Source organism: Vibrio sp. Isolate30 (assembly GCF_022397975.1).
GTDB classification, from domain to species: Bacteria; Pseudomonadota; Gammaproteobacteria; order Enterobacterales; family Vibrionaceae; genus Vibrio; species Vibrio fortis.
In genome coordinates, this window is record NZ_JAKEUS010000001.1 from 1,268,359 (window position 1) to 1,326,029 (window position 57,671).

Annotated in this window: 45 protein-coding genes (1 of these 45 running past the window's edge); 20 read left to right on the forward strand and 25 right to left on the reverse strand. The window is 44.6% G+C overall.

Annotation, left to right across the window (positions count from 1 at the left end):
• A protein-coding gene (locus tag L1D60_RS05545) for a SpoIIE family protein phosphatase (RefSeq protein WP_239840109.1) crosses the window boundary here: on the reverse strand, positions 1-939 show its 5' portion. Its footprint begins 315 nt before the window's first position; 939 of the gene's 1,254 nt are visible here — the first part of the coding sequence; the start codon lies at positions 937-939; the stop codon falls past the left edge of the window.
• A gap of 191 nt (positions 940-1,130) precedes the next feature.
• Between L1D60_RS05545 and L1D60_RS05550 the strand changes: the two genes are divergently transcribed.
• On the forward strand, positions 1,131-2,129 hold the full coding sequence (locus L1D60_RS05550; protein WP_239840110.1) for a hypothetical protein: 999 nt from the start codon (positions 1,131-1,133) through the stop codon (positions 2,127-2,129).
• Between the two features lie 217 nt (positions 2,130-2,346).
• Complete coding sequence (locus L1D60_RS05555) at positions 2,347-7,209, forward strand: calcium-binding protein (protein ID WP_239840111.1); 4,863 nt, start codon at positions 2,347-2,349, stop codon at positions 7,207-7,209.
• A 212-nt stretch (positions 7,210-7,421) separates the two neighbouring features.
• Here the strand turns inward: L1D60_RS05555 and L1D60_RS05560 are convergent, their stop codons facing one another.
• The 5 genes from L1D60_RS05560 to L1D60_RS05580 all read right to left on the reverse strand — a co-directional run bounded on the left by L1D60_RS05560 (position 7,422) and on the right by L1D60_RS05580 (position 12,303).
• On the reverse strand, positions 7,422-8,183 hold the full coding sequence (locus tag L1D60_RS05560) for a hypothetical protein (RefSeq protein ID WP_239840112.1): 762 nt from the start codon (positions 8,181-8,183) through the stop codon (positions 7,422-7,424).
• A 10-nt stretch (positions 8,184-8,193) separates the two neighbouring features.
• Entirely contained in the window at positions 8,194-8,448 is a 255-nt protein-coding gene (locus L1D60_RS05565; protein WP_239840113.1) for a hypothetical protein, read from the reverse strand.
• Complete coding sequence (locus L1D60_RS05570) at positions 8,448-9,761, reverse strand: HlyD family type I secretion periplasmic adaptor subunit (RefSeq protein WP_239840114.1); 1,314 nt, start codon at positions 9,759-9,761, stop codon at positions 8,448-8,450. The genes L1D60_RS05565 and L1D60_RS05570 overlap by 1 nt, the downstream gene beginning before the upstream one ends.
• 8 nt (positions 9,762-9,769) lie before the next feature.
• Positions 9,770-11,476 (reverse strand): type I secretion system permease/ATPase, encoded by a 1,707-nt coding sequence (locus L1D60_RS05575; protein ID WP_239840115.1) that lies wholly within the window; start codon positions 11,474-11,476, stop codon positions 9,770-9,772.
• 191 nt (positions 11,477-11,667) lie between these two features.
• Positions 11,668-12,303 (reverse strand): hypothetical protein, encoded by a 636-nt coding sequence (locus L1D60_RS05580; protein WP_239840116.1) that lies wholly within the window; start codon positions 12,301-12,303, stop codon positions 11,668-11,670.
• A gap of 192 nt (positions 12,304-12,495) precedes the next feature.
• Between L1D60_RS05580 and L1D60_RS05585 the strand changes: the two genes are divergently transcribed.
• The 4 genes from L1D60_RS05585 to L1D60_RS05600 all read left to right on the forward strand — a co-directional run bounded on the left by L1D60_RS05585 (position 12,496) and on the right by L1D60_RS05600 (position 18,850).
• A complete protein-coding gene (locus L1D60_RS05585) occupies positions 12,496-13,929 on the forward strand; it encodes a DUF3131 domain-containing protein (RefSeq protein WP_239840117.1) in 1,434 nt (477 codons plus the stop codon).
• A 116-nt stretch (positions 13,930-14,045) separates the two neighbouring features.
• Positions 14,046-17,312: a response regulator gene (locus L1D60_RS05590; protein ID WP_239840118.1), complete on the forward strand. Its 3,267-nt coding sequence runs from the start codon at positions 14,046-14,048 to the stop codon at positions 17,310-17,312.
• 9 nt (positions 17,313-17,321) lie between these two features.
• Complete coding sequence (locus tag L1D60_RS05595; protein WP_239840119.1) at positions 17,322-17,798, forward strand: hypothetical protein; 477 nt, start codon at positions 17,322-17,324, stop codon at positions 17,796-17,798.
• 2 nt (positions 17,799-17,800) lie between these two features.
• Positions 17,801-18,850 (forward strand): porin, encoded by a 1,050-nt coding sequence (locus tag L1D60_RS05600; RefSeq protein ID WP_239840120.1) that lies wholly within the window; start codon positions 17,801-17,803, stop codon positions 18,848-18,850.
• 56 nt (positions 18,851-18,906) lie between these two features.
• Here the strand turns inward: L1D60_RS05600 and L1D60_RS05605 are convergent, their stop codons facing one another.
• Positions 18,907-19,962 (reverse strand): hypothetical protein, encoded by a 1,056-nt coding sequence (locus tag L1D60_RS05605; protein WP_239840466.1) that lies wholly within the window; start codon positions 19,960-19,962, stop codon positions 18,907-18,909.
• Between the two features lie 18 nt (positions 19,963-19,980).
• Positions 19,981-21,303, reverse strand: coding sequence for an anaerobic sulfatase maturase (locus L1D60_RS05610; RefSeq protein WP_239840121.1), 1,323 nt, complete (start codon positions 21,301-21,303; stop codon positions 19,981-19,983).
• A gap of 136 nt (positions 21,304-21,439) precedes the next feature.
• Here L1D60_RS05610 and L1D60_RS05615 point away from each other — a divergent pair, with 136 nt between their 5' ends.
• Positions 21,440-22,225: an SUMF1/EgtB/PvdO family nonheme iron enzyme gene (locus tag L1D60_RS05615; protein WP_239840122.1), complete on the forward strand. Its 786-nt coding sequence runs from the start codon at positions 21,440-21,442 to the stop codon at positions 22,223-22,225.
• 147 nt (positions 22,226-22,372) lie between these two features.
• Positions 22,373-24,058: an alkaline phosphatase family protein gene (locus L1D60_RS05620; protein WP_239840123.1), complete on the forward strand. Its 1,686-nt coding sequence runs from the start codon at positions 22,373-22,375 to the stop codon at positions 24,056-24,058.
• A gap of 146 nt (positions 24,059-24,204) precedes the next feature.
• Here L1D60_RS05620 and L1D60_RS05625 read toward each other — a convergent pair whose 3' ends face one another.
• Positions 24,205-25,299, reverse strand: a complete 1,095-nt coding sequence (locus L1D60_RS05625) for a substrate-binding domain-containing protein (protein ID WP_239840124.1) — start codon at positions 25,297-25,299, stop codon at positions 24,205-24,207.
• An 81-nt stretch (positions 25,300-25,380) separates the two neighbouring features.
• Here L1D60_RS05625 and L1D60_RS05630 point away from each other — a divergent pair, with 81 nt between their 5' ends.
• Together L1D60_RS05630 and L1D60_RS05635 are read left to right on the forward strand one after the other, a co-directional pair.
• Complete coding sequence (locus tag L1D60_RS05630; RefSeq protein ID WP_239840125.1) at positions 25,381-26,493, forward strand: substrate-binding domain-containing protein; 1,113 nt, start codon at positions 25,381-25,383, stop codon at positions 26,491-26,493.
• The gene (locus L1D60_RS05635; RefSeq protein ID WP_239840126.1) at positions 26,493-28,973 is read left to right on the forward strand and encodes an EAL domain-containing protein; all 2,481 of its coding nucleotides are present in this window, start codon (positions 26,493-26,495) and stop codon (positions 28,971-28,973) included. The genes L1D60_RS05630 and L1D60_RS05635 overlap by 1 nt, the downstream gene beginning before the upstream one ends.
• 75 nt (positions 28,974-29,048) lie before the next feature.
• On the opposite strand, the gene L1D60_RS05640 is transcribed toward L1D60_RS05635, so the two are convergent.
• From L1D60_RS05640 to L1D60_RS05680, 9 genes are all read right to left on the reverse strand, one after another.
• Positions 29,049-29,954 carry a LysR family transcriptional regulator gene (locus tag L1D60_RS05640; RefSeq protein ID WP_239840127.1) on the reverse strand — a complete coding sequence of 302 codons (906 nt, stop codon included), beginning with the start codon at positions 29,952-29,954 and terminating at the stop codon, positions 29,049-29,051.
• A gap of 104 nt (positions 29,955-30,058) precedes the next feature.
• Complete coding sequence (locus L1D60_RS05645; protein WP_239840128.1) at positions 30,059-31,405, reverse strand: BatD family protein; 1,347 nt, start codon at positions 31,403-31,405, stop codon at positions 30,059-30,061.
• Entirely contained in the window at positions 31,398-33,095 is a 1,698-nt protein-coding gene (locus tag L1D60_RS05650; protein WP_239840129.1) for a VWA domain-containing protein, read from the reverse strand. The genes L1D60_RS05645 and L1D60_RS05650 overlap by 8 nt, the downstream gene beginning before the upstream one ends.
• Positions 33,088-34,185: a VWA domain-containing protein gene (locus L1D60_RS05655; protein WP_239840130.1), complete on the reverse strand. Its 1,098-nt coding sequence runs from the start codon at positions 34,183-34,185 to the stop codon at positions 33,088-33,090. Before L1D60_RS05655 ends, L1D60_RS05650 begins: the two co-directional genes overlap by 8 nt.
• Positions 34,178-34,702, reverse strand: a complete 525-nt coding sequence (locus L1D60_RS05660) for a DUF4381 domain-containing protein (protein WP_239840131.1) — start codon at positions 34,700-34,702, stop codon at positions 34,178-34,180. Before L1D60_RS05660 ends, L1D60_RS05655 begins: the two co-directional genes overlap by 8 nt.
• Positions 34,702-35,664, reverse strand: a complete 963-nt coding sequence (locus L1D60_RS05665) for a DUF58 domain-containing protein (protein WP_239840132.1) — start codon at positions 35,662-35,664, stop codon at positions 34,702-34,704. Before L1D60_RS05665 ends, L1D60_RS05660 begins: the two co-directional genes overlap by 1 nt.
• A gap of 12 nt (positions 35,665-35,676) precedes the next feature.
• On the reverse strand, positions 35,677-36,660 hold the full coding sequence (locus tag L1D60_RS05670) for a MoxR family ATPase (RefSeq protein WP_239840133.1): 984 nt from the start codon (positions 36,658-36,660) through the stop codon (positions 35,677-35,679).
• A 124-nt stretch (positions 36,661-36,784) separates the two neighbouring features.
• Positions 36,785-39,103 (reverse strand): tetratricopeptide repeat protein, encoded by a 2,319-nt coding sequence (locus L1D60_RS05675; protein WP_239840134.1) that lies wholly within the window; start codon positions 39,101-39,103, stop codon positions 36,785-36,787.
• Between the two features lie 155 nt (positions 39,104-39,258).
• Positions 39,259-40,803, reverse strand: a complete 1,545-nt coding sequence (locus tag L1D60_RS05680; RefSeq protein WP_239840135.1) for an arylsulfatase — start codon at positions 40,801-40,803, stop codon at positions 39,259-39,261.
• 344 nt (positions 40,804-41,147) lie between these two features.
• Here L1D60_RS05680 and L1D60_RS05685 point away from each other — a divergent pair, with 344 nt between their 5' ends.
• The 3 genes from L1D60_RS05685 to L1D60_RS05695 all read left to right on the forward strand — a co-directional run bounded on the left by L1D60_RS05685 (position 41,148) and on the right by L1D60_RS05695 (position 44,028).
• A complete protein-coding gene (locus L1D60_RS05685) occupies positions 41,148-42,710 on the forward strand; it encodes an arylsulfatase (RefSeq protein WP_239840136.1) in 1,563 nt (520 codons plus the stop codon).
• Positions 42,711-43,041: 331 nt separating this feature from the next.
• Positions 43,042-43,203: a hypothetical protein gene (locus L1D60_RS05690; RefSeq protein WP_239840137.1), complete on the forward strand. Its 162-nt coding sequence runs from the start codon at positions 43,042-43,044 to the stop codon at positions 43,201-43,203.
• A gap of 156 nt (positions 43,204-43,359) precedes the next feature.
• Complete coding sequence (locus L1D60_RS05695; protein ID WP_239840138.1) at positions 43,360-44,028, forward strand: DUF2057 family protein; 669 nt, start codon at positions 43,360-43,362, stop codon at positions 44,026-44,028.
• 403 nt (positions 44,029-44,431) lie between these two features.
• Here the strand turns inward: L1D60_RS05695 and L1D60_RS05700 are convergent, their stop codons facing one another.
• The 5 genes from L1D60_RS05700 to L1D60_RS05720 form a co-directional block, all read right to left on the reverse strand.
• Positions 44,432-45,163 (reverse strand): Crp/Fnr family transcriptional regulator, encoded by a 732-nt coding sequence (locus L1D60_RS05700; RefSeq protein ID WP_239840139.1) that lies wholly within the window; start codon positions 45,161-45,163, stop codon positions 44,432-44,434.
• A 287-nt stretch (positions 45,164-45,450) separates the two neighbouring features.
• The gene (locus tag L1D60_RS05705) at positions 45,451-45,918 is read right to left on the reverse strand and encodes a GNAT family N-acetyltransferase (protein WP_239840467.1); all 468 of its coding nucleotides are present in this window, start codon (positions 45,916-45,918) and stop codon (positions 45,451-45,453) included.
• Between the two features lie 24 nt (positions 45,919-45,942).
• On the reverse strand, positions 45,943-46,161 hold the full coding sequence (locus tag L1D60_RS05710) for a hypothetical protein (protein ID WP_239840140.1): 219 nt from the start codon (positions 46,159-46,161) through the stop codon (positions 45,943-45,945).
• Between the two features lie 52 nt (positions 46,162-46,213).
• Entirely contained in the window at positions 46,214-46,528 is a 315-nt protein-coding gene (locus tag L1D60_RS05715) for a cupin domain-containing protein (protein WP_239840141.1), read from the reverse strand.
• Between the two features lie 23 nt (positions 46,529-46,551).
• Positions 46,552-47,274 (reverse strand): nitroreductase family protein, encoded by a 723-nt coding sequence (locus L1D60_RS05720; protein WP_239840142.1) that lies wholly within the window; start codon positions 47,272-47,274, stop codon positions 46,552-46,554.
• Positions 47,275-47,506: 232 nt separating this feature from the next.
• On the opposite strand from L1D60_RS05720, the gene L1D60_RS05725 reads away from it, so the two are divergent.
• Both L1D60_RS05725 and L1D60_RS05730 read left to right on the forward strand, forming a co-directional pair.
• The gene (locus L1D60_RS05725; RefSeq protein ID WP_239840468.1) at positions 47,507-48,520 is read left to right on the forward strand and encodes a spermidine/putrescine ABC transporter substrate-binding protein; all 1,014 of its coding nucleotides are present in this window, start codon (positions 47,507-47,509) and stop codon (positions 48,518-48,520) included.
• A 3-nt stretch (positions 48,521-48,523) separates the two neighbouring features.
• Complete coding sequence (locus L1D60_RS05730; RefSeq protein ID WP_239840143.1) at positions 48,524-50,950, forward strand: bifunctional diguanylate cyclase/phosphodiesterase; 2,427 nt, start codon at positions 48,524-48,526, stop codon at positions 50,948-50,950.
• Positions 50,951-51,029: 79 nt separating this feature from the next.
• Here L1D60_RS05730 and L1D60_RS05735 read toward each other — a convergent pair whose 3' ends face one another.
• On the reverse strand, positions 51,030-52,058 hold the full coding sequence (locus L1D60_RS05735; protein WP_239840469.1) for a diguanylate cyclase: 1,029 nt from the start codon (positions 52,056-52,058) through the stop codon (positions 51,030-51,032).
• Positions 52,059-52,062: 4 nt separating this feature from the next.
• On the reverse strand, positions 52,063-52,524 hold the full coding sequence (locus tag L1D60_RS05740; RefSeq protein ID WP_239840144.1) for a molybdopterin-dependent oxidoreductase: 462 nt from the start codon (positions 52,522-52,524) through the stop codon (positions 52,063-52,065).
• A gap of 176 nt (positions 52,525-52,700) precedes the next feature.
• On the opposite strand from L1D60_RS05740, the gene L1D60_RS05745 reads away from it, so the two are divergent.
• The 5 genes from L1D60_RS05745 (at position 52,701) to L1D60_RS05765 (ending at position 57,670) form a co-directional block, all read left to right on the forward strand.
• Positions 52,701-53,051, forward strand: a complete 351-nt coding sequence (locus L1D60_RS05745; RefSeq protein WP_239840145.1) for a cytochrome c — start codon at positions 52,701-52,703, stop codon at positions 53,049-53,051.
• An 18-nt stretch (positions 53,052-53,069) separates the two neighbouring features.
• Positions 53,070-54,479 carry a cytochrome-c oxidase, cbb3-type subunit I gene (gene ccoN / locus L1D60_RS05750; RefSeq protein ID WP_239840146.1) on the forward strand — a complete coding sequence of 470 codons (1,410 nt, stop codon included), beginning with the start codon at positions 53,070-53,072 and terminating at the stop codon, positions 54,477-54,479.
• Positions 54,480-54,482: 3 nt separating this feature from the next.
• Entirely contained in the window at positions 54,483-55,094 is a 612-nt protein-coding gene (locus tag L1D60_RS05755; RefSeq protein WP_239840147.1) for a cbb3-type cytochrome c oxidase subunit II, read from the forward strand.
• A complete protein-coding gene (locus L1D60_RS05760) occupies positions 55,091-57,247 on the forward strand; it encodes a c-type cytochrome (protein WP_239840148.1) in 2,157 nt (718 codons plus the stop codon). Before L1D60_RS05755 ends, L1D60_RS05760 begins: the two co-directional genes overlap by 4 nt.
• Positions 57,248-57,451: 204 nt before the next feature.
• Complete coding sequence (locus L1D60_RS05765; protein ID WP_239840149.1) at positions 57,452-57,670, forward strand: PAS factor family protein; 219 nt, start codon at positions 57,452-57,454, stop codon at positions 57,668-57,670.
• Position 57,671: the final 1 nt, after the last annotated feature.

Here is a 57,671-nt window from a genome sequence, read left to right on the forward strand (position 1 = left end):
CACGTCATCAAAAGCCCCGACAACAAAGTTATCGTGACCAATCAGTTCTGCGTTTCCTTGATTTCCGTGATACCAAACCAAAGGTGGGTGACCAGCACAACAATATGACATCAAGCCGGTTTTTACATTTAGCACGGCATAAATCATGGTGAAGTAGAGAATGTTGGCGTCATTACTCATGTACATTTCGTTGAGTTTGGATACCACATCAGCCGGTGCACATACCGTTGAAGTGTCGCCTTCATTTTTAAGAACAACCGAAGAACTGCCCTGCTGTACCGATAAACTTGTTTGCACAGAGAAAGACATCAGTGCGGACGAAACGCCGTGACCGGCAACATCGAATAGGTAGAAAGCAACGTGATCAGTGTCGAGCTGCATGTATCCGAGCATATCTCCGCCCACTTGCGCACTTGGAATAGAGATATAGCTCAGCTCAACACAGCTAAAATGCTTGGTCTTTGGCAGGATTTGACGAATAAGTTCACTTGCAGAGTCAAGGTCACGCTTAATTGTCTCATAGGCTCTATCGAGCTTGGTGTTTTTATCAACCACTTCATTGTGGAGAGCTAAAGTGCGGAAACCAGCTCTAACCCGAGCATCTAGCTCATCGATGGATGTTTTTTTGTCAATGAAGTCGTCGGCACCTGCATCAATGCCGTTGATGATTGAGGCTTCGTCACCTTTCGAAGAGAGAAGAACAAAGAAAATATAACGATGGTAGTTTTTAGACTTAAGCTCACTGCATAGTTCTACCCCGCTCATGCCAGGCATCATCCAATCACTGAGAACAAGCTGGATATCATCATTGTCAGCTAATATCTGTAATGCTTCTTCACCACCAGTCGCAGTGTGCACTTGATAGCCGCGCTTTTTCAAAACCGAACTCATATAAATCAATATGGTACGGTTATCATCAACCAACAGAATATCCTTCATTCTCTACCCTAAGCCTTTTCTGACGTTCTTATCACACTTCTGCCAATTATGATTTTGGCTTTGGTTCACGTGCTTTATTACTTTAGGTTAGACTCAACTCATTGCTTTGCAAATTGTTTCTTATAATTTTGTTATACTTAAGTTAACGTTGTGCGGTATTTAACACAATCACAGGGAGCGGATTGTTAGAAATGACAGTAACTATTCGACAAAGACTCATAATCGCTACTGTTCTATTTTCAAATAGCGTAGTGGCAGACAGCTTTCTGGCGAATACCGCCCCAAATGCTCCTCCACCTCAAGAGAACGCGACGTTGTCGGGCAATAGCCATAATAACTCCAAACAGGAGGTACCAACCGACGACGAAATCGATGAGATCTGGAAAGGAGTATCCAGTTCATTTGCGTTTCCTTTTCAAGATTGGGAAGACCGAGAGCTCTTTGATGGACTGAGTGGTAACGTAGGTTTTCACCAACCACTGGCGGAGACAGAGTCAGCCAATATTCCAGCAGGCAGTACTCAAGGCCCATCCAACGTTAATCAAACCCTAACGCTATCTTTAAAGTACACCATAGCAGGTGCCTGGTTTGTGTCTGGTACCGTTTATCACTATTTAGACAGCGACCAACAGCAGGCGTGGAACCCAGATTTCACTTATGTGTTTGGCTACAGTGACTGGCGCCCTTATACGCTGAGTTTGGTCTATTCAAATTACGGAGGGAACCGGTTTAACCCTGACCCAGGGCAAAGCCGCACCGAGTTTAAGCAAGGAACATGGTCGCTAGGATGGAAATTCCCTATCAAGTCCCCTTTTGCCGATCTTTTTAGGTTCACCGATGACGGCGCAATAGGTTGCCAAATTGACTATAACTTCACACCTGAATATTTCGACCTTGCGACAACCCAATATAAAAACAACCACCAAACCGTTAGCTTGGGATGCAAATATTCCATTTGGGGCAACTGGTATGTTAATGGCACCGCGTTTTACTATTTTGACAAACAGCAACAACAACCTTGGAACCCAGACTATACCTACGGTTTCGGTTACTTTGACTGGCGACCAGGTACCATCACTTTGCAATATAACAATTATTCTGGGAATCGCTGGAACTCTTCAGACAGAGGTGAAGATACAGGTCGTTTCAAAGATGGTTCTATTACCTTGACATACAGTTTCGCTTTTTAGTCTTCTCCTACCATTACTCATTGATTTCATTAGTTTTGAGATTCTTTGTGGCAAAGCGCTTCAAGCCGTCTAATCTTAAGTTACAACTCAAAGTATGCAACTGGCACCATAAATGCAATTAGCAATATGAGATTCAAATAAATGCGCTAATTGCAAGACCAGACTATTTGAAGCTTAACGTCAGACAATATCACCTTATACGGCTAGGAGAAGGCTCATGGAAGGAACTAAACACGACGATCTAATAGTAGGCACAGACCAAGACGATAATGTAAATAGCCGCGCGGGTAATGACGAAATAAGCACTCTAGCAGGTGATGATTTTGTTGCTGCAGGTGAAGGTAGCGATAATATCTCGTCGGGCAGTGGTAATGACACAGTACTAGGCGACATAGAATACAACCATGAAGAAAACAGTGATACCCCAACAAGTGGAGACGACTCATGGGGCGAATCGTACACCGCTTATGAGTTTGATGCACAAACCAATGAGCAACAATCTTCCCATACCGTTAGATTAGACAACTTTGCCGTCAATCAGGCTGTTAATACCTCAACGTCTGCCAGTGGCTTCTCACCGAATAGTACTGTGACCGTACAGCTTACCGATGAAAACGGAACCATCATCGCTTCTCAAATTGCAACAGTAGACGCGAATGGAAACATCTCCGTAGACACTGAAATACCTGAATCCTCTATTGGTGACAGCGGCGCAGTCACCTTTACCTTCCTCAACGAAAATGGCGAGACTATCTCTACCATTGACGACATGAACGTGGCAGTTCGAAACATTTACGACGATACCATTGATGGTGGTAGTGGAGACGACATTCTCAAAGGCCAGCAAGGCAACGACACCATTTACGGTGGCGAAGGTAATGACTTCCTCGATGGTGACATTAACAACGATACTTTATACGGTGAAGCTGGTGACGATGTTTTAGTGGGCGGTAATGGAGACGATTACCTAGATGGCGGCACGGGCAACGATACCCTACTCGGCTCTGACGGTGACGACACTATACATGGCGGCAAAGGTGACGACCTATTAATGGGCGAGCTGGGTGATGATGTTCTCCACGGGGGAGACGGACACGATACTCTGATCGGTGATGATGGCCAAGATGCCCTTTATGGGGGCGAAGGGAACGACAAACTCTTCGGTGGTAAAGGCAACGATGTTCTTGAAGGCAACCAAGGCAACGACGAAATTCATGGTGAACAAGGCGACGATGTCATCGCTGGTGGCGAAGGTGATGATTTCATACTCGGTGGCGCGGGGGCTGACCAAATCTCTGGCGATGCAGGTAACGACCTACTGCTTGGCGGTGACGGAGACGACACAATCACCGGTGGTGAGGGTCACGATACCTTAGTGGGTGAATTTGGTGATGACATCATGAGTGGTGGCGAAGGACACGACACACTTTATGGTGATATCGGTGATGACACATTAACCGGCGGCACAGGTAATGACCAACTCTTTGGTGGTCAAGGTGATGATGTGATTGATGGTGGTGAAGGTGACGACATTGTTCATGGTAATGAAGGTGTCGATACCATCACAACAGGCCTAGGCGACGACCAGGTCTATGCTGGTTCTGGCGACGACATCATCGATACGGGAGAAGGTGCTGACACGGTGTTTGGTGAAACTGGACATAACCAAATCACATCAGGCGCTGGCGACGATACTATCTATACAGACGACGGTAACGACACGATTGATACTGGCGAAGGCCACGACACGATCTTTGCTGGTGACGGTGAGAACACCATTGCTTCAGGTTCAGGCGACGATTTGATGTATGCAGGGGCTGGGCAAGATTCCATTCAAACCGGCGCTGGTCACGACACCGTTTATGCTGGTGACGGGGACAATACTGTCGACTCTGGTGCTGACCACGATGCCGTTTATTCTGGTAGCGGCAGTGACAACATCAATCTTGGTGAGGGGCACGACAAAGCGTTTACCGGTGCCGGACAAGATAACATTGTCGCTGGCTCAGGTAATGACCAAGTTTATGCTGGTGCTGACGACGACGTTATCCAAGGTGTCGCGGGCAACAACCAACTGTTTGGTGAAGGTGGTAATGACACTATTACTGCAGGTCTGAATTCAAGTGAGCTCTATGGTGGTAGCGGAGAAGACACCCTAACCGGCTCTACCGAAAACGATAGCCTCTACGGCGGTAGCGGTGACGATTCAATTCAAGCTGGCGAAGGAGACGACTTCATTGAAGGTAACCAAGGTAGCGATGAGATCTACGCAGGCGCTGGCAACGATACTGTACTGGGTGGTGCCAACGATGATGTGATTCACGGCGGTACCGGTAGCGATACCCTAATCGGTGATGATGGTGATGACGTTATCAAAGGTGAAGAAGGCGACGACATTCTTGTTGGCGGTACGGGTAATGACCAACTTGATGGTGGTGCTGGTCGTAGCGAAATCTATGGTGAAAGTGGTAATGACGTTATTAGCAGTTCCGACCAAGATGACCTACTTTCCGGTGGTTCAGGCAACGATACCATTACCTCTGGAGCTGGCCATGACACCGTTTATGCGGGTTCAGGAACCGATAACATCACTACTGGAGAAGGCAACGACACCGTCTATGGTGAATCTGGTGCCAATACGATCGATACAGGCCTAGGTGATGATACTGTCTACGGTGGTATCAACTCCGACAACATCACCACTGGCGAAGGTGCCGACCAAATATATGCAGGCGATGGTGCGGATACTATTGATGCAGGCGCAGGCAATGACCACATTGATGCAGGGAGTGGCGACGACGTACTTAAAGGTGGTGATGGTGACGATGCCCTATTTGGGGGTGCAGGTAACGACGAACTCATTGGTGGTGATGGCTATGATCTTTTGGCTGGTGGTGACGGCGATGACGTTATCCGCGATGATGGTCAAGATACCCTACTCGGTGAACAAGGCAATGATACGCTTATCGCCGCTGCTACGGGTAGCCACAACATTTTCGGTGGCGAAGGTGACGATACGCTGATTGGTAGCGAACAAGCTGATACCTTATACGGGGGCGCGGACAACGATACGATCACTGGCGAAGGCGGAGACGATGTCCTTTACGCAGGTAGTGGTAAAGACACCATTGACGCAGGTACAGGTGATGACACCGTGTATGGCGAGGATGGTGCAAATAAGATCACACTCGGTGAAGGCGACGACACACTTTATGGTGGTGCGGGTGCAGATACTGCGACAGGCGGTCTAGGTGACGATATTATTTCTGGTGCAGCGGGCAATGACAACCTTTCCGGTAATGAAGGGGAAGACTTAATCGATGCGGGCGAAGGACACGATACCGTTTCAGGGGGCGACGACAACGACCTTATCTTTGGTGGTGCGGGTAATGATAACTTGGCTGGTGATGCCGGCGATGACCAACTTTATTCCGGTTCTGGTGACGATACCTTATCTGGAGGCCTAGGCGACGATAAACTGATAGCTGAAGGCGGCAGTAATACTCTATCAGGTGGTGAAGGTAATGATACGCTCCTAGGTGGCTCCGGTGCGGACACCCTACTTGGTGGTGATGGTGACGACTACATCGAAGATACCTCAAACAACAACATCATCGATGGTGGCGATGGTGATGACAACATCCAACTGACGGGCGCAAGCAACACAGTTTCGGGGGGCGCGGGTGCCGATATCATCAGCTCCACAGGTGGTGGCGTCAATGACATTTCCGGTGATGACGGCAACGATACAATCACCGTTACTGGCAGCGTCAACACGATTGCTGGAGGCGCAGGAAATGACACTATTACGGCGTCTGGCGGAACCAACGATATTACTGGCGGTGAAGGAAACGACAATATTACCGCGAGTGGCGACACCAATACCATTGACGGTGGTGAAGGCAGCGATACGATCAGAGTGAATTCCGGCAACAGTACTGTTTCTGGTGATGAGGGGAACGACTCAATCACTACTGGTAGCAGTTCAGACACACTTTACGGTGGTACGGGTGCAGATACCCTATCCTCTGGTGCTGGCAACGATAGTTTATTCGGTGGTTCAGATAACGATAAGCTATATGCAGGCGATGGAGACGATACTCTCGAAGGTGGTGAAGGCAATGACATCATGTACGGTCAGAATGACCACGATACTCTAGATGGCGGTGCGGGTAACGACTACCTATCTGGCGGTTCCGGTAACGACACACTCGTGGGTGGTGAAGGCGACGATACCCTAAGAGGTGATTCAGGTGAAGACACATTATGGGGTGGCTCTGGAGACGATAACCTTGGCGGCGGTGGATCTGCCGATACTCTATTTGGTGAAGACGGCAACGACACACTATCAGGTAATGGAGGCAACGATATGTTATATGGTGCGAGCGGCGACGATAAACTATCCGGGGGTTCGGGTGACGATTATGTATCGGGCGGTGAAGGTAACGATACATTAAGTGGTAACAACAACGCGGATACTTTAGATGGCGGCGAAGGTGACGATAGACTGTCTGGCGACTCTGGTAATGACACTCTATTCGGCCAAGTGGGTAACGATATCCTCGACGGCGGTGAAGGTATCGACCAACTTTATGGCGGCGCGGGCAATGACCAACTGATCTTTGACTCTAGTGAGATTGAATCAGGAGAAGCAGGCGTGGTTCACTTTAGTGGCGGTTCAGACTTCGATGTACTGATTGTCGGCGGTGACAATCAGAGTCAAATGATCGATATGACTCACAATACTTTCCAAGAGATTGAGGGGGTGAAGATCAGCTCAAGCGATACTGAACTCGCGCTTGCTCTGGATAAGATTGCAGCCAATAACACCGCTGGTGACACAGCAGGACAATTTGTATGTACAGGTGCAAGTAGTATTGATGTATCTGGTTGGGGCTGGCAACTTACTGAGAGCCACCTAGAAATGAGCGACACTCTTCAAGACATCTACCGTGAAAGTAACATCGACACTGGTTCGCTATACGGCTATCGCTTCGAGAGTGAAGCAGGACAAGAAGTGGTTATTTGGAGCGACTTGAATAGCGGTGACATCAACTTCCCAGATTCAGAAGACGTATAACACGCTTCATTCACTCTCCAATAAGCGGCTCATCAAGAGCCGCTTTCTGTTTCACGCCATTCCATACGGCATAACACATCAATACGACCAGATAGTTCACAATTTGATGGTTCATAAAAAAGATGGACTCATGTGAGTCCATCTTAACTTGGCTACAAAACCATACTGTTCTAGAGCCTTAAACCAAAGCAATACGCCCTAATTGTATCCGTTCACCCTTCAATACAGATCTCTCGGGTTTTACGGGTTAGCTGAGCATCATTTGAAATCACAAAGAAGTAATATTCGGAGCTAAGTTCATTTTGTTGAATGTAAGTACGCATATGGTTAAGCATGCTTTTCGCCTCCCCATAACGTTCTAAGTACTCAGGGTCGCACTTGTTAACCAAATCTAAGTCTACGCGCAAGTTTGAGAAATTAGTCATGATTTCATCGACCCGCTTTTCTGTCTCAGCCCTTTGCGCTTTTGTCGAATACTCACCTTCTAATTCAGTTCGTTGAGCCTCTAATGCTTTTTGATTTTGTTGCGCAAGAGCAAATTTCTCTTTGGCTAATTGCTCATTCATCGCAAGCTTGGCACTTTTCACCGAATCTTTTTCAGAGAGATATCGAGAACGGTAAGTACGAGCTGATTTATTCGCCTTAGCCAAAGCGATATTGGAAGCAGCTAACTGCTCGGTTAATTCATCTATTTCTTGTGACATTTCCACCAGCTTGAGATCAGCGGCTGCGATTTGACTTTCATACGTTTCATCGTCCATCTGTTTAACGTATGTCATTGAAGCCATTTGATCGGTCAGCTCCGCAATCACCTCGTTCAATGCTTCTATATCTGCGTCTTTCTCCGAAACTCTTTCGGCAATCAAGGTATCAATTCGCGATTCAATACTCGCGTTTTTATAACCAAAGTAGCCTGCAGCAGCGGTCGAAGTGATGACTACAGCCGTCATCAACGCAATAGGTCCTTTACTCACAGTGGCCTCCTTAAATCACTTGTTTGTAGCACTTCTGCTCACACTTCGGGCAGATATAAGATTGACGGTCAATCCGCTGTGAACAATGTGGGCAAGTACCCTGCTTTCGGTCACTGCTCATCAGTAACAAAATCAGCCCAATCGGGCCAAGTACGTATCCCAGTAGAACACCCGCCACTAAGTTGTTCTTTTTGAAACCGACGTAAGTACTCATCGCAAAGAAGCACAAATAAAAACCTAACCAAAACACCATCGACTCATGCATTATGTTTCCCTCATAGCCTTAGCCATACCACTGGTGAGTGGGCCTATCAGATAATCCCACAGCGTACGTTCTTCTACTAAAATCAATACCTCGGTAAGCATCCCCGGATACAGTTCAATTTGGTTTTCCGCTTGCAATGACTGAAGATCGTCACGATCAAACCGGATTTTGACCAAATAGCCTTGGTCTTTTTCATCCGCGTCGCCACCTTTCACCACTCGGTCAGCAGACACATGAATCACTTCACCCAATACCGGCGGTACTTGCCTTGCACTGTATGCCGTCAAACGTATCCTTGCATCTTGCCCTGAGCGGACAATATCTATGTCTCTAGGAGGCACAATAGCTTCGACGATGAGCTCATCACTGTCAGGGACAATTTCCATCAGAACCTGCCCCGGGCGTACAACCCCACCAACACTAGAGATATTTAACCCAACAACACGTCCCTTGAATTCACTTCGGATCTGAATGCGTGAACGTACATCTTCTAGTGTATTCATCACCTGTTTGACGTCCCTCACTTCATCATTGACGGATTTAAGCTGTTGAGCGTAATCGCGTTTCAAATCCAATAACTGACTTTTGTAGCTCTGTTCTAATGTTTCTAATTCTCGCTTCGTGACATCTATGGTCACATTGATTTCAGCGAGCTCACCATCAATTCGAGCCAAGTGGCGACGAAGCTCCAGCATGCGAGTTTTAGATACGTATCCTTTAGCCACTAAGCCCTTAGTCATATCGATCTCTTGTTTGATCAAATCACGCTGTGAAGCGACGGCTTTTTTTTGAAACTGATTACCCTGAATCTTTTCTTTATAAAGAGTCGACTTTTGGCTGTATAAAGAGTCAATCAACTGTTTTCTCAATAACCCTTGTTCGAACTGTACTCTTTCGCTGTTCACAATAGGCATGACAATCAGCGAATCTCGTTCTTCACCGATCAAGCTTTCTGGCCACTGTGGCTCTTCTGATTCGTTCAAAAGTGCTTCGAGACGTGCCTTTTGTGCCACCAGCGAGAAATTGCGGTAAAGGTAACGTTTATAATCGGATTCGGACTTGGTATCTGAAAGTTCAAGCAGCACCTGGCCTACTTCTACCTGTTCGCCATCTTTAACCAACACCTCTTTAACCCAACCACCTTGTAAATGCTGAATTTGCTTTCTTTTGCTCTCAACCACCAAGTTACCGTGCGCAACTGAAGCTGAGCTCAACGACATTGTCATTGACCAAAAGAGAAAACCTCCAACGGTCACAAGTAGGATTGCAGAGCCAAGAATAATCAATTTACGTGTACTGAATTCGCGTTCCATAACGACTCCTATCCCCTGCGTTGTTCTTTGACTTGATCAATCTTGTTGGTATTGATGGTGTCGCCATCTCGCAACCCTAAGAACTGCTCACACGTTCCCGCTTTCTCGACGCGCCCTTCTTTTAAGCTAATGACCCAATCCATTTGACGTAAAAAGCCAGGACGATGGGAAATCATCACAACAGTAATGCTGTTCTCTTTACAGTGCTGCAGGACAATCGCAAGCGCGGTTTCACCTTCCGGATCGAGATTGGAATTAGGTTCATCAAGAACCAGAACTTTCGGATTTGAATAAATAGCTCGTGCAAGCCCGATACGCTGCTTCTGACCGCCAGACAGTAAGATTCCTCCTTCACCAATGTAAGTGTCATACCCATCTGGTAGCGCCATAATCAACTCATGGATACACGCGAGTTTCGCTGCAGAAACAACATCTTCATCGTTACAATCGGAGAAGCGAGATATGTTCTGCTTCACTGTTCCGGCTAGTAATCCGACATGCTGCGGGAGATAACCAATGTACTGTCCAAATTGGTTCTGATCCCACTTTTCAACGGTTGCACCATCTATCTTGATTTCCCCAACGCTTGCTTTGTGTATGCCCATTAATAGGCTTGCCAGTGATGACTTACCGGAGCCAGAGTTGCCCATCACTGCAAGTGCGTGGCCCGCTCCTAATTTGAAGTTGATACCCTGTAACGTCGGAGCTTTTGCTCCTGGGAACTTCAATGAGACATTATTGAATTGAATCTCCCCACGAGGTTTGGGAAGTAAGGTTTTAGCGGAAGGATTGGTTAATGAGGCGCATTTTTTTAGGCGGCTCCAAGATTGATATGCGCTGTACCAAGATTTCCAGCCACTGACAGCACTTTCAAACGGGCTCAATACACGACCAATTAAGATTGAGCTGGCAATAACGGCACCCAATCCTATCTGTTGTTGCAGAGCCAAATAAACGCCAAGTGTTAACACCACAACTTGTAATAACGTTCTGAAATAGCGGCTCACGGCTAACAGCAACCCGACTCGCGCATTAACCAACCATTGCAAGCTTAATACTTTATGATTTTTCTCTTCCCAAACCTTGCCGATATTTTGGCTCATGCCCATAGCTTTGAGTGTCGGTGCGTTACGTAAAAAGTCGTTAAGCTCCATTGCGACTTTTCCTGTCTCTTCCTGTGCGACACCACTTACCTTGCGTCCACCGAGCATCATCACAACCGTCAACAGAGAAAACACAATCGCTCCTGTTAGAGCAACAATGCCAATGTAAGGATGGAGAAAAAACAGCAGTAACAAGAACAGTGGCGTAAAAGGGAGATCAAGGATTGAAGAGGTGGATGGCGAAGCTAGAAAGTTACGTAGCGTGCTCAAATCGTGCAGTGGCTGCTTATCAATACTGTTAGTCTGAGAAGAGGTAGAGATACTGAGATCCAACAACTGTCCACTGAGTTGAGTGTCTAACTTGAGCGCAGACCGCTGCATGAGCAAGGTGCGAATATATTCGAGCGCAGACTGAGAGGTCACCAAAAAGAGAGTGATACCGAGCAATGCAAACAGTGTTTCAATACTGGCACTGCTCATTACCCTATCGAACAGTTGTAAACTATAGACTGGTACTGCCAACACCAGAAGATTAATGCCCATACTAAAGCCAACGGCAGCCCAAGCCTCTCTCTTCACACTGTGAAAAGGGCTCAGTTTCAAATCATCCATATTAAGCCAACTCACTTAGTTGCATATTATTATACAGTGAGTATAGACAAGAATTGACTTGTTTCAGGAGAATGAAGAATTAATTTAAGATTATCTCTTTGTAATTTCTCGATAACTTGGACTATCGCACAACTTTCACAATTTCATGAAGTTAACGATAACCTTGTGTTTAGATTTCTTCATTATCGCTTTTATACCAAATTAAACTGCTCACTGATCTCGTAGCCTGTCGCGACTTCACGATGACTCTCTTTAATGATCCAGTTAATCGGATTTCTCACCCAAGGTTGCGGGTCTTTGGCTGGAAAGCCTTCACTGACTCGCAGTGCAACCACTTCAAAGCCAAGTGATTCACAAGTTTCGATACAGCGCTGAGCATGCCACGACTGAGCGATTACAGTGATCTTAGCAAGACCAATATCATTCAACGCTGCTCTCGCAACATCCGTTGTGGTTTGGTAAGCGCTGTTTTGAATGCTCACATGAGGGGTTACTTTCAAATGAGCCGCAACTTCTTGTTGTACATAACACGGAGCAAGTGGATTTTCTTGGTGAAATCGCTCCACTTCCTTAGCAAGATGTTGGTTAACGTCGTCGCTATCGCCAAATGAAAAAGCAATGACCCCTTTAGAGTCGGTGACGTCACCACAATTCAATCGCTTGAGCACATTAGAGGATAGATAATCTGCAATTCTCTTTTTTGCTGGCTCTTCAATTTGATAACGAGAACTTGAGTAATGGTAGTCAGCAGAGAAATCATTGTGGGAGGCTTGCTGCTCTGGGACAACAATGCCTATTTCGTGAAGGAAATCGTAAAATTTGAACATAACAATCTTATCCTAACTAAATCAAAATCCATCTAGCCAGTTCTGTCCGTTGTTATGCCTCAAGTTTAACAGTTAATGTCCATCAACAACAAGATAATTGTTTAAATTATCACCAACCCCTATTCTCACATTTTTTAAAATTTACACTCTGTTAAACAATAAGTTGTATTATCATTACGTTAGACAAACATTATGAGTCAGATTGCATTGACACAACTTCTCCACACACATCACCAATATAAGGCGCTTTTTTTAAGTCTTGTGACCTTTTTTACCTCTTTCGCTAGCTATGGTGATGAAGAGGTAAGCTTTTATGGTCAAAGAGGTGTCACGACTGTGGAAGAAGGAGAGCAAGTCGGATCTGCAACATCACCTAAGACTCAATACTATCGAAGAGTGATTGCGCCACCGATTGTCGAGGAGCAACAAGAGCTCATTTCAACAGCCCCAGCAATTAAAGACGCGCCAATAAATCATCATCAATCGACGGTTTTAAAAAAGATAGCTCCCATTCCGCTGAGTCGAAATGAACTGTTACTGGCAAAAAAAGCCGAGTATTACATTCAGAGAAATTTCCACAAAGAGACCGGACTCTGGAATTCGGTTCAAGGTTATAGCCATACGACCATGTGGGATGTGGCCAGCGGTATAGCTGCGACACTCGCATTAGAAGCGCTAGGCATGAAAGAGACCGAGCAAGTACATTATGAACTAGAGAAAACTCTGTCTACTCTAAGCTCGTTCCCACTCTATAAAGACACGCTACCGAATCGTGAATACAGCACCAAAACCGGCTTTCCCTCAGGACGACTGAGTGAAACCAAGAGCAACGGCAATGGTTGGTCTGCATTAGACATAGGTCGGCTTTTGATATGGCTAAAGATTTTGGAGCAACAACACCCGGAATTATCGCCAAGCGTACAAAAGATAGTTACCCAGTGGGATCTTAGCCGCGCAGTTCACAATGGCACTCTATATGGTGCCAAACTACATAAGAATCGAGAACACTACCGACAAGAGGGAAGAAATGGCTATCTCCAATATGCCGCTGAAGGTTTCAAAATGTATGGGTATGACTTGCCCTTTCCTGATTTAAATGACTATCTAGAAACTATTGAAATTGATGGTATTGATATTCAAATAGATTCTCGTAACGTTCCTTTTCTCACCAGCGACCCTTATGTTCTTGCGAGTATTGAATATCAAAGCGATGCAAGTTGGAGCCAGCTAGTCCCATTTTATGAGCTCCATAAGCAAAAATGGAAAGATACCGGCATCATTAGTGCATACGCAGAAGACGCCATGAGCAAGAATCCATGGTTCGCTTATAACAATATCTATTATTACGGCAAGGCTTGGACAAGCGTTAGCCCGTCAGGAAAAACCATTGAAAACCCACAAGTTCTTAGCAATAAAGTCGGTTTTGGTTTTAGTGTCCTCTTTGACGATGAGTTTAGTGATCAGTTATATCAGGAAGTGCTAGATAGCAGTTTAAAATTTCGAAGTATTCCCGCAGGTAAATACACCAATGGAGGAATAAATTCATCATTAAACATCAACACTAACTCCCTCATTTTGGTAGGGCTTTGGTACAAGTCGAAAGGTCGTACACCCATCCTAAATTAATACCTTCTTCAAATAGTTACCTGTCCCACACTTCATTCAAATTTCATCAAATAAAATTTCCAATTTGGCCAGTTTATCCTACTGTTTGAATATGCGTGTAGTTGGATGGAACCTATATGTCTACAAAAACAATATGGAATAACTTGTCAGTCAAACACAAACTCTTCGGCTTAGTACTACTTCCTATCTTCTTGCTGCTGTTCCTTGCGGGTAGACAAGCACTATTCTTAACTGAACAGTTACATGACTTTGAACGAACTAATAAGTTAGCTGTTTATTTGCAAGATATATCAATACTTTACAGGAGTACACTCGCTCCCGACCCTACCAGTTTTGTGGCTCAAAGCGCTCAAGCAAAAGAGGAGCTCAAGACCCTATCTCCGATCATATTCCGTGAGCAATCAAATGAGGTAAACCAGCTGCTTTCTGACTTTAGCGAAGCAACATTGTCGACCATGGAAGCTAACGACAGCTTTGATAAGCTGGACGCGATCGAATGGCAAAGTGACCTCTACAAGCAACTTTTGTTATCCATTGAGCGCGTACCATTTGAAGTCACTAAACGTGAGATTCAACAACACTTGAATGCGCTCCAGCAGTTGGAGTGGCTCTCATTTTGGTCGAATGAAGAGTTTAAGCTAAGTACCTCGCTGATCGACATTTTTCAAAACCACCAAGAATATGACCCTGAATTAGCCGAACAGATACAAACATTAAGTGAAAGACAACAGTTGTTCTTAGAACGTTTCATTACTCTCAATGCCAATGAAAACCAAGTGGCACAAATGGTAGAAGTGTTCCGCAACGAGGTTTTCATTCAAAGTCAGGATATTAGAAGCGCCCTATTAAGCTCGGAAGCTATCAGTCAATTGTCGCCAGAAGAGATAAGTACTGGTTTGATCGCGATGAGCGCTAGACTGAATCTACTCCAAGATTTATCAAACATCATTAAACGAGAGTTCCAAAATGAAGTAGAACTCGCGATCAGCAACGCACAGATGCAAAGAACCCTATTTATAGGATTAGTAACGCTACTCGCTGCAGTTGTGATGGGGCTGACTATCAGCTTAGCTCGACAAGTAACAAACAACTTAGGTTTAATTCTGAGTTTCCTTAAGAGTGAAAACGAGCGAGAGCGCCCTTCCTTGGAGAAACTTGTTCAGGGTAAAGATGAGTTAAGTTTGTTTGCACAACAAGTTGAAAGACTCACCATTGAACGAGAGCACGCCAAAGAGAAACTAACATTAGCTAAAGAGGACGCAGAAAAAGCGAAAGACGATGCCATTCAGGCGAGTAAAGCGAAAAGTAGTTTTCTGGCCAATATGTCCCATGAAATCCGAACACCACTTAACGGGGTCATTGGTATTTCTGAGATCTTATCCGATACTCAGCTTACACCGACACAACGAGACTATGTCGACACCATTGACACTTCGTCGCACCTACTCCTTAGCCTTATTAATGACATTCTCGATTTCTCAAAAATCGAATCGGGAATGCTACTTATAAGTCCTCACTCGGCCTCAATCCGTGAATCGATTTATGACATTGCTTCGATTGTTGCTCCGAAGGCTAAAGAGCAAAAAATAGAACTCAACGTTAATATCAGCGCAAACACGCCAAGTCGTGTCATGATCGATGACCACCGCTTAAGACAAGTGTTGATGAATTTTATGTCTAATGCGGTGAAATTTACTACTGAGGGTTCAGTTACTCTATCTATTGATACCCTGAACAACAGTAGTTCGAGTATCGCCAATGACGATGACGCACCCCAAAGTCGCAGCGTAAAAGTACGCTTCTCTGTTCGCGATACTGGTATAGGTATCGATGAGAAACAACAGAAACAGATATTTGAACCCTTTGCTCAAGAAGATGATTCTACTACCCGTCAATTTGGCGGTACGGGACTTGGCTTAGCCATTAGTACCCAGTTAGTCGAGTTGATGGGTGGAAAGATCCAGCTTGATTCAGTGAAAGGGGAAGGCAGTTGTTTCTATTTTGATCTTGAACTGCCCGTTGACGTGGATGCAGCTAAACCGAGCACTGCCACTTCCAACATTATCTTGATTAGCAGCAATCAAGATCTTACACAGCGAATTAAGCAAGAATTGGAGTTCTATTCACTCACTCTATCCAAAACATCAAACACACCGAATGAGCTCCCAAGCCTACTCGATGCTGTAGATAACAGTAAGCCGACAACCATTATCTTTGGTGAAGAGCCTCATCTTCAGGCCAGCGATTATGCGAAACAACTAGACGATGCGAGCGGTAAGGGAGCGAAGGTCTGTCTTATTCGTTCGTTTTTGAGTGAACCTGTTGACCTTGGCCCAAGTATCACCGCTCAAGTTTCACAGCCACTACTCGGTCTAAGATTAATCAAAGCTCTAGAACATTGTGATAACCAAGGACAAGCTGAACGCTCTGAGAATCGCGTATTGAAGCAGTGTGCTTCACAGGTAATTTTGATTGTTGAAGACAATAAAATAAATCAAAAGATTGCAGGGCTGCATGTCGGCAAAAGCGGCTACACGTTTGAGTTTGCCAACAATGGCCAAGAAGCCGTTAATATGTATACCAGTAATCCAAATTACGCCGCTATTTTAATGGACTGTATGATGCCGGTTATGGATGGCTTCGAAGCGACTGCCAATATACGAAGAATCGAACAAGAGATTAACTCTTCACGCCGTATACCAATCATCGCACTCACGGCCAGTGTTATCGATGACGATATTCAACGATGTTTCGACGTAGGCATGGATGACTATATTCCCAAGCCGTTTAAGTTTGAAATGTTAAAAGAGAAAGTCATTTCAGCGATTCAAGCAAGTAGCCCTATCTTACAAGCTCAGCAATCCAAACCTGAAGAGCAGATCGCGACAGTAACACCTATCAATAGTGTGAAAGAGCCTCAGCAAACTGAGCCACACGTTTCAGTACCGCAACCTTCAGTACAAAGTGCTTCAGCGCCCAAAGAAGAGGTAGAGAGCATTGTCGCTAAATCTGAAAAGATTCTGTTAGTTGAAGACAATCGCGTAAATCAAAAAGTCGCATCTGTGATGCTCAAAAAGGCCGGATACTCCTATGAGATCGCTGACAATGGGCAAATAGCTGTTGATATGTATCGAAAAGACAATAGCTACGATGTGATTTTGATGGATTGCATGATGCCAGTGAAAGATGGGTTTGCTGCAACTCGAGAGATTCGTGAACATGAACAGAGCTTCGGCCTGAACAAAACGCCGATTATCGCCCTCACCGCAAGTGTCATCGATGATGATATCCAAAAATGTTACGACTCAGGTATGGATGGTTACGTCGCTAAACCCGTTCGAAAAGACAAACTGTTTCACCAGATTGAAAGTGCCACAAATTAGGAGTATCCAATGGACTGGCGAAATACACTTACCCAACTTCAACATAGAACAATCAAACCTGTTGTTCTTGGCCTCTTTGGTTGTTTGTTATTAATGAATCCCGCTCATGCCGTAGGCGAATACGCCATTTTTTCACTTGATTCTGAGTTTCAAGAGATAACGATAAACAAAGCAAGGAAACTCTACAGGGGTAAAACCAAACGCTTGAACGGCAAACGCGTAGAGCTTTCTGACTGGCCAGCCAATACCAGTGAAAGACAAGATTTCTATCAACTGCTGTTAGGCAAAAACACCGCACAGATGAATGCACATTGGGCAAGCCTCTCATTCTCCGGTAAGGCAAGACACCCGAAAGAGATTAAGGCCCCAAACCCTGAGAATCTCATTAATTGGTTAAACGACAAGCCTAACCGCATCGGTTACGCGCCATTAGATTCCATCCCTCAAAACGCCAATGTGCTCTACGTAATTAGCGCGGAGAAATAACGATGAAAAAAATAGTAACGTCAGTATTAGGTTGTGCTCTCGCCTCTCCTGCTTTTGCGGTTATCGAGCTCACAGACAGCTTGTCTTTAAGTGGCTTTGGCTCAACATCATGGGCAAGATCAGATAACGATACCCTTTTAATGATCAATCGCGGCTTTACAGACGAAAACTGCTACGACTGTGACACAACATTCGGTCTTCAACTCGATTATTACCTTAATGCGTTAAGAGCGTCCGTTCAGGTGGTCAAGCGACCACAAGACGACTGGAGTGATCCTGCATTAGAGTGGGCTTACATCGGCTACGAATACAACGATTTTGATTTCAGTGTAGGTCGATTGCGCCTACCTCTGTTCCTAGCATCGGAATACTATTACGTTGGACAAGCTTACATGACGGCTAGGCCACCCACTGAGGTATACAACAGTATTCTCGGGATAACCGCCTTTAATGGTGCTAAGGTTTCTTGGAACTATGAACTGACCGATGAAGCTAGCCTTCAATTAACGCCTTTTTACGGCATCAAAGACGAAAACGAGGTTGAATTTGATAGCACGACCGATATCAAATTTACGACCAATCGAATGTTTGGTATCAACATGGTGATCAGCGGAGAAGATTACCGTTGGAATGCTGCGTTCCTCGACTCTAACTTCGACCAAAAGCTGACGATTGCTGGTATCGGGCCTCTACCAACAAGTGAAAATCAACATATTCAGCTATGGTCACTAGGTACTGAATACGAATTTGGAAGTGCGGTTGTTGCAGCAGAGGCGCAAACCAATGACTTTTCATCATCGTTCTATACCAGCTTTGGTTACCACATAGGTTTATTTACGCCTTATGCGGTTTATGGTGCGCAGTTTAATGATCATGAGCACCTGTCTGGTAATAGCTATACCTTAGGTGTTGATTACGATGTACTTCCAAATGTATCGCTCAATGGTGAGATACAATATTTTGAAGCACGCAGAGGCTCCGGTGCCTTTATTGATACCCCAACTGACGATGATGCAATGCTGTATACCATCATGCTCAATTTTGTTTTCTAAACCTGTGAATCAATGGGTACTAAAAGAGCTCAACCAAGTTGAGCTCTCTTTATTCGTTAGCTAGGGTCGATGCGCTTCTCTTCTAGCTGTTTGATCACGTAATCTGGTGCAACTTTACTCAGTTCCATTAAACACTCATCGCTCTTGTCGTTACCGTAACGGACGTAGATGTCACACACAGCGTACAACTGCTCTGGCGACCCCGAAATCATATAGGCTTTCTCAAACGACTCTGTCGATTTATCGATACTCAAAGGTTCTTGAAGTACACCGTTAAGATACCAGTAGTAGCTATTGTTTTCGGCTAAGTGAGCCGCTTTCTCGATTTCAACAGCAGCGGCATTTTTATCCTCTAAACGTACAAGCGTCAGCGATTTTGAGTAGTGCAATGCTGCATTGTCTGGCAATTTTTCAAGGCCACGATCCAATATGCGCACGGCTTCTTTATCTTTACCTTGGGCACGATAATTATCAGCAAAGCTCAACCAAACTTGCGAGTCAGCCATTCGAGTTTTAACAAGCTCGATATAGATGGTTTCCGCTTTTTCTGGCTCTCCAGACCAACGCAGTACATCAGCCAAAAGCAGCTGATACTCTTGGGTCGTTTGTTGCTCCAAGAACTCAATCAAAGACGTGACAGGCTGATCCAATTGAGCTTTCTGCTCTTGCGTCATCACACTGTAATCACGTACAAGGTTAGAAGCTGCACTGTGCTGAACCATTTTCGATTCATCATTCAATAGCGGAGAAATCAGTGTCCAGCGATGCTCGAATGGATAAGGCGCTGCACCAATAACTGCCGCCTCACGTACTTCAGAGTTTGAATCTTTCAACCCTCGCGCCACAGCTACAAGTGCATTTTGGCTTGGATATGCCCCCAAAGCTCGCAAAGCACCAGTACGGTTTTGTATGGACTGCGACTGATCTTGCGCCATGTATGAGAGCTGTTGAATTCGCTGCTGTGGATCATTCGAAAGCTCGCCTGTAACTTGGGTTTCAGCAGGCACCAGCATTGTCGAATCGACTTGTACTTCACTTGAATTGTTAGCTGCTGCAAAGCTCGACGTTGAAATCGTAAGAGCGATAACTGTCGCTAAACTTCTTTTAATCATCATAATGCCTCGTTCCAGTTAAAACTTAGTTTCGAATGTCGGTTGCTGGCGACGGTGAGCAATTAACGCAGCGTCACTGAATTTGCCGTGTGCGACCGGGTGTCCCATCGCACGCAGAATATAAGCCATTGACTTATCAACATGAGAAAAGAACTTATGCCAGCCTGCACACAAATAGTTTAATCCTGACTCACCATCACGAGTTTTGATGAATCTATTTTTCGGGCACTCACCATGACAGGCAAATTTGTAATCACACTTCTGGCACTGGCTTGTCAGGGTTCTCGACTTCGCAAAACCAAAGGTTTGTTGCGATGGGCTGTAAGCCATTTGATCGAGCTTTTGATGGTGGATATTGCCCACTTTGTATTCAGGATACACATAGTGGTCACAAGCAAACACGTCACCATTCGGCTCCATAGCTAAGCCCTTACCGCATAGCTCGTTCAAAGTGCACAATGGGTTTGGACGTCCCATCCACGTTTCTACGCTGGCCTCAAAATACTGTACGAAAACCTTACCAATGTCGTTTCTCGCCCACTCATCGAACACAGCAATGAGGAAGTTACCCCACGCGAGATCAGATACACACCACGACTCCATTACTGAATCTTTATGACCCGGTATCAGTCGTTTGTCACCTTGGGTAAGTTGCGCGTCGAACTCAGACGTCTGTGGTGCAACCGTGCGGAAGGTTTTCTGCTCAACAATAGGAATAAACTGCATCTGCGGCGACTTAACCACGTCGCGCAAGAAACGATACACTTCCAATGGGTTCTGACTAGTAAGGTTGTTGACGCATGTGAGGGTTGCAAATTTCACTTGGTATTTATGCAGCAGATCAACCGCAGCCATTACTTGCTTAAATGTGCCACGACCTGCTTTGTTGGTGCGGTAGGTGTTGTGTAATAACTCGGGTCCGTCAATGCTAAGACCAATTAAAAAGTTGTGCTCAGACAAGAATTGACACCATTCATCATTCAATAAGGTGCCATTGGTTTGTAAGTCGTTCGATATGATGACGCCTTGCGGCTGATATTTTTTCTGAAGTTCCACAATCTTTTGGAAGTATTCAAGGCCAAGCATGGTTGGCTCACCGCCTTGCCACGAGAAAATGATTTCAGGGGTATTCTGACCTTCGATGTATTGGCGGATATAGGTTTCTAGTGTTTCATCGTCCATCTTTGGAGAACAACCTTTCTTGTACTCCAACAAATCCTGCTTACTTAGGTAATAACAGTACGTGCAATCTATGTTGCATGCCGCACCAATTGGTTTCGCCATAACATGTAATCGTTTTGAAGCCTTACCGTTATATTGAGGACCTTGAGTAATATGCATGATTCATGTACCTATTTTTAGTGTCTGAGCTCATAATAAAACGCCTTGCTATCAGTAGCTTGTTATACCCTTTATAACTAATTGGAATGACCTAAACGGGTAAAATTAAGCCTCTCCCATTCGATAGAGGCTTCACATGAAAAGCTTAAATTACAGACACTTAACAACTGCTGGCAGCATATTAGTTGCTTTAATGGTTTCTGGCTGTGCGACGAATCCTGAACACCCTGTTGCTCAACGTATCAATCAAGACATGGTACTGGTCGAAGGCGGCAGTTTTACTATGGGTTCAGACGCCGATTACGCGAAAAAAGCTGAAACACCAGCGCGTGAAGTCACCGTAAACAGCTTCTATATCTCCAAGTTTGAAGTTACCCAAGAGATCTTCGAATCTGTCATGGGTTCATCAATGAGTTACTTCCCTAATCCACAAGTGCCAGTGAACAACCTAAGTTGGCAACAAGCCGTCTATTTCGTTGAACAACTCAATGAACTCACCGGTGAAAATTACCGTCTACCAACGGAAGCAGAATGGGAGTTTGCTGCCAAAGGCGGGAATAAAAGTCAGGGATATATCTATAGTGGTTCCAACAACTTAGATGACGTTGCTTGGTATTCAAAAAACTCAAAAAATAGTGCTCATCCAGTAGGCTTAAAACAACCTAATGAACTAGGCTTATATGATATGACAGGCAACGTTGGTGAGTTTGTTATCGATGCGTTCGATGATACCTACTACCGATACGCACCTTCCGACAACCCGAACAATGCCAAGCACAGTGATATTGGCTTGTCACATAAATCTGTCCGTGGTGGAAGTTTTGCCTACGACAGTGTTGAATCTGAAAGCTTCAGACGTGACTTTGCAAGCCAGTCTATCACCATGTCAGATATGGGCTTACGCCTAGTAAAAGATCAATAACTATTACATTACGGTCGGCTAAAGTCGTCCGTCATGACATAACTGATGGTTATAAGGAAGCGGAGACGAACTAAAACACCATTGTCTCACACTACTTATAACCATTGTTTGAACGTCAGTGACAATAACAACTCTCAAGGGTACGCTATGCAATATGCAAAACTGTCTGGACTCGCTTTAGCGCTTGTCTGTTCCCTACCTACACTTGCTTCAGAAAAACAACCTAATTTAGTACTTCAAATTACCGTCGATGGACTTCGTGCCGATCTCTTGGAGCGATACCAACACAACTTTGGCGAAGGTGGTTTTCGCTACTTAATGGAAGATGGTACCTACTACACCAACGCACACTACCAACATGGCAATACCGAGACCATTGTTGGTCACGTTTCTTTAGCAACAGGCGCTCCACCAAGCGTGCATGGTATGGTCGGTAATGTATGGTACGACCGCAGCCAAGAGCGACTGGTATATAACGTTGAAGATGCAAACTACAACATGTTGACCTCAGGTGCTGGCGTAGATAAAGCGACAGAAATAGACCCAACGCAAAAGGCTGCAGGTGGTGATGGTCGATCGCCAGAGCCTATTTTATCCACGACCTTTAGTGATGAGCTGACAATTTCAAACAGCGGTCAATCTAAAATTTTTGCTGTATCCGTTAAAGACCGCGGCGCGATTTCTCTTGCTGGGCATAGCGGCAAAGCGTTTTGGTTTTCTAAAGCACAATCCGAGTTTGTTACCAGTAATTACTACTATGATGAGTATCCAGCTTGGGTTGAGCGCTGGAACGAAAAGGCCATTCCTAGTCAATATTCCAAGCAGAAATGGGATCTATCACTTCCAAGAGAGGCTTACACTCTAGAAGAGCACAATCCAGACCATAAAGTAGAGCTTGCTGGCTTCCAGCGCACCTTCCCTCACCCTTATGGTCCATCAAGCTACAAGTACTACAGTACTATGCTAACTGTCAGTCCTGCTGGTGACGAAATCACAGAAAATTTTGCTAGCACCTTGTTGATGCAAGAAAAGCTTGGACAAGGTAAAGCGACTGACTATCTATCAGTGAGCTTTTCGTCGAACGACTATGTTATTCACCTTTACGGTCCAGAAAGTCTGGAAGCGGAAGATAACCTGATTCGATTAGACAAAACCTTAGCTAAGCTACTCAAAAACGTCGACAATCAAGTGGGGTTAGAGAATACCTTAATCGTGTTGTCTGCTGATCATGGCGTACCTGAATCTTCGCCAGCGGCCAATGCTCTAGGCTTCACCCAAGCTCAATACTTTAACAAAGATGCGTTGTTGTCTGCAGGTGTTGAGAAACGACTTAAAGATGAGTTTGGACTCAGTAAAGATGCGATTCGTCTTTATGCTCAGCCTTACGTCTACCTAAATCATGATTTGATCAAAGAGAAAAATGTCGACTTAGCAAAAGTACAGGCAGCGATCGCTGATGAAGTTTCAAAAGTGGAAGGTGTCGCTTATGCCGTGTCGAGTACAGACATCGCGGCCAATCGAGTACCAAATACACATATTATGGACCTGATTAAAAACAACTATCACCCAGCTCGCTCTGGTGACGTTTATATTGTGTTTGCCCCTCGCAGCTACATCAATGATATGGAAGGGTTACAGATCGCTTCGACTCATGGCTCGCCATGGCGCTACGATACGCATGTTCCCGTTATTTTCGCAGGTTATGATGTGAAGGGGCAGAAAGTGTCGCGAAGCATTACGCCATATGACATCGCTCCGACCCTATCTAATAAGCTAGGTATTACTCAACCAAGTGGTGCAGTTGGTGAAGTTCTGTCAGAGATCACCGAGTAATCAAACCCGCTTATTTCACAATTTGAGTGTTTGAATATTAATAAGAGCCGTTTATCTAGAAAGACCTATTGAGTCACTCTACATAAACGGCTCTTTCACATTGAGAGCGATGAATAATCATCAATGACGATTATTCATCAAAAGTATTAGTGCTTTCCAGAATAACGAAATGCTTCTTCCGTTAACTTGTCTAGTTGGTCGTCATTCATTTTATTATGTACAACGGTGATTCTTCCCAGATAAACCAATGGCACTTCTGACTCTCGATTTTCTAGGTGAAATTTAATCGCTTCTGCCGTTGCAACACCGAGGTCATCGCTCATTCGCATCGGTGTCGCGTCAAGCTCATCAGAACGGATTTTCTCGATCTCTTTCGCTGTTCCGCCCCACCCTGTCACGTAGATATCTGATGACTTTCCTGCCTCGTTAAGCGCATCAATCGCTCCGATCGTCATCGCGGTATTGGCGTTGTGTACCATTGTTACTTCCGGGAAGTTACCTAAAACGAGACGAATGCCATCTGCGCCGCCAATTTTCTGATACTGACCAAAATGTTCATACACGGTCAGCCAATTCCCCTTCTCTTCAACACAATCAATGAAGCCTTGCGAGCGTTGCGTGTCGGTTATCCCTGGTATTCCACGATTGGCAGAAAACTCAACATCTTCCCCCAACTCCTTCACAACATGATCGCACAGCACTTCAGCACCCATCGTACTTGAGAAATCAAACCAACTATCCGGTTGGTGAATCCACTGCTCATTGGGTGTATGAAATGCCCATATAAAGGTCTTAAAGCGATCAGATGCGGACAACCGCTGAATATTCTCCGCCTGCAATCCTAATTCCGATGGACCAAAAATCACAAAGTCATAGGGAACTTCAGAAGCGAGCACTTGCTCGATGTATTGAGTTTGCAGTGAATGCTCAATCTGCTTAGAGGTGAACTGGTCAATTTCAAACGGCAACGCCAAGGCGATAAGTCGCTCCTTCAATGCCACATAGTTTCTTATCCAAAAGTCAGAAATATCTGCACTTGGATAAATTAAGGCGATTCGAACGGGATTTTCGAGCGTCTTTGACGCTAAAGCAATGGGTTCGCCACTGACAGTCTCTTGAAACTTCTCAAGTTTTTGTACATCTGCCTCAGGTCGCACCCCGTCAGCATTGCTAGTAAAAGAGAGTAAAGACCCTACAGTTAGTAGGATCGATAAAAGGTTTTTATAACGCTGACCCGGCATAAATGTTACCAAAAGTTTGAATGTTTATTGACAATATTATAAATATAGAGCCGTTATAGATTAAAGCCTTTTATAAACATTATGAATAAAATGTTAAAATATGTGATTTTGCTGCTTGTGATTGTCTCCATTCCCCCCAGCTTTGCAGACAACGATTCGCTGTTCTTCGAATATGCGAAGGAAAAAGTGACACGAGCAGTAGCCAGTCAGCAGCAGTGGGACGGACCGACGCAGGGCCCTAAAGTTCTCCATGAGAAGAACGTGATTTTTGTTGCGTCAGATCTTCGTAACGGCGGCGTTTACGGCGTCGGTCGTGGCATATCCGAAGCTATCTCAAACATCAATTGGCACTTGAGGTTCATCGATGGCTTAGGTTCAGAGGTTCGTCAAGGTGCGGCCATTCGCAAAGCAATTAGCTTTAAACCTGACGCCATAGTATTAGGTGGGATTGACGCCGTTCGACATAAAGAGATTTTAAAGAAAGCGAAAGATTTAGGTATTGTCGTTATCGGCTGGCACGCAACCGAATTTGTCGGCGGCAACCCAGAAATAGGTTTATACACCAACATCACTACAGACCCACTTGCAGTAGCGAAAGTCGCCGCACTGTTAGCGATTGTTAATTCGAATGGTCAAGCCAAAACCGTGGTGTTTACTGACCCCAACTATGAAATAGCGATGATCAAAGCAAACGCTATGGTCGAGACCATCAAACGCTGTGATAGATGTGAAGTCTTAGAGCTGAACTATCTACCTCTGGACAAGATTGCGGAGCAGATGCCTGCAACCCTTCAGATGCTCGAAAAGAAATATGGCAATGAAATTACTCACCTGCTCGCGATCAATGATCTCTATATCGATTATGCCATCCCTTCACTAGAGACGAGTGTCGAGCAACATAAGCCAGTGCCACAAAACATTTCAGCTGGCGATGGCAGTAAAGCTGCATACAAACGAATTAACCGTAAGCAATTTCAACTGGCTACCGTTCCAGAGCCGTTGTATTTACAAGGTTGGCAAATTGTCGATGAGCTTAATCGGGCATTTAATGGGATGCCACCAAGTGGCTACTCCGCTCCGGTACATCTGGTTACGCCAGACAATGTCGAAGAACTTATCGGCCAAGAAGACAAAGGGGTCTACGACCCTCAAAATGGCTATCGTGAAGCCTATCTGAAGATTTGGAAGCGTTAATGAAGTTACATCAGATAAACATCACTCAACGACTCATTTTATCCAACCTTGTTTCGCTGCTTATAGTTAGCTTGGCTGTGATCGTTGTTATTCGCTCACTCTATTATGTCGAGTCGACACTCAAAACAGAAACGTCAACGCACGTTTCAGAGCTCATTGTAAACTCTGAAATCAGCCGCCGCGTATTCGCGCTGACATCACGCGTTAAGCTTTTAGAGCAAACTTTTTTGTTCAGTGAAACCACGCTCTCAGAAGAAGCGTTCAATGTGGATTTTCAACTACAAAAGTTAAGAGACTTATCGACCAATGAGGAGTTTTCCAAAAAGATTGATGCGTTCATCGACAACTTTCATCGCTTTTTAGGCAGCTCTCTGGCACTCAACAGAATTTTAAAACAGACCAATCAGATCGATATCACTCTGTCCGAGCAACTTGATCAGCTCGAATTCGCGATAGCAGACAGTAAGTTGAAGCTTATTGAACAACCTAACCTCATCAATTATGACAACGAACTCGACCTATTTAATATGTTGAGAGAGTCGTTTTTAACCTCGGGGAAAATGATTGGCGATATACACAGTCGAATCACTCCCGAAACGGAAAAGGTTCTGATCATAGAAGTCGAGAAAGAACTCGATATCTTTCTACTTCATCTAGAAAACGTTGATATTAAAACCGCCGCGGTCATCGCTGAAAAAGAGAAGATCAATAAAACGGTTAAACGCTACAACGCCGCACTTAAACGTATTCGAGCGAATTTAGAGCAACGCTGGCTCGTGATGGCTTCTCTGTTAGACGCACAAAGCGAGCTACTTGAAATGGTGGAAAATACGGAATCTCGAGTGCAAGGACAAGCCTTGGCGCTGACTGACAAATTAGAAAAAGAGATCGGAAACTCGCGCTTTAACGCCATCATTATCAGCCTATTCGCCGTTTTATTATCGACATTGCTCGTGAATCAAGTTGTTAGGCACCACATACGAAAACCATTGAACGCATTGAGGCTCGGTTTTGACCGTCTAGAGTCAGGTAGCCTTAAAAAACCGATCAATTTAGGTCGAAACGATGAATGGTCGCACTTAGAGAAAGCATATAACGATATGGCTTCTCGACTCTCTGAAGCTTATTTAGATTTAACCGAAGAGAAAAAGAATTTCGATTTTCTTGCTCACCACGATCCACTGACTGGTTTATCTAACCGTTTACTGGCGACCAAACAGCTCGACAAAGAGATTCAACAGTCCATCGAAAACAGTTCACCGTTCCTACTGTTTTACCTTGATATTGATGAGTTCAAAACCATCAACGACTCTCTCGGTCATGCGCCTGGCGACAACCTGTTGGTGAGCGTCTCTGATATTTTGACCAGTGTTGTGGGCGATCGCGGTTTCGTTGCTCGAATGGGCGGTGATGAGTTCTTAGTCGTTTATCCAAACATGAGATTAGAAGAGAGTGAGCCCATAGCGCAACGCTTGAATCATGCGCTGAGAAGACCGTATTACATTGATAACAACCCGATATTCGTCTCGGCCAGTATTGGTGTGTGCGAATACCCAACACACGGTGCGGATCGTGAAACCTTAATTAGAAATGCGGATACTGCGATGTATCACGCTAAGCGAAATGGTAGAGATAGACACAAGGTTTACGCCGACAAAATGACCCATGAAGCTCATGATCTGATTGAAACCAATATGGGTCTTCGTCAAGCAATCACCAATGATGAGTTGGAAGTATTTTTCCAACCGAAAGTCGATCTCAATACCCAAGAGATTATAGGTGCTGAGGCATTAGTTCGTTGGCAGCATCCTAAGCTTGGGCTGCTTCCACCTATCGACTTCCTAGAAGTTGCTGAGAAAAGCGACCTAATTATCGACATTGATAAATGGGTATTCAAAAAAGTGGCTAACCTTATTACCGGATGGCAACGTGATGGTATTGACCTTGAGGGCGTCACCTTCTCCATTAACTTCTCCGCGCGAATGTTCTACAAAACAGACCTAGCAGAGCAGTTACAGGAGATCTTGGACCAAACGGATTGTCAGCCTCATCAACTACTGCTTGAAATAACAGAGCGCGACATGATGCGAGATTTTGAAACCTGCTCCCGCACGATAGAGCTTCTTCACTCAAAAGGTTATAAGATCGCAATTGATGATTTTGGGACAGGATATTCATCGCTATCGGTATTGAAAAACTTATCCGCAGATTGCGTCAAACTCGATCGCAGCTTTGTTGAGGACATCAACTCATCAAAAGTAGACTATGAAATTACATGTGCGATTCTCAAGCTCGCGCAAATACTAAACTTTTCAGTGATTGCTGAAGGCCTAGAGACACAATGTCACGTAACAACACTGCGCCAGATTGGCTGTAAATACGCACAAGGTTACTTCTTTGCTCGCCCACTGCCAGTTGACGATTGGGTGTCCTATTATTTAGAGAACAGGGAGCAACTTCCCAAGCAAGCCTCAGTCTAGTTTGGCTTTTCTTTATATTCGCGAGCCATTTTAACCCCAGATACATTAAACATCTGGGGTTAAAGTACACTTGGATTATGATGCTATCTCTTTTGCCGCTGCTTTCATTTTACCGCGCAACCATTTATGGCTGGGTTCATTGGTGCGGCTCGGATGCCAAATCATACACATATCTAGATTGTCGAGATCAAAGGGTAATGGCAAAGTTTTGAGCTTGTATTTACTGCCAAAGCAGCGAACCGACGACATCGGCAACATACCAATATAGTCTGAACTCTCAATAACCGGCATCATTTCAACAACGCCAGCCGCTCGATACACGATACGACGCTTCTCTAGCTCTTGAGAGTCCTCGGCACTTAACAAGCTTTTGCGAGCATGCCATCGAGAAACAACCACATGGTCATGGGTTAGAAACTCTTCGATATCCATGCTATCGCCAATAGTCGGGTGATCTTCTCGACACACTACGACTAACTCTTCAGTCGAAATGGCCTCATGTTTTAACATAGTGCGGCCTCTAGGAGTCATATCGACAATTAGGTCGTGCCTTTGTAATCGTAAATCTGACTCGTAATCTTCTGTAAATAGAGGGTGAACTTCCAATGCTATGTTCGGTGCAGTTTGACTGATCAAGCTCATCAGCTTAGGCATCAACTCATAACTCGCGGCAGACACACAAGCGATAGAAAAGATTCGATTAGAGGTTTTAGGATCAAAGTCTCGTGAGGCAGAGAGTGTCGATGTGAAGTTTTTCAACGCCGCCGACATAGCTGGATAAATGTCAGATGCGAAAGCTGTCGGCTCTACGCCCGACGTAGTGCGATGGAACAGAGGCTCGTCATAGATATCTCTAAGCTTTGCTAGCGCTTTACTCACCGCTGGTTGGCTTATATCCATACGAGCTGCCGCTTTAGATAAGTTCTGTTCTTCGTATATTGCGACAAAAATAGGAATCAGGTTCAGTTCAGTGCTTTTCATGGCGCTCCAATATAACTAAGCAGACTCTCCATAATGAAGAGTCTGCGAATGTACTTTTATAATCCTAGTTGATTCAGTGGCATAACACCGCGATACAGCACACGCTATCGTGATTTTTGCTCTAAATCGGGCAAGGCTTTCGGGAAATACTTGCACCACCAAGCCCTTCGATTGCTGCGACTATTCGGATCATTATTGCTGCCCTTATTAATCACCGCTTTCCATACTCGTTTTAAAACATGAGTGTCTTGGCTACCTTTTTGAAATGCAGAGTTCGTCTCAGGCCAGCCTTCACTCTCAGAGCATTTATCAAGCTCCAACAACGATGTATTTCCTCTAAGCTCACGATAAACGAAGCCTCGAATCTTCGGCCAGTTGCCTTCTTTTACCACTCGGTGAAATGCTAACCATCTCGGTGCTGGGTGAGTCTTGTAGTAACGTCTAATCGCTAACACACTCACTACGATACCTATGACTATTAAAACCGAGACAAGCATGGCAGCGGAATAAGCCTTAACAAAAGACTTAAAGGTATGTTTTGCACTAAATGATGTAGATTCGAATACCACCGTTTCTAATCGTTTCTCTTTGGTATTCCACCATTGAAAAGTCAGCTCTGGGAGTGTGAAATCGCCACCTTGTTGGATAACATAAACGGACTCTTCAATTCGCTCAGAGCGGTAATCCCCTCGCTCTTGAGTATCATTTAATTTGTGCGGTTGAGGATAGGCTTGATACTGTGCGGTCGACTCATTGACCAACAAGTTAGGCAGCAACACCGACAAACTGTCTTGTGCTTTAATAGTAACCGTTCGCGTAATCGCGTCGCCTACTTTTAAATTTTCATTGGATTGTTTCCATTGCTCAACCACATCGACACGTGTTGCGCTAAACCAAGGTGTCTCATCCGTTAACAAGCCAGAAGGCAATTGTGTTTTGAACTTAATCGGTTGTGTATAAAGCGTTCCACTCACTTTACTACCATCATCAGTTGAGACCTCCACACCAACCGGTAGACGTGGTATCACATAATCACCGCTCTTTTGTGGATACAAGGTGATTTCCCAACGCTGCCGAGACCAAGTTTCACCGTTTTGACGCGCCGTATAATTGGTTGCAAGGGTATTCCTTTGCTTTGCAATCACATCAGCCATCTCCACGTTACCAATTCGAGTTCCGCCAGTGAACCAACGTGGTGTCCCAACCTCAATGGTCAAAACAACCTGCTCATTAACACTGAAGGTTGGAATGTCAGCCTTGGATTTGCCTTCATCGGTTGATTTAGGCTGGTTTCCGACCCATGCCATCAACTCAAGTCGTCCTTGTTTCTGCAAGGTGTTGATATCCTGAGCCACTGCCGAATGAGACGTCATGCTAATGAGCAAAACCGCCGCAATGTACAGTGCGCTATAACTAGATAATTTCATTCGATGACGCAGAGATTTAATCATTGCTACTCTCCTGCTCCACATCTGCTTGCGGTTCTCTTAATTGGATTTGAAACTTCGCTTTTAAGAAGTATTTCGGATCCGCTTCTACTCTTTTCAACCATTTATCAGCCAACTCTTGGCTGCCCAGTATCTCATTGGCGTTCAAGGTTTCTTTGAGCATCAGTTCTGCAACCGTTTCTTCTTCTGCGCCATCGCCCGTTCTTGGTTTATCTTGATCCAATTCAAACGACTCTTCTGGGCCATCGGTCGTGCCAGATTGGCTTTCACTGATGCGGTTCACCTCTTCTACAATCCCATTAAATACGGCGAGATTGTGCTCAACTTTTTCAGCCAATTCCGCGTCTAAGTCAGGCTTCTCCAGTAATAATTTCAATAAGTCACGAGCGGCTAAATACTCCCGCTGACGTGCCAACGCTGTCGCGGAGTAATAGACACCTAAATCGGTCTTGGTTTGTAAGAAGGCGCTATGAGCAAGCTTAAACTCACGCGCATAGTAGTAAGCGACGCCTTTTCTTAGAGGGTCTTGAAAATGTTTGGCTGCTTCTAGATATTCTTGCTGGTTGAGTAATCGTTGTCCTTGCTGGTCACGTGTCAACCATAGATCCCACCACCATTGAGTCGCTTTGTCCCAAACTGTCACCTCTTCAACCTGAGCGGTTTTTTCTGCTGTTAGATGAACAGGCTCAGCCATTGTCGGTTTAGCATAGAAGGTGCCACTCACCAACACACATACCACACACCATTGCACTAACCAGCCTTTTCGAAACCATAACAACATGATGAGTGCAATTGGAAACAGTAATCCGTAGCCCATGTCTTTCCACGGCATCGCAGATTCGCCATTCAATTGCATGTTCCGCTCAACAGCACGGTTCAAGGCTTGTATATCCGTGTCGTCAACCGTGACTTCAATGACTCGACCACCCGTTGCACTCGCAAGATCATTCAACGCACTTAAGTCCACTGGGTTATCACTGACAATGTCGCGGTTTCCTGCGGCAAGGATCAATAGTTGATAAGGTTTGTCTTTAAAAAATGTCTCATAGGCTTTGATCGTCGCTGGGTTGACCCCATCAGTCACCAACAACACCGTCGAACCCGGTTCGTTATTTAATTGCTGATCAATAAGCGGTAATGCCGCCTCTGCAACCTTCCCTTCCACTGGCATAATTTCAGGTGTAATCGCTGCTAGAAATGGCTCAAAGACTTTACTGTCTTGCGTCACAGGCATCGCTACATGAGCACTTCCGGAGTAGACAACCAACCCTGTATTACCGCCATTGCGTGCGGCTAACAAGTCACGAATCTTCTGTTTTGACCGTTCTAGGCGACTCGGTGGCAAATCTTTGAGAAGCATGGTTTCACTATTATCTAGCACCACCAACATAGAGGCTTTATCCTCTCCAAAGGGAGAAGCTTCTCTCTGCCAAGTTGGACCTGCGCAAATCAGTATTGCGATAGCCACGATCACCATCAGCAGTTTCAACGGCAGCTGTTTACGCCAACCTCGCTCTCCGATGGTTAAAGCTGTGCGTAAATGCTCAGGCAATACATCTTTCCAGCTTGGTTTTGTCTCCTCACGCCACCTTAACCACAGCAAGAAGAACATCGGGATGAAAGCAATGAGCCATAACGGTCTGATAAAATGAAATTGAGTAAAGACTTGCTGCAAAACGAGAGAATCAAACATTCTGTTCTCCTTGTTTTGGTTGCTGAGCTTCTGCCATCGCTGGCTTTGTTGTTCTCAATAGATTGCGACGACGTAAGGTCGCAGCACTGAATGCAGTCAAATACATGACAACCACAACTGCCATTAAATAGTGATGAATCGTCTGTTTAGGACGATAGGTTGTGCTCTCGTACAACTGAGGCTCTAACTCGCCAATTTGTGCGTAAGCTTGTTGTAGCTCATCTCGATTCAAAGCCTCAAATGCGCTCCCGCCCGACTCCTTAGCCACGCGGCGAATCGTCGTCATATCAAGTGCCACTTCCCCAACCGTTTGGGGATCGCCCATCGCAATAACATGAATACGAACACCTTTCGCTTTCGCGACTTTAGCGGCATCTATCGGCTCAACGAAACTGCCAGTGTCATTACCATCCGTTAGCACGATCACTACTTTTTCTCTTTCTTGATCAGACAGTTGGCCAGTAGAAGCAGTGCGTTGATTGTGGCTCTGCTCGAAAACCTTTATAGCAAGACCAATTGCATCACCTAAATGAGTGCTCTGCCCTGCCATAGCAACATCAGTCTGATTGAGTAGTTCTAACCAAACACTCTGGTCAGCGGTGAATGGGGTTTGAACAAACGCAGCATCACCAAATAGGATAAGCCCTAAACGGTCACCTTCTCGCGTTTTAGCAAAATCGGCCAACACCTCTTTCGTTGCATCGAGGCGTGAGATTTTCTCTCCTTTTTGTGAGGTGAAATCTTCTTCCGCCATAGAGCCTGACAGGTCAACAACCACCATCACATCTCGACCAAATTGCTCTCGAGTTTGTGGCTCGCCCAGAATGGTCGGTTTCGCCAATGCACACACGATTAAAACCCAAGTAACGATTAAGGTAACTCGTTGCCACCAGCTTGGTGTTAGCTGACTTGCACCCTCAGATGGCGTTTCTCCTATCGCATCTACGAGGTCTCGAAAGAACGGGACTTTAATTGCCATCTGCTTGGTTCGATAAGCAGGTACAGCAAAGTAAACTAGAAACGGCAGCGGAAGAATCACTAGCCAAAGTGGGTGCTCAAATTCAAAGCTAGGTGAGATTAGATCAAGCACGAGATGTCTCCTGAGGTTTCTCTGAACCTCTGTATTGGTGCACTTTCACCCATGTCGTTGCCTTTTCTAAGATCTCAACACGCTGTTCAAACGTTAGATAAACGCTTGGGTTGATTAAACTGTCTATCCAGATTTTTGAAGATTTGTCTTGGAAAATCTCTGGATGTTTCTTAGGCAGGCAACCATCAAGCATAATCAATGTCTGTTCGCCATAAACGCTGGCATTACGGGCATTTAGATAACGCAGAACCGATTTCAGCACCTCAAAAACTCGCTTAGTAGAGCTTTTATCTGAAGGGTCGATTTGTGCTAAAGCGTCCAGCGCTTCTTGGCGATAACGGTTATGCCAGCGATAAAGAGCGTAGCGATAAGCTCCATATACAAGTGCAATCATTAGCACCACACCAAGGATCTTCCAACCTATGGTTTGTGGTAACCAACTAACACTATCGGGTATCGCAACTTCTTGAATATCGCGCAGTATGTAGGTGCTAGGAGGAGTGTGTTCAATTGACATTAGCGTCCCCCCACCAGCTTTTGAAATTGAGAAACATGCTGTCCAGAGGTGTCTACTTCGATATAAGGCAAATGTTTAATCGCCATAAGTTTGGCTAGTGACTGTTTCTGAAGCGCTGCTTTTTGTGCCAAGCTTTCGCTGGCCGCTGTCACTTTGCTTTGGCTATCTAAGTTCAGTTGGTATCGACCATCACCCACCACCCACTTTGCGGTGGCCAAGGTATCAGGAAGCGCTTGCTCAAGAGGATCACTCACCATAATTGCCAAGACGTCATTATGCTGCTGCAATTGTTGCAAACGGTCGAGATGGTGCTCTTCACAATCACGCCAATCACTAATAAAGATCAACGTAGACTGCTTAAGACCCATGCGATTAATTCTTTCTATCCAGCGGCTGAACGTTACATCGCTGCTATCATGAGAGGCGACATCTAAGCTTTGATTCGCTCTAACTAAGTTCTTCAATTGAGAAAGCAGATCGTTTTGGGAACGCTGCGCTTTACTGTGGAAAAGAGCTTTATGCGATGCGATTAGGTATCCTACACGGTCACCATCTTTGAGCACACGCCAACCACACATGGCGGCAAGTTCGGCAGCGACCACGGATTTCATGACAGATTGAGACGCAAAAAACATTGAACTTCTCTGGTCGACACAGATCATCACATTACGGTCTTTCTCTTCCGTGTAACTACGAACATGGGGCTTACCCGTTCGCATAGTGACCTTCCAATCAAGATTACGGATATCGTCACCAAGTTGATAATGTCTTAGCTCTTCAAAATTTAGACCACGCCCACGAAACAAAGAGTTATGACGACCAGACAACACACTGCCCGCCTTTAAGTGTGGCAGTAGAGTAAACGATTCAGCTTGAGCCTGTAATCGAACCAGCTTTGCATAATCGCAGTACAGCCGAGGATCTAACCCTTGTGACTGTGGCGCATGAGTTGGCTTAGCCATAACGCCTCCCGGTTAACCAATCTCTACCGCATCAAGCAACTCTTCGATGACGCGCTGATGATCGACACCATCGGCCAATGCATCGTAAGAGAGAGAGAATCTATGCCCTAGTACAGTTGGCACCATTGCACGTACATCATCAATTGTGACGTGGTCACGACCTTGCAACCAAGCGTACGCTCTAGCACATTTATCAAGAGCGATAGAGGCACGTGGGCTTGCACCGATTTCAAGCCATTTAGGCAAATTGGATTCCGCGTAACGTTCGGGTTTTCTCGTCGCCATAACCAAAGCGACAATATAGTCTTCTACAAGCTCTGAAACGGCAATGTCTGGCAACTGACGACGCGCTTCTATCACCAATTCAGGTTCAATATGTTGAGGGGTGATCAGTTCGGAACTGGTTTCACTACCTAGCTCTTCACTTCGCACTAATCGAATAATGTCACGTTCCGCGGCGTCTTCAGGGTAATCAACCGTCACCTTCATGATGAAACGGTCCATTTGCGCTTCAGGTAGCGGATAGGTACCCTCTTGCTCCACTGGGTTTTGTGTCGCTAAAACCATGAAGAGCTCAGGCAATACATGAGTTTGACCACCAACCGTGATGGTTCCTTCTGCCATAGCTTCGAGTAGCGCTGCTTGCACTTTGGCGGGCGCACGGTTTACTTCATCGGCTAACACAATACTATTGAAGATTGGGCCTGCTTGGAAATGTAATTGAGGCTTACCTTCTACCTCTTGGTAAACCTCGGTACCTGTGACATCGGAAGGCAGAAGATCGGGTGTAAATTGGATACGACCAAAGCTCGCGTTAAGTAAGTTCGAGAGAGACTTCACTGAGCGTGTTTTTGCTGTCCCTGGTAAACCTTCCAATAGGACATGACCATTAGTGAGTAGACCAATCACCAAAGCTCTAACAACGTGGCTCTGGCCAATAACACTTTTTTCAGTTTGTTCTATGAGTCGATTTATCGCTTGCTGTGCGTGGTTCATAGGTCATCCTTATCAATTCGATATGCTGTGTACATCCTACTCACAAGCGCTATAACTATTGGTTATAAAGGCAATAGCTACTTTTCTCACTATGGTCTTGTTCTCTTACTTGTTTAGAGATCTGTTATTTGCTCATTCTTTTCAATTGATTAACTGCATCTGGCGGAGCGACTTTTTCCAATTGCTGGATACAACGATTAAACGCAGGTTTTACTCCGGGTTGTGTTGAATTTCGTGCCAAAATTTCACATTTTGCATAGAGGTGCTGCGGGTTACGACTCACTCCATAAGCACGCTGCAATGCTTCACTACTGGCGAGAACATCAACCTGCTCTAAGGATAGACCATAGACATACCAATACTGGGCATTACTCTCGGCCATTTCAGCCGCCTGTTTTAAATAGCTCCTAGCCTGTGGGTATTCTTTGGCTCTGAGCGCAGCTAAGCCTGCACTGTACGGCAATACGCTCGATTTCGGTTGCGCTTCAATCCCTTGTTGCAATGTCGCCATCGCTTTTGATTCATCACCAAGCGCTCGGTATAAATCGGCTAAATTGGCGTAACTGTTCTCAAAGTAAGGCTCAATCTTGATGGCTCCTTGGTAGTATTTAATCGCTTTGTCATGTTGACCTAGATCGCGATAAACATTACCCAAATTGGTGCGTCCAAAGCCTCTGTCGGCATTAAACTCCTGTATCTCTATGTACTCCGATAAGGCGGGCTTAATCAGATCTTTCTGCAGTGGATTCATCTCTCGCCAATAACGAACTAACGCTCCTGCTGCTTCGGTTCGTACCGAGAGTACTGAATCATCAAGTAAAGGTTCGAGTATCTGCCAGCGATCCGTGAACTCATAACCCGATGAGCCCGCGACAGCGCCTAATCGAATCATCTCATTATCGTGTTTAACCGCTCTTGCTAATGAAATTAGGGTGTTTTGCCCCGTGTTACCCGCCATGCGCTCTAAGCTCGATGCACGGATGATATCGCTAAGGCTTGAGTCTTGAGCTGAATACGCTAGAGCATCAATAGCGCCTCGATGCCCAATAGCGTCAGCATAAAATGCGACAGCAAAGTGTTGTTGATTCCGATATTTTGAATCTGGAAACCATTTCCCTATTTGAGCGTCTGCCCATTGATCTGTTTTGTCCTCGTGGCAACCAGTACACACATTAGGGGTATCGATATGTTGGCTAATATCTGGACGTGGAACATGCCAGCTATGGTCACGCCTTGGGTCAACCTGCATGTAGGTGGTTTCTGGCATATGGCAAGTTGTACATTTTGACGCCTCTGTACCGGCTTGGTGGAAGGTGTGCTTTTCAGGCGTGTACTCAGAGGCGATATGACATTGGCTACACACGGCTTCTTCAGCGATCTTTAATTGCGCGGTATGTGGATCATGACAGTTGGTGCACGTTACCCCTTTTTCAGCCATCGCCGATTGTAGAAACGAGCCATACACATAGTCTTCATCGTAGATCTGACCATCGTGGTAATAGAGCTCAGGAGAGATCAGACTTAGTCGATACTTATCAAAGAACGAGCCTTTAACATGATCTCCCGTCTCATTGAGCTGCGTACGACGGCTATGACACTGCGCGCAAGTCTGCACTTGATTAGTATGGATAATATCTTTGGGTTGAAGTGTGGTATTGCCCTCTTTATAGACCCACTCTTTCACCGCTTGCGATAGGTCTCGGTCAAAACCGTAATGACTTGCTGCATCAAAAGAAACAACGTCTGATTGCACATCTCCACTCTCTAACTTATTCGCCATCTCAATATGGCCACTTGCAGGGCCATGGCACGCTTCACAGCCAACATTGATTTCTGACCATGTCGTTTGATAGCGACTGTTTTCGAGATCATAGTTTTTCTGTAGGTTGGTTGAGTGACAATCTGCGCACATAAAGTTCCAGTTTTGGCCGCTATTGGTCCAATAGAACTCATCGGTGTTAGTGGTGTCTGGATAGAGATGGAACCAGCGCTGCCCCCCTTGCTCTTTGGTTCGAGAGTCCCAAGCGAAAGGAATCAGCTGTACTCGACCATCGTCGAATTCCACCATATATTGCTGCAATGGTTCAAAGGCAAAGGTGTAGCTAATTTTATAATCGTGAAATTGACCATCTGGGCCTTCAATGTTGACCCAATACTCCGACCCTTTGCGGTAAAAACGATTTTCTTTACCTTGATGCATCACACTCACATCACCAAAGTCACCCAATACAGACGCTTTATCCGCATGTTTCATCGCCATGTCATGATGCGAACCTTGCCATGCTTCGACTTGTTCTGCGTGACAATCAATACAGGTTTCAGATCCAACATAGTTAGCGGGCTGAGCAACGGCATAACCACTCAACAGAAGCAATAACCAAACGGTGACACTACAACAGACGCGTTTAGCGCCACCTATGATTGATAACAGCATTGCAGACATAACATTCCTTGTTTAATCTCGCTTATGTTTATTAAGGTAGACGAAAAAATAACGTTAATACAATTATTTAGTCGCTGGTAGATGAAATATTGTGACTTAGCCTTAAACGAAAAAAAGAGCTCCGAAGAGCTCTTTTTCGATTCACTAACACTGACCTATTTGTTGTGGCTTTCTTGGAGTTTTTCCATTACCTGATCCAGACTAAAGCTTGCTGCTTTTTGTCGTGGTGGATACTCAGCAAAGGTTTCCAAAAACTCACCAACATAAGCTTGTGCCGGAACAAACATATATGCGTGATCCAACAACCAGTCGTAGTATGTGTTCGACGTGATGTCAGCGTTTTCATATGGGTCCATACGAAGATTGAACAGTTTAGGTAGACGCAATGTCACGAACGGTTCCGCCCAAATTTGCATGGTACCTGTTGCTCGCTGCTCCATGAATACCGCTTTCCAGTTGTTATAACGAAGAGCAGCTAAGTCGCCATCATCTGTAAAGTAGAAGATCTCTGCACGACGTCCTTTCTCTTCTTCACCCGTTAAGTAAGGCAGGAAGTTGTAGCCATCAAGGTGAAGTTTGAACGTCTTGTCACCTGCGGTATGACCCTTTAGAAGCTTCTCTTTGATCTTGTCATCGCCAGCAGCCGCTAAGAATGTCGGCATCCAATCCATGTGGTGCATGATTTCGTTAGAAATGGTTCCCGGTGCAATTTTACCAGGCCAACGAACCATTGCTGGTACACGATATGCCCCTTCCCAGTTAGTGTTTTTCTCACCACGGAATGGGGTTGTACCTGCATCTGGCCACGAATTCATGTGAGGCCCATTGTCGGTTGAGTAGAAAACAATCGTGTTGTCTTTGATGCCTAAATCGTCCACTTGTTTGAGTAGTTGACCAACATGTCTGTCATGCTCAACCATACCATCGGCATAGTTACTGATACCTGTTACGCCTTTGCTATCTGGCTGCACATGCGTTCTAAAATGCATACGTGTCGCATTCCACCAAACAAAGAATGGCTTGTCTGCTTTAACAGCACGATCCATAAAGTCGAGTGCCGCATCTAACGTTTCTTCATCGACGGTTTCCATACGCTTACGCGTGAGCGGTCCTGTATCTTCAATTTTTCCATCAGCGAAAGACTTAATCACACCACGAGGGCCGAACTTCTTACGAAACTCTGGGTCTTTTGGGTAATCTTCATTTTCTGGTTCTTCTTCAGCATTCAGGTGGTAAAGGTTGCCAAAAAATTCGTCAAACCCGTGTGCCGTTGGAAGAAATTCATCTTTATCGCCAAGGTGGTTTTTACCAAACTGCCCTGTCATGTAACCCATAGGTTTAAGCAGCTCAGCAATGGTTGCATCTTCAGCCTGTAAGCCGATATCAGCGCCTGGCAAGCCCACTTTACTGAGGCCGGTTCGAAGTACACTTTGCCCGGTAATGAAGGTTGAACGCCCAGCGGTACAAGACTGCTCAGCGTAGTAATCGGTGAACATCATGCCCTCTTTGGCGATGCTATCGATGTTTGGAGTTTGGTATCCCATAAGTCCAAAAGTGTAAGCACTGACATTAGACTGACCAATGTCATCACCCCAGATAACCAAAATATTGGGCTTTTCAGCCGCCATCGTTGATGTTGCAGCTAGCATCGCGGAACCCAATATCGCTAGCCGACGTTTGACACCATATTTTGCTGTCATAGAAACCTCTTCTTTAATTGTTTGCGTCCTGCCCTACAACATATAGTTCAAGATTTAAGCAATAGCGAGATTCGATAAACTATTAATTAATTTGTCATTTCTGATCAACTTTCATCGTTATAAAACGCGCTTTTTTACGTTTTACTACATGACTGAGATCACACTACTTACCTAGTTCATTTTTAGCGAGAACCTACAAAAACCATATAATTCAATACAATAACAACACAACATAACGAATGGTTATAACTACTATAAAAGGACATCACCGATTTTTGAGATTAATGTTTGCTCATCGATGTGTTGACTTAACGCATTATTTTTAAAAGTAAATCGGAGTCCTTATGGGTACTAAAATTAATAAACTAGCATTAGGTGTTGGCTTATTAGCAGCTTCTTCAGCAGTAACCGCTGCAGAAAAGCCTAACATTCTTGCGATCTGGGGTGATGACATTGGTGTATTCAACATCAGTGCATACAACAACGGTATGATGGGTTACGAGACACCAAACATTGACCGTATCGCTAATGAAGGTGCGCTGTTCACTGACCACTATGGTCAGCAATCGTGTACTGCGGGTCGTGCTGCATTCTTAACTGGTCAAGAACCTTTCCGTACAGGTCTACTTACTATCGGCATGCCAGGTTCAGACCACGGTATTCCAGATTGGGCTCCAACGATCGCGGACTTACTAAAAGAACAAGGCTACATGACAGCCCAGTTCGGTAAGAACCACATGGGTGACCAAGACAAACACTTGCCTACTAACCACGGTTTTGATCAGTTCTTTGGCAACCTTTACCACCTAAATGCTGAAGAAGAGCCAGAGACATACTACTACCCTAAAGATCCTGAGTTCCGTAAGAACTTCGGTCCTCGTGGTGTAATCAAGTCTACCGCTGACGGTAAGATTGAAGATACTGGCCCTATGACGCGTAAGCGTATGGAGCACGCAGATGAAGAGTTCCTAGAAGAGTCTCTAGCCTTCATGGAAAAAGCTGTTAAAGCTGACAAGCCATTCTTTATCTGGCACAACACGACTCGCATGCACGTTTGGACTCGTCTACAAGAGAAATACCAAGGTAAATCTGGTATCAGTATCTACGCTGACGGTATGTTAGAGCACGATGACCATGTTGGTGTTCTTCTAGATAAGCTTGATGAGCTGAAAATCGCAGACAACACTATCGTTATTTACTCAACGGATAACGGTGCAGAAACAGTATCTTGGCCTGATGGCGGTGCTACTTACTTCCACGGTGAGAAAGGTACCACTTACGAAGGCGGTATGCGTGTACCACAACTTGTTCGTTGGCCTGGCGTGATTGAACCTGGTACTAAGATCAACGACATCATGGCACACCAAGACTGGATCCCTACACTTCTAGCTGCAGCTGGTGATGATAAAGTGGCAGAGAAGCTAGCGTCTGACGACGGTGCTCGTTACAACGGTAAAAACTGGCGTGTACACCTAGATGGTTACAACTTCCTACCTTACTTTGAAGGTAAAGAAGAGCAAGGTCCACGTGACAGCCTACTTTACTTCTCTGCTAACGGTGAGCTTAACGCTGTTCGTTGGAACGACTTTAAGATCTCATTCGCAGTAATGGACGGTAACATCGTTGATGCAGTTCGCTTCCAGCCAAACTGGCCTCAAGTGGTACACCTACGTGCTGACCCATTCGAGAAAGCGCCTCACGAATCTGGCATGTACCTACGCTGGATGGCAGACAACATGTGGTTGTTCGTACCAGTAGGCGGTAAAGTTCAAGAATTTATGGCAACACTACCTGGATACCCAATGCAAAACAGCCAAGTATTGAACCCAGGCAACTTCAACCAGAACGTTTACACGCTTCAAGGTCGACTACAACAGCTAGAAGCTGCGGCTAAGCAAGCAAAATAATACTCTCTCAATTGAGTGAAGAGTTAACACAAACCGTGAGGACACTGTTCTCACGGTTTTTTTGGTTCTGAGTATCACAAGATGGCTGAGTTATAACGCGTATCGCTAGTCAAGATGGATTAACGATAAACCAGATAAAACTGGCATTTTTAATACTCGATTCGCTTAACAAACTCCAGAAAACAGTAAAAATAACAATGAGGTAGACCAGAATTGACTGTTCGTGAGTGAAATATGTCACAAATTGACAATTGTATCACTTGTACTATTTTTAAAGCTCATGCAGAGGCTACCCCTCAGCACAAATCATACTCAGGCTTAAGGACACAAGATGAAATACATTATTATTGCTCTCTTTGCTCTTGCACCTGCCATGACGTTCGCCTCTTCACTGGCGACGCCCTATGTCCCTTGCTACGTTGATGGCGACTACGTGGGTAATATTGAACTCCCTGTTTGTACAAAGGACAACGGTTACTTCTACTTGGAATGATCGTAAAAATGAGTGACTGGTTGTTCAGTCACTCATCGTCATTTATTTCAGTTACGTTAAGATTCGGCAAAATATCCTAAATTTCATGGGCATCGCTTGAACTCAACGCCCTCGCATGAGATTGTAAATCCTTCTTTCCAAACAACTTGCCCTATTATGAAAACGACACAAAAGATTGCCTTAATCTCTGCATTGGTAGCGGCTCCCTTCGCTTCAGCAGACGTTGAAATTAAAGTCCCTTCAAGTGTGGACATCTTAGCCGTCAACGAAAATAAGCCAGACCTCGATGGTGGGCTTTTCTCATCTCATAAAACCATGACGCTGCCTGATGGTCAAAACCAGATCGTATTCCAATATCAAGTGGCTTTTGATCAAGGTAATGACCGCGAGTTCATCGACAGTGACACCATCATCGCGACATTCGACGCAAGCAACACAACACTGACATTCAACATGCCTAAGTTTCGCAATATCAGCGCAGCAAAAGAGGGGATGAAAGATCTTCAATGGAGCCTAGTCAACTCAGACCAACAAACGGTGGAAACCAAAGAAGACACGCTAGTGAAAAAAGGCATGCAGATTGGGCGAAACTACCCAACAGAAGCGGCGAACTACAATAAACAAGGTGGCGTTGCAGCGCTGACTACGGCAACGGCTTCGGTGACTACAGTCAACGCAGCGGCGGCAAGCACTCCAGTTCAACCTGTCACGCTACCAGCAAACGTAAAAGCATCAGACAACACTGCAGAAGAGATGCTCTATTTTTGGTATGAAAAAGCCGATGATGCAACGAAACAACGCTTCAAAGAGTTCGTGAACAAATAGTTTATAGTTGTTGTTTAAACGCTATTTGTTATTTAAAGACGGTTTTTCATTTCAGAAAATTAGTCAGTTAACATACGCTCTAAAACAGAAAAAGCTGGTTCACACACCAGCTTTTTTCGTTTTATACACCTCTGCTTTCGCCATCAATCTTTGTTGGCCATCCCAAGCGCTCGTATTCTAAAGCGAGCATATACGCACAGCGTTGTGACACTGTTGCCTTAATCCATACCCCGATACCGCAAATTTTGTATTCCAACACCGACATTTTCATTTGAACTTCCTATGACTCATTAGTGATTTATAATTTCCTGTCTTGAACTACAAAGTTATAGAAAACCAATGGGTTCGTATGTTCCAAAAAGAACACAAACCACTAATTATTGATATAAGTATGATTTATATCTCATTCGCTCGTTAGTTGTGGCATTAACGTATCGGAAGGATCTCTGAGCATTAAGTTCATGGGAGAAATACAGTTGTAGAGTACGTCAAAATCCGAAATCACTACTCTACCCCGGCGAGTCTTAATGCCTTTCTTCTTCTCTAAATTCTTCAAAACTTCATTCAGACGTGGACGTGAAATCCCTGTTATCGTGCTTAACTGACTCTGTGAGACATCAATTCTTGCAACATTACTCGTGCTCATGTTTTGTCTTGCAGCCAGCTCCAACAGCACATAAACAGTCTTTTGTTCCTTTTCATGAATAGAAGTTAGGTAGGCTTGCATCCATAGTGAATGGCTTTTTGTGGCACAGTGAAGCAGCCATTTGTGGATTTCTGGTACTTCTTCTGCCAGCTCACGAACTTTCTTACGAGGAAAATAGATCATTGAAATAGGATTAACCTCTTCCGCGACAGCGAAAAGTTGGTAATCCTTATAGATGGTTAACGCGCCTACCCAATCACCTCGACCGATCACTCCACCAGACATGTGATGCATGTTCTGTGTTGAAAAACAGAGCCCAGCAGAACCACTTAAGATGTAATAAACACCGGGCACATTCTGGTAGCGCTTTGTGATTTCTAGGGCATCGATCCCTTGTTTGAGCACAGCGATTTGCTTGAGGCGTTCAATCACTGTATCTGAGAGGTCACATGGCCAGTTGATCTGGTCGTAGAGGTGAGCATCTATCATAGTAGGCTCCTGAGAAGCGGCGAAGTCAATCATACATAAGTGCTTAAGCACCAACAAACGCGCTACCAATCACCAGAACAAACACATTTACATTAAAGTTAGCTCTTTAGAGCTCATACCCTGAACAGGTGTGATGAGTAATACTCAAAAAGTTAACGAAGCCGATTAAGTTCTTTGTTCAACAGTCCATTTAGTCAATGGTTTTGCGAAAAAGCAAGCTATCAAGCAAGCCCTCTAGCAACAACCGTAGATTTACTGAAAACGTTTCCTTTCCATGCAATTAAATGTCAGACAAGTCGTTTTTCCATCACAAAGTTATTCATGGTTTGGCCTCTAACCGTAATAGTTTGTTCGTTCACAACACAGAAACCAAAATGCTCGTAAAAAGGGCGAGCGGTAATACTCACTTCAGAAATAACCTTTTCTAGTCCTCGCTGATTCGCCAAATCCAAAATGTGTGACATGAGTTGACGTCCAACGCCTCGACCTTGGTATTCATGATGACAGAAGAAATGGTCAATCAAACCGCTGTCTTGTAAGTCTGTATACCCTACTACGACGCCATCTAGCTCCGCGACAAAGGGGCGGATCTTTTCCATCTTGTTTTGCCAAATCTCCAATGAAAAATCTGAAGGTGCCCACGCTTCTACTTGAGCTTGACTGTAGTGATTAATATTTACTTTTCTGACCGTATTAAAAAACAACGCCCAGAGCTTTGGAGCGTCTGCCACTTGATATTCTCTGATTTTCATTATGCAATCCCTTAAAGCGCCCCGTTATCATGACGTCTGAACAACATCAGGGAATTCAGCACGAGCCAACTCATGATAGATATCCGCCAAGTAGGTTCTCACCTCTTCTTCTTTAAGCTCATTGGGAAGCACCACATCATAAACTCTGACACGCAAAGACGTATCTGACTCTTTAAATAAAAGCCATTCATCGTTTTTACGCTGAACGGACATCTTCTGCCCATAAACATCAAAATAGAGAAACATACCCTTCCCTCGACTTCATTTAACTCATATCACTCAGTTTTTGAAAACTAGACTAACGATAAAAAACAGCAAGCCACACCGTCGCTTCATCGGCAGCCGTGCGCACCACCTTGTGTTTCTGATGCGCTTTAATATTGAGGTAATCACCCGAGTTCAGAGTCACTTCAGAGCCATCTTCAAAACCAATAACGCCCTGCCCACTGAGCACCAACACCCATTCATGTTCGTCTTGGTCATACCAACCCGTTTCTGGTGAGCTCTGCCCTTTAGAAACGATACGTTCAATTCGCACATTTGAAGTGGAAACAATGTCCTCAAATATTTCCTCGGGAATGTCTTTGGGAATTTCTGAAAATAAATTGGGCATAACCTCTCCACCTATCGCCAGTATTAATGGCTTTTAATTATCGTTTCACTTTCCACTCTTTGACGATCACCGTATATGCCTTCGTCTGTCCTAACACCACAGCTAACAATCATAGTGATCTGGTCACTATCACGCAGGCCAAGAAGCGCTTTAACTCGTTTAGAGTCGAAGCCTTCCATTGGACAGGTGTCGTACCCTTTTTCACGCATTGCATACATAAAGGTCATAGCCGCAAGAGAAACACTCTTATGCAAACAAACTCGAACATCGGTTTTGCTGACTTCTCTTACCATAGGTTTGTTGCGACCAAGCCACCAACTATAGACCTTACGCATTGCTCCTCTAATGCCCAATGCATCGTTGTTGTAAACCATAGGAATCAAGGTCTCATAATATTTCAGTGCGCGCTTTGCTGCTGCATCTTCTCTACCTTGGAACGCCTCACGTACTTTCTGAGCGTTACGCTGAGCGCGCTCTTTCCAGTTATGGGTTGTCGCTACAAACACCACCAGTTCATTTGCCGTCTTTGCCGCGTTTTGTCCCATACAGTATTCAGCAAGTTTTTCGCGCTTATCAGAAGAAATAACACGATGAAATTCCCACATCTGCATGTTGCTGCTGTTTGGGCTTAGCGTTGTTAACTCCAATGCCTTTGCGACATCATCATGGTTAAACTCAGCGTCCGCGTCATATTTTCTAACTGAACGTCGCGACGCAACGATAGACTCAAAGGATGGGTAATTCATAAAAGACTCAATCTCAAAAAAAGAAATATGTTACTCCAAGAAGAATTTGGAACAAGAAATTTCCGCTAGTTAATAGCGACTCAGCCAATAACTCCCTATAAAGCTTGAAACTTCGTTCTCTTATTTAATCATGATCACTCCCTTTTATTTGAAGCAGGTCTCAAATATTGAGCTAGGATTTATATTAATAGCCCTTACTACAAGGAAGTAAGCCGTGAATAAAACTCATTGTATCGTCCTGGGATGCGTAATTGGCTTTTCTGGTTTTGCGCACAGTGAGCAAAGAGACATCTACCTCTACAACTGGGATGAGTTTCTCTCTGAAAGTGTCATAGAGCGTTTAAAAGAGACCCACAACATTTCTCTCAAGCAACAGTTTTTTTCCGATGAGTCGATTCGTGACGAAGTGTTGTTAAGTGAACGCAGAGGGGCATTCGAACTGGTTGTGTTAGAAAGCGTAAAACTCAAAGCTTTAGCCAGACAGAATTTGTTTCATGACTTGAGTAGTATTCAGCAGGACATTTCAGAGAATTTCGAACCGCGTTGGATGAATGGATGCGGGAAGTATGGCATCCCTTACGCTTGGGGTACTTCGGGGATCTTGTATCGAAGCGATAAAATGTCTCCACCAACGTCTTGGAAAGACCTCTTACAGCCCGAACCCAAATTCAGTGGTCGAATCAGCATGTATTACGAACCGACTGATTTAGTCAGCACAGCGCTTCTTGCAAACCAATTCGATCCTTTTACCAATGATAACCAAGAACTCAGAGCCGCATTCAAAAGCCTGGAAGAACAAAAGAGTCACTTGGAAAGCAGTGAATATGTCATGGACTACATCCGAGATAAGGAACGTCTGCTAAGTATAGATTTAGCTTATGGCTATTCCGGTGATACCTATGTGTTAAATGATATCGACCCCGATGCATCTTGGGCATATTCAGTACCAGAAGAAGGAACAACGCTCTGGCTAGAGTGCTTATCAGCCATCAACAATGGCGATCTCTCGAATGACGCAATGACCATTATTTCCTTTCTTTCCCAACCTGAAATTGCCGCCATTAACGCCGAAGATTCTTGGTTTGCGACGCCAAACAAAAAAGCAAAAGCTCTGACTAGTGAGGAGTATCAGAGTGATGCCGAACTTTTCCCAACTCAAGAAGTTTTGGATCGCAGTTATTTATACAAGCCGTTGGAGCCTAATAGCCTCCAAATAAGAAATAGAATTGTAGATAGCTTGAGATAATACATGTCAATACTAAATCGAGTATACCTGTTCCTTATTCCTGCCTTATTTGCTGTTTTTACACTAATGGGCATATTTGTGTTTAATTTTGGCTATAGCCATGCCAAACACATGTATCTAGATAAGGTGCAGTCTAGTGTCAACACCGCCTTAGTTGCTGCGGAATATGAGCAGTTAGGGCTATCGATGCTGACCAAAGATATTGGGTCTTCGCTTCAATTCCTAAGATACATTCAAAATCCAAGCGACTACACCACCCTTTCACTATTAGAAAAACGAGTGTTACAGATTCTCAAACAGAGCAGCGTGAATCAGTTTGGGGATAGAAACGTCTACATCATCGACCCTAGGTTTAACCTCAAGTTATCGACATTGAGAACCAACCCATTTGAAGACCTCAAGATACCCGACAATATCTATGAAAAAGTATTCGATATATACACTTCCCTGATCACCAAAAATGAAGTTTCAGACCAAGGCTTTTCTTATATCTCTGTCACCGGCGAATTGAGATATGCCTACGTAGCAGCCTTCGACCCCTATTTGATTCCACAAGATAAACGCGTTAACGAAAGTCTCAATCGCTATATATTGATTGCTGACGGTCCATTAAAGCAATTATCGAACCTTCTTACTGAGTATAATCTGGATGACGATTTGCAAATCCTGATCGAACCACTGAGAGGCACACCCAATTTAGAAAACAAGCAGTTCATTATCAGGTCGATTGAGCAAACTGAAGAAAATATCACAGTCCAAATGGCCAGTGCTCACCTAGTCGCACAAGTGAACATTCGTACCACAAAGTTCAAAAATGAAGTCAAGGACATTGCCCAAACTACAATTATTGGCATCATTGCAACCTTAGCCGTCATTGTACTCATCATCCACCTAGTTGTACGATATCAACTCATTCGCCCTCTAAAAACACTACTCCAAGAGATCACGTTGGGAGGCTTAAAGTTACGATACTTTAAGCGTTCTTCAGGTCACAGCGAAGTCGACAGCTTGAAAAACGCTTACATCGACTCACTTACAGAGCTCAAGTTTGAAGCCGAATTTGATCAACTAACGAAGCTTGCTAACCGACGTTCATTTATCAGACACCTTGATGTTAGATTAGATAGCACTCTTAACTCACGCTGTTATCTAATCTGCTGGGACATCATCGACTTTCGTAAGATCAACGACCTTTACGGAGCAAAAATAGGCGACAGCGTTTTAGTCAACTTGGCCTCGGTACTGAAAGAAACACTGCAGAACCAACAAACATCCTACAGCTTCAGTTACAGTGATTATTCTTTGGCGCGCTTGGGAGGCAATCAATTTATCGCAATACTTGAAACTGAAGAGTCTCAATCAATCCAACAAGAGATAGAGAACATAAATAACTCGCTGACCAGCGCGACATTTGTGGATTACTACGGATTTAGACTCTCTATCGCTACAGGCGTGCTGCCTGTCGATACGCCAAACTTCAAAGAGATTTGGCATAGATGCGTCGATGAAATGCTCAATAATGCAAAAGCGCATAGTGATGGAGAAAGTAGAATCGTTTATGGCGAAGAGCTTCTTCATAAGTTGGAACGTCAGGACATCATTGAGAAAAGACTGCTTGAATGTTGCGAGAATAATGAATTCGAGCTCAGATTCATGCCAATCTTTAACGCCAAAACATTACAAATTGATGGTGCCGAATGCTTAATTCGTTGCCCGGTCTTATTTGATATTAACGCAGGCCCTGATGAATTTATTCCCGTCGCTGAAAAGAGCAACCTCATATCACGAGTGGACATGTGGGTGATAGATACCGCGGTGAAAGCGTTCAAAGAACTGTCAGAGAGCCATCAATATCAAGGGACGATTTCTATTAATATCTCTGCGATGGAACTCTATAACCGAAACTTTGCCGACAATGTCAGAAAAGTTATTGATAAGTATAACGTTTCCCCGGGTAACATCATTATTGAGATAACAGAAACAAGCTATGTCAAAAGCACAAAATTAACGGTTCAAACAATCGAAAGTATAAGAAACCTAGGGCTGAAGGTGTCTCTCGATGACTTTGGCACTGGGTATACAGCCTTTAACCAACTACTACACTACCCAATTGATGAGTTAAAAATTGATAAGAGCTTTATCGATGATATTGAATACGATAATGCGGACCGGAAAATGGTCGACTCAATGATCAATTTAGGTCACTCGTGTAATGCACATGTCGTTGGCGAAGGGGTTGAATCCGTTGAACAATACCAGTATCTACGCAACGCCAATTGCGACCTAATACAGGGTTACTTATTTAGCCAACCTCTTACCTATTCAGACTTTATTGATTTTATCGAGAATCACGACACTGAAGCGCTGCTCAATACTCACCTCAACCAAGACATTATCGATATCAACAAGAAAACACCGAAACAAAACTAACACCAATGCCAACGCTAGTAGCGATAAAAACGGGGTGACTAGATTAGCTAGCCACCCCTTCATTTATTTCGGCATGTTATTAAGCAGTTTGCATGCTCGTAATCAATTCCATCATATCTTCAGGGTGAATGTCTTTTTTATGCCTTACTGCCGCATCGATCATTAACTCTAGGTTGCCAGCAGAGATATAATCTCCAAGAACGTTGCTAAATTTCTCTTTCATCTCATTACTGTCTGTTTGCTCTTTAGGAACAAAGAACACAAACTGCCCCCCACTGCTTCTAAAAGATACGGTTTCTTTAGGCACCTTAGTCAGCAGAGATTTAGCGGCAGAGCTCACAACCAGATCGCCATATTCAACACCATATTTTTGATTGATCTCTTTTAAATTTCGAATTCTGACAAAGTAGAGATCAAAATTGCTGTCATTCGAATAGCGATCTTTAATGAATTTGATCAGAGATAACCTATTATAAAAACCCGTAATGTGGTCTGTGGTTCTAAGTTTGACATTATAAGCACTGTCAAAATACAAAATAGAAGCCGCTAGAATGATTAACATGACCAATACAAAACTACTCACGCGATTCACAAGAACCAGTTGATTAACAGTCTGCGTATTGTCTTCAATCACTGGACTTTGCAATCGAAAGTTATCATTAATAAAAGAAACCATTCCTTGATAACAGATTTCAATTTTTTTCTGGAGTGGCTCCTTCGGGATTTCTCCCTGCTCAACCAATTTTATAGACGATTCAAGCGTTCTAAACTTTTCAAATTCAGAGGTGAAATAAGGTTTAAAATTGGCTGAGCGAATAAAATTTGATGATTCATTGCTATTAATAAGAATATCAAACCGACTCCAAGTTATGTCGTATGCTAACCATAACTTCTCGTAGTCGATGTTTGTGGATTGGCTAACCGTAAGGAAGTTTGCATACTCCTTAACTAACTGAAAAACGAACCAAGTTGCTTCATTTTGACGGTTAGAAAAGTTGGAATTGATATCATTAATTTTGGTAACGCTGTAGATGTTAAGTGCAAGTACAAAAAACATTGCACTGATAATTGCGATTTTTGTTATTGATAACGATAACAGCTTTTTCATCATTCTACCTCGATAGGTGAATATCCCTAATTTGCCAAATCATTTTGGCATGGAAGTCGGTGTTATTGATATCGGGCTTAGAGCTCAAAGGGTAAATTAACCAAAATGGCCCTTTATCTCTCACAGACATAAACTCGCCATCTTGCTTGATCGCGATAATGGGTTTGTATTTCTTAAAGTCCTCGTTGGGAACAGAAATCTTATAATCATTAAGTGCGACTAAAGTGACATGTTTTGACATTGAAAGATCGATGCTTTTAAGCACTTCGTTCAAATCAACACCACTATATGATGACTGCCCTTCTATCCATGGTAATTCCGTTGATATTTCATGTTGAGGCAGTGACAAAAGCTGCTCTCTGGATAAACTATGTTTTTTCCCTAATTGATCGAAAATAGTCAGTTGTGACGCATTCACCGAAGCAAAAGGAAGAAGTAAAATTAGCAGTAAACTCAGTGATTTCATTATTAACTCCACTTTCATGACCTCGTAATAAATAGTCTAGTTCATATTTATCACTTGATGGCAATAGTGGCACAGCATTCCCTATGAATACGCCATTCATAAATCAAAACTAATCCAAATCCCCTACTGCTTACGTATTGCTCGACGATAGCACTATCAATATTGGGGAAAACATGATGAGTTTCAGCAATTACCGTTCAATCCAAAGGTCTTCGATCGTACTGTTAGTTACGCTGTTTCCGTTGACCAGTTATGCTCAAAATCCAGACCCACAATTCGAATTAGGCAAACAGAAAGCCAAAGTGTGCATGACCTGCCACGGAGAAGACGGTATCTCTACCCAAGAGCCCTATCCCAATCTACGCGGACAAAAAATGGGCTATTTGATCTCATCACTAAAAGATTACCAAACCCGCGAGCGAACCAGTGGGCTCGCTGTTCTCATGCAGCAACAAGCCGACGCTCTCACCGACCAAGACATCGAAGATATCTCCTATTTCTATTCACAACTCGGCAATGAAAAGTAACCTTTACAGGAGCTTGTTATGGAAAACGTGACAACGCAGTACAGTGTGAAGGTAGTTAAGTACTTCATTCTGGCATCATTCATTTGGGCGATTATAGGGATGTTAATCGGGGTGATTCTCGCAGCACAACTCTATTGGCCCATCCTCAATTTCGACTCTCAATACTTTCAGTTCGGCCGTCTGCGCCCGCTTCACACCTCCGGCGTTATCTATGGGTTTGTCGTTAATATCCTAATGGGGACTTCGCTTTACATCGCGCAACGCACTGGGCATTGCCAACTCTTCAACAAAAGCTTGGCGTGGATGGTGTTCTGGGGATGGCAACTCGTTCTATTACTCACATTAATTACACTCCCTGCAGGCTACACTACGTCGAAAGAGTACGCAGAACTAGAGTGGCCAATCGATCTATTGATTGTTTTTGTCTGGGTTCTTTATGCCATTCTTTTCTTCGGCACGATAGCGAAGAGAAAGGTCGGCCATATCTTTGTTGCCAATTGGTTTTTCGCGGCGTTCATCATCGTTATCGCGATGATTTTTATCATCAACAACCTTGCCATGCCTGTTTCAGCAATGAAGTCCTATTCTGTGTTCGCAGGGGCGCAAGACGCCATAGTACAGTGGTGGTGGGGACATAACGCGGTTGGATTTTTGCTGACAGCCGGGATCATCGGGATGAACTACTACTTCATCCCCAAGGCCGCTGATAGGCCGATCTACTCCTACCGCCTGTCTGTCATCCATTTTTGGGGCTTGGTCGGATTCTACACTTGGGCAGGAACCCACCATTTGATTTACTCTTCTGTTCCTGTTTGGGTACAAAACATCGGAATCGTGATGTCTTTGATTCTATGGTTGCCGTCATGGGCCGGTGCCTTCAACAGTGCAATGACTCTGCTTCAAAACAAAGAGAAACTCAAAATCGACTATATCTTGCTGTTCTTCTTCTCAGCAATCCTTTACTACTGCTTGGCCACATTTGAAGGCCCTCTCCTTGCGATTCGCTGGTTCAATATGCTCGCTCACAATACTGAGTGGGTGATCGGTCATGTTCATTCTGGTGCACTGGGTTGGGTGGGTATGTCAGGCATCGCAGTTTTCTACTACTTCATCCCTCGACTTTGGAATAAAGCCGAGTTGTGGTCACCGAGGCTGTTGAAATGGCACTTTTGGCTTGCGCATGCTGGTGTCGCTCTATACGCGATCGCGTTATGGGTGGCTGGTATTGGTGAGGGTTACATGTGGCTAACGCAGAACGACAACGGCGAACTGGTATACAGCTTCATCCAATCGATGGACTTTAAAGCTCCTTGGTTGTTCTTACGCTTCTTTGGTGGTGCCTTGTTCGTATTAGGTCTGTTGTTGATGGCCGTTAACCTCTACAAAACCGTTCGTATGCCGAGCGCACTCGTGGCAAAGGAGGCTTAGGTTATGAGTAAAGACTTCACTCAATCCGTTTGGATTTTGATTATCACCACCATCGTTGTCGCCTCCTTCTCACTGCTAGTGTGGGTTGTGCCTAACATTGTACGTACCGCAGACATAGCCGAAGGAAGTATGGCTAAACCCTTAACTGCACTAGAACTCGCTGGCCGTGACATCTACATCAGCGAAGGCTGCCACGTGTGTCATACACAAATGGTTCGTCCGCTTGACCCTGAAATTAAACGCAACGGCCGAGCAAACCAAGAAGCAGACGACATCTACGAGTTCCCGAATCTTTGGGGTTCAAAGCGCACCGGCCCGGATCTCACAAACCTAGGGCGAAAATACTCAGATCAATGGCACGTTATTCATCTTATAGACCCTAGACAAGTGGTGCCCACTTCAATAATGCCCGCTTATCCTTGGCTGTTCGAGCAAACCCTTTCAGGAGATGACATTGGGGACAAGATGACAACGCTGCGAACATTGGGCGTACCGTACACAGATAGCGAGATCAGCGAAGCTAGGCTGCAAGTGCGAGGCAAAACCAAAGCCGAAGCGCTGATTCGTTACCTGCAAAGTCTTGGTCAAGATACAGCACAGGAGGTGTCGCCATGAGTACATTCTGGAACTGGTGGGCGATCATTTGCACCCTCATCTTCTTTGTTTTAATGGTATCTGTGGTTGTTAAATATTGGCGAAGTAACCATAAAGCTGACCAAGACCATACCGTCGGCACATTTGACAACATTGAAGAGAAAGATGCGCCACCACCTAAGCTACTGTTTATAAGCTACGCTATTGCTTTCGTTATTTCTGCTGGCTACTTAGTGCTATACCCGGGAATGGGCGAATGGACGGGTCTAGTTGATTGGCAACAGAGCGACGACAGGTTGAGTTCTCCATCAACTTCGCTGGACGAGCAGATAGTATTACAGGCTAAAACAGACCTCAACACCCTCGCGTTAGTGCCTGAGATTGTTACCAGTGGGCAAATTCTGTTTCAAACTCACTGCGCAGCGTGTCATCGGGACAATGCCCAAGGTCAAAAACACTTTCCTAATCTCATCGATCAAGAGTGGTTATACGGCGGTGACGACAACGCCATTATCCATTCTATCGCCAAAGGCAGAAACGGCGCGATGCCGGGTTGGAGTGAAATACTAAGGCCCGATGAAATATCTAAAATCTCTTATTATCTCGCCTCTCTAAACCAGCGACACACCGATGTGCCAGAAGTTAAAGTCGAACTGGGCAAAAGCCTCTTCATCCAAAACTGCGCATCCTGCCATACTGACGGTACAGTTGCCAATCCCACTACTGGCGTACCCGACCTATCCGACAGCATTTGGCTCCATGGCGGCAGTATTGAAGAGATCCAACACACCATCAATTACGGTCTCAACAATTTGATGCCCGCTTTTGAAGGACAGCTGACAGAGAATGAGATTCTTGCCCTTGGAGCGTACATTCGTCGTTCAGAGCAGGTTGAGGTAGAACGGCTTGCGGCTTTAAAAGCGGATTCAGTTGAGCGTGGTGAGTATCTTGCACATGCTGGAGACTGTGTTGCCTGCCATAGTGCAGAAGGTGGTGAGCCGTTTGCCGGTGGCTTACCGTTTGTGACGCCATTTGGTACCGTCTACTCAACGAATATCACCCCTCACGCAAGCGAAGGTATTGGCCTGTATGACTTTGATGACTTCAGAGATGCGCTAGTCAAAGGTAAGGGTAAAGAGGGCTACCTATACCCTGCAATGCCCTACACGTCCTATCAATACTTAACCGACCAAGATATGGTCGACCTTTGGGAATACATGCAATCGATTCCTGCAGTGTCTCGTCGTAATGACGATAACAGCATGATTTTCCCATCGAATATCAGACTTGGACTGTTAGGCTGGAATATCGTCTTCATGGATACCGACCCTATTGACTACGAAATTCCTCAAGCGCTTAAAGAGAGCGTGGGTAATGTCGAAAAATGGCAACAAGGCAAATACTGGGTTGCTGGGCTTGGACATTGTTCTGAGTGCCATACGCCAAGAAACATTGCCCAAGCCTTGATACCTGAACGTATTTTCCAAGGAAACCTAATTGATGGCTGGAACGCGCCGGACATTACCGCTAACGAGCTCTATATCGACGGGTGGGATGAAAAGACGCTGACTGACTTCCTACACACAGGCCACTCTGACAAAGGCACCGCTTTTGCCGGCATGGCTGATGTGGTGAAAAACAGTTTGAGCCTAATGACACGGGAAGATATTGAGTCGATGTCGTATTACCTATTAAAAGGTGACACCCACAACATGATTGCCCCTGATGCTGTTCCACTACAACCCAAAGGCTTCGATGACGAAGCGTATCAATCCGACATCTATACGACCTATCGCCAAACCTGTGGCGCCTGTCACGGTGATGATGGTAAAGGTAGAGATCCTATTGCCCCAACTCTACTCAACAATGGGATCATTATGCACAGCGACCCATTCAATACCGTTGCGGTTACGGTACGTGGTCTGCAACCAACCTATCTTGATAAAGACAGAAACTTCATGCCAATGGCCAGTTTTGAAGAAGTTCTTTCCGACCAGAGTTTGGCCGAGCTCATCACTTTTGTACGTAAGAATTTGGGAGACAGACACGACCCTGTGACTCCCGAATATGTAAGAGAAGTAAGAGAGACATTGGAAGCAGCAGGCTATGCTGGCGGGTTGCACACAACCCCAGATATGTATGACCGAAGAGACAACAACATCCACATCAAATAACGTTATTTGTTGACGAATATTGCTGTTCGATACCAAAAGGGACCTGTACTAGGTCTCTTTTTTACATTATTGAGTCATTATTCATTAGAGATCAATCACTAAAGATAACGATTGCTTAACACATAATGCGATCGGAATCTCAGAAACAATACTACACAGAGTGCATAATGTTTTTATTTTTAACAGATGTACTAAGGACAGTTTATGGATAAATCCACTCTCATTTACAACACCCTTGAAGGGTTATCGAATGCAGAGCCGCAAGAATTCGCTCAAATTCGTCAAGATCTATACAATCGATTAGGTCTGACGTTCGAACAACAAACTGCACTTTATACAAGTGTTTTAGGCCCTGCCGGTGCCGGAAAAATTACTGACATCAACAATGCAGTAGAGTCTGCTTGTCAGATCCTTGGCGAATAAT

Coding starts and splice junctions, on each gene's coding strand:
- L1D60_RS05550 (WP_239840110.1), top strand. CDS start 1,131: ATGACAGTAACTATTCGACAAAGACTCATAATCGCTACTGTTCTATTT.
- L1D60_RS05555 (WP_239840111.1), top strand. CDS start 2,347: ATGGAAGGAACTAAACACGACGATCTAATAGTAGGCACAGACCAAGAC.
- L1D60_RS05565 (WP_239840113.1), bottom strand. CDS start 8,448: ATGCATGAGTCGATGGTGTTTTGGTTAGGTTTTTATTTGTGCTTCTTT.
- L1D60_RS05570 (WP_239840114.1), bottom strand. CDS start 9,761: ATGGAACGCGAATTCAGTACACGTAAATTGATTATTCTTGGCTCTGCA.
- L1D60_RS05575 (WP_239840115.1), bottom strand. CDS start 11,476: ATGGATGATTTGAAACTGAGCCCTTTTCACAGTGTGAAGAGAGAGGCT.
- L1D60_RS05580 (WP_239840116.1), bottom strand. CDS start 12,303: ATGTTCAAATTTTACGATTTCCTTCACGAAATAGGCATTGTTGTCCCA.
- L1D60_RS05585 (WP_239840117.1), top strand. CDS start 12,496: ATGAGTCAGATTGCATTGACACAACTTCTCCACACACATCACCAATAT.
- L1D60_RS05590 (WP_239840118.1), top strand. CDS start 14,046: ATGTCTACAAAAACAATATGGAATAACTTGTCAGTCAAACACAAACTC.
- L1D60_RS05595 (WP_239840119.1), top strand. CDS start 17,322: ATGGACTGGCGAAATACACTTACCCAACTTCAACATAGAACAATCAAA.
- L1D60_RS05600 (WP_239840120.1), top strand. CDS start 17,801: ATGAAAAAAATAGTAACGTCAGTATTAGGTTGTGCTCTCGCCTCTCCT.
- L1D60_RS05605 (WP_239840466.1), bottom strand. CDS start 19,962: ATGATTAAAAGAAGTTTAGCGACAGTTATCGCTCTTACGATTTCAACG.
- L1D60_RS05610 (WP_239840121.1), bottom strand. CDS start 21,303: ATGCATATTACTCAAGGTCCTCAATATAACGGTAAGGCTTCAAAACGA.
- L1D60_RS05615 (WP_239840122.1), top strand. CDS start 21,440: ATGAAAAGCTTAAATTACAGACACTTAACAACTGCTGGCAGCATATTA.
- L1D60_RS05620 (WP_239840123.1), top strand. CDS start 22,373: ATGCAATATGCAAAACTGTCTGGACTCGCTTTAGCGCTTGTCTGTTCC.
- L1D60_RS05625 (WP_239840124.1), bottom strand. CDS start 25,299: ATGCCGGGTCAGCGTTATAAAAACCTTTTATCGATCCTACTAACTGTA.
- L1D60_RS05630 (WP_239840125.1), top strand. CDS start 25,381: ATGAATAAAATGTTAAAATATGTGATTTTGCTGCTTGTGATTGTCTCC.
- L1D60_RS05635 (WP_239840126.1), top strand. CDS start 26,493: ATGAAGTTACATCAGATAAACATCACTCAACGACTCATTTTATCCAAC.
- L1D60_RS05640 (WP_239840127.1), bottom strand. CDS start 29,954: ATGAAAAGCACTGAACTGAACCTGATTCCTATTTTTGTCGCAATATAC.
- L1D60_RS05645 (WP_239840128.1), bottom strand. CDS start 31,405: ATGATTAAATCTCTGCGTCATCGAATGAAATTATCTAGTTATAGCGCA.
- L1D60_RS05650 (WP_239840129.1), bottom strand. CDS start 33,095: ATGTTTGATTCTCTCGTTTTGCAGCAAGTCTTTACTCAATTTCATTTT.
- L1D60_RS05660 (WP_239840131.1), bottom strand. CDS start 34,702: ATGTCAATTGAACACACTCCTCCTAGCACCTACATACTGCGCGATATT.
- L1D60_RS05665 (WP_239840132.1), bottom strand. CDS start 35,664: ATGGCTAAGCCAACTCATGCGCCACAGTCACAAGGGTTAGATCCTCGG.
- L1D60_RS05670 (WP_239840133.1), bottom strand. CDS start 36,660: ATGAACCACGCACAGCAAGCGATAAATCGACTCATAGAACAAACTGAA.
- L1D60_RS05675 (WP_239840134.1), bottom strand. CDS start 39,103: ATGTCTGCAATGCTGTTATCAATCATAGGTGGCGCTAAACGCGTCTGT.
- L1D60_RS05680 (WP_239840135.1), bottom strand. CDS start 40,803: ATGACAGCAAAATATGGTGTCAAACGTCGGCTAGCGATATTGGGTTCC.
- L1D60_RS05685 (WP_239840136.1), top strand. CDS start 41,148: ATGGGTACTAAAATTAATAAACTAGCATTAGGTGTTGGCTTATTAGCA.
- L1D60_RS05690 (WP_239840137.1), top strand. CDS start 43,042: ATGAAATACATTATTATTGCTCTCTTTGCTCTTGCACCTGCCATGACG.
- L1D60_RS05695 (WP_239840138.1), top strand. CDS start 43,360: ATGAAAACGACACAAAAGATTGCCTTAATCTCTGCATTGGTAGCGGCT.
- L1D60_RS05700 (WP_239840139.1), bottom strand. CDS start 45,163: ATGATAGATGCTCACCTCTACGACCAGATCAACTGGCCATGTGACCTC.
- L1D60_RS05710 (WP_239840140.1), bottom strand. CDS start 46,161: ATGTTTCTCTATTTTGATGTTTATGGGCAGAAGATGTCCGTTCAGCGT.
- L1D60_RS05715 (WP_239840141.1), bottom strand. CDS start 46,528: ATGCCCAATTTATTTTCAGAAATTCCCAAAGACATTCCCGAGGAAATA.
- L1D60_RS05720 (WP_239840142.1), bottom strand. CDS start 47,274: ATGAATTACCCATCCTTTGAGTCTATCGTTGCGTCGCGACGTTCAGTT.
- L1D60_RS05730 (WP_239840143.1), top strand. CDS start 48,524: ATGTCAATACTAAATCGAGTATACCTGTTCCTTATTCCTGCCTTATTT.
- L1D60_RS05735 (WP_239840469.1), bottom strand. CDS start 52,058: ATGAAAAAGCTGTTATCGTTATCAATAACAAAAATCGCAATTATCAGT.
- L1D60_RS05740 (WP_239840144.1), bottom strand. CDS start 52,524: ATGAAATCACTGAGTTTACTGCTAATTTTACTTCTTCCTTTTGCTTCG.
- L1D60_RS05745 (WP_239840145.1), top strand. CDS start 52,701: ATGAGTTTCAGCAATTACCGTTCAATCCAAAGGTCTTCGATCGTACTG.
- ccoN (WP_239840146.1), top strand. CDS start 53,070: ATGGAAAACGTGACAACGCAGTACAGTGTGAAGGTAGTTAAGTACTTC.
- L1D60_RS05755 (WP_239840147.1), top strand. CDS start 54,483: ATGAGTAAAGACTTCACTCAATCCGTTTGGATTTTGATTATCACCACC.
- L1D60_RS05760 (WP_239840148.1), top strand. CDS start 55,091: ATGAGTACATTCTGGAACTGGTGGGCGATCATTTGCACCCTCATCTTC.
- L1D60_RS05765 (WP_239840149.1), top strand. CDS start 57,452: ATGGATAAATCCACTCTCATTTACAACACCCTTGAAGGGTTATCGAAT.